The following is a 56,471-nucleotide window of genomic DNA, read 5'->3' as shown; positions in this document are numbered from 1 at the left end:
GCAAGGTGATAGCGATAGCCGGGGAGTGCCTGGAGCTTCTTTTCCTTGCTCTTGAGGCGACGTCGGAAGGAATTGCTGATCCGCGATGCCGGCGGCCCGCCCGGCTCCATCACCAGCTGCGGGCAGCCGTTGATCGCGCTCTGTCGCGGCAGCAGCGCAAACGGGTTCTGCTGATTGTGCCAGCGCAGCGGCTGCTGCGTCAGCGCGAGCACGTCGATGTGCTCGCGGAGCGGCGCAAGCAGCGCCTCGAGATCGGCGCTGGCGGTCTGCGCAGCGCACTCGACGTCCCACAGACCCATGTTGAAGGTCGTATGCTTGCCGCCCATGAAGCAGGCCGTGCGCACGCCGTGGCCCTGGCGCAGCGAGAGCGGTAGCAGCAGGAGCGGCCGATGTTCGGCGTCGCGGCCGATCACGACGAAGGGGCGCGCGCCCTCGCGCTCGCCGACCAGTCGCTGCCAGGGGCTCAGCAGATCAAACCGCTGATAGGGCGTGAAGAGATGGCCGGGCTCCTCGAATGCGCGCCAAGCCGTCTCGGCGGCGCCGAGGTCGGTGACGATATCGACATGCGCGATACGGCTCGCATTCGACCGCGCTGGCGCTTCTGCCGTCCGGCTTTTCATCGCCGCAGCCATGGTCATTCGCGAAACCTGTCGAGAAATCAGAAATATGCGTAATTCGGCCTGTGGCCGACCTTTGCAAAGAAATGTCAACAAAGGGTAAGGACAATGGGAGCGGGAACAGGGGCCGGCGGGCGCGAAGGGTTAAGATCTTGGCATCCGACGACAGATGGCTGGAACGGCTGCGCCTGGAGCTGGCATGGTTCACCGGCCGGGCTGCGCTGCGCAGTCGCGGTGCCGGCGCCATCCTGCGCTTTGAACGGGTGCGCCCGCGGCGGCGCGGCGGGTTTCAGCCGCTGCGTGCGCACGAAATCACGCCGCAGTTTCTCGACCGCGCCATTCGCGCGCTGAAGCGCTGGGGTTACGATTTTCTCGGCCTGGACGAGGTCTGCCGGCGCGCGGTGACGCTGCCGGAGCAGCGGCGTTTCGTGGCGCTCACCTTCGACGGTGCCAATAAGGATCTGATCGACTTTGCCTACCCGGTGCTGGCGCATCACGCCGTGCCCTTCACGATCTACGTGCCCACCGCCTTTCCCGACGGCGTCGGACAGGCCTGGTGGCTCGGGCTCGAACAGGTGATCGCGCATGAAAGCCGTATCAACCTGATGATGGGGGAGAAGGAGCAGCGCTTCGTGGTCACGGATCATGCCGAAAAGCAGGCGCTGTTTTCGCATCTCGAGAGTTGGCTGCGCTCGCTGTCGCCGGCGGATCTTTCGGCGGCGATCGCCGATCTCTGCACGCGCTACCGGATCGATCTTGCTGCGCTCGCGCGCGAGGCGTCGATGGATTGGGAGGATCTGGCGAAGCTGGCGGCCGATCCGCTCGTCACGATCGGCAGCGCCACCGTGAACTATCCAGTCCTGGCCAACATGAAGGACGGAGCGGCGTTGCGCGAGATGACGATGGGCAAGGCGGTCGCCGAAGCGGCGTTCAGGCGCGAGATCCGCCATCTTGCCTTTCCGTTCGGTGATCGCGCCTCGTTCCGGCGTAGCCACGTCGTCATGGCGGAGGAGGCGGGCTTTGCCAGCGCGGTGTCGACGATCCCGGGCATCGTGGATGCGGAGGGGCGGACCAATCTGCGCGCGCTGCCGCGGATCGCCTGGGACGGCCGTGTGCGCTCGCTGCGCATGTTGCGCGTGCTGGTGTCGGGTGTTGCTTTTGCACCGGTGAAGCCGACCGGCGGCGCTGCGAGCTAGAGGCGTTACGAATTGGATTTGGCCCGGTCGGGACGCTGCATCCAGCTCACGATCGGCATCGCCGGCAGCACCCAGCCCATGCCGACCACCACGTAGTAAATCGCCTGCCGCCAGCCGGATTCGGCAATCCAAGGCATCTGCGCCGCGGCCATGCCGAGCAGGGCCCAGACCGTGGCCAGTACCAGGAGCAGGATGGCGCCGAGGAACTTGCGGGTACGGATCGTCATGGTGGAAGCTTGCGGCCTTCGCGTAACTTGCGCTGCGGGAGCGGGGGACTATAAGGGGCACGCAGTCCGGTTCAAGCCCTGGTTTTAACCCCTGAAATGACGACGGATTCCGTTCCAACCAACCCCCATCGCGCCGTGCGCTGGTGGCTGATTTCGGTAGCCGCTTTGATCGCGCTGATGGTGCTGGTCGGCGGTGCGACGCGGCTGACGGAATCCGGCCTCTCGATCGTCGAATGGAAGCCGGTCACGGGCAGCGTGCCGCCGCTGTCGGAGGCGCAGTGGACCGATGCGTTCGAGGCCTACAAGAAAATCCCGCAATATCGCGAGCTCAACGCGGGCATGAGCCTGTCCGAGTTCAAGCAGATCTTCTGGTGGGAGTGGAGCCACCGGTTGCTTGGCCGCTTCATCGGCGTCGCCTATCTCTTGCCGTTCCTGTTCTTCCTGTGGCGTGGCGGCCTGTCGGGCGAATTGAAGCGGCGGCTGTGGCTGCTGTTCGCGCTCGGCGGTCTCCAGGGCGCGGTCGGCTGGTGGATGGTGGCCTCGGGTCTGACGGAACGGATCGAGGTGTCGCAATATCGGCTGGCGACGCATCTGGTGCTCGCACTGCTGATCTTCGCCGGCATCGTCTGGACGGTGCGGCGGCTCAAGCAGCGGCCGCAGATCGCAGCACCGGCGCGGCTGCGGTTCACGAGCGCGCTGCTGCTCGTCCTGACGTTCGTGCAGATCTATTTCGGTGCGCTGGTCGCGGGCTTGCGCGCAGGGCGCGCCTACAACACCTGGCCGCAGATCGACGGCGCGTTCATTCCCTCGGCGGAGCGGCTCTGGTTCGAGACGCCGTGGTGGCGCAACATGTTCGACAATGTCCTGACAGTGCAGTTCGAGCACCGCATGACCGCCTATGCGCTGTTCGTGCTGGCGGCGTTGCACGCGATCGACACGGTGCGCTCGCGCGCGGGTTCTGCGGCCAGCGGCGCGCTCTGGCTGCTCGCGGCGGTGAGCGTGCAGGCGGTGCTCGGCATTCTCACGCTGCTGAACCAGGTGCCGATTGATCTCGCGCTTTCGCACCAGGCGGTTGCGATCGCAGTGCTGACACTCGCGGTGATGCAGGTGGAGCGGCTGGCTTCGCGACAGCCGACCGAAGCCCAGCCGCACGCGGTTCCGATCGGGCAGGCCGGCTGATCGGATCAGCAATAGCCGTAGACGCCGCAGGCATATGGCAGTCGCCAGAAATAATCGACCTGCTTGCCGCCGTAATACGCGCCCTGATAGTCGTAGGACCACGGACGGCCGTAATAGCCCGGCAATGTATGCGAGCCCGGCAGCAGCGGCGTGCCCGGCAGGTTGCGAATGTAGCTGCCGATGCCATAGGCCGGCGAGATCAGCGCATCCGGATCGGTTTCGACATAAACCTGCGGCGGCTCCTGCGGCGGAGCGGCGGCCCGCCGCTTCGGCGTGGCCGGCAAGTCGGCAGCGACGGCAGCCGAGACCGTCAGCATTGCAGCAAGGGCAGGCACCATCCAGCGCAACATCGTCGGCTCCGAATCAAAGGGGCGATCCAACGATGATGTATGCGGCAGATATGGTTAACGACTGTTAACCGAGGCTTGGTCATTCCGGGGCGGTGCGAAGCACCGAACCCGGAATCCAGAGGTGATTATACCACTTCGACATTCCGGGTTCGCGCAGTCGCGCGCCCCGGAACGACGTGGATGCTAAGCCCCCAGCGCCTGCTCCAGATCCGCGATCAGATCTTCCTTGTCCTCGATGCCGATCGAGAGCCGCACCACGTCGGGGCCGGCGCCGGACTTCACCTTCGCCGCGTCGTCGAGCTGGCTGTGCGTGGTCGAGGCAGGATGGATCACGAGCGAGCGGGTGTCGCCGACGTTCGCCAGGTGCGAGAACAGCTGCAATTTCGACACCAGGCTGACGCCAGCGTCATAGCCGCCCTTCAGGCTGAAGGTGAACACGGCGCCCGCACCCTTCGGCGCGTATTTGCGTGCGAGCTGGTTGTACTTGTCGCTGGCAAGGCCGGCATAGTTGACCGAGGCTACCGCCGGATGTCCCGCGAGGAATTCAGCGACGGCCTTGGCATTGTCGCAGTGCTTCTGCATGCGCAGCGGCAGCGTCTCGATGCCGGTCAGGATCATGAAGGCGTTGAAGGGCGACAGCGCGGGGCCGAGGTCGCGCAGGCCGAGCACGCGGCAGGCGATCGCGAAGGCGAAATTGCCGAAGGTCTCCTGCAGGCGGATGCCGTGATATTCGGGCCGCGGTTCCGACAGCATCGGGTACTTGCCGCCCGTGGACCAGTCGAACGTGCCGGCGTCGACGATGATGCCGCCGAGCGAATTGCCGTGACCGCCCAGGAATTTCGTCAGTGAGTGCACGACGATGTCGGCGCCGTGGTCGATCGGGCGGATCAGATAGGGCGAAGCCAGCGTGTTGTCGACGATCAACGGCACGCCCGCCTTGCGCGCCACCGTCGAGATCGCCTCGATGTCGGTGATGCTGCCGGCGGGATTGGCGATGGACTCGATGAAGATCGCCTTGGTGCGCGGCGTCACCGCGCGCTCGAAGCTTGCGATGTCATCGGGATCGGCCCACACCACGTTCCAGCCGAAGCTCTTGAACGCATGCGTGAACTGGTTGATCGATCCGCCGTAGAGCTTTCGCGCGGCGATGAACTCGTCGCCGGGCTGCAGCAATTGCTGCAATATCACGACCTGCGCGGCATGGCCCGAGGCCACCGCAAGCGCAGCCGTGCCGCCTTCGAGGGCGGCGACACGCTCTTCCAGCACCGCGTTGGTGGGATTGCCGATGCGGGTATAGATGTTGCCGAACGCCTGCAAGCCGAACAGCGAGGCGGCGTGATCCGCGTCGTTGAAGACGAACGAGGTCGTTTGATAAATCGGAGTTGCGCGCGCACCGGTCGTCGGATCGGGCTGTGCACCGGCATGCACGGCGAGGGTTGAAAATCCCGGAAGGCGATCGCTCATTGAGGGCGTCCTGTTCTCTTGGTCTGAAATCGCGCGGCATGCTGATGGGCGCCGCGCTCGCCGTCAAGGCGCCGCTTCACAGCAATACCATTTGGGCATGATCGTGCTACGCATTGTCGCGTTCACGAAACGAAGCCTTCGCGATCGGGTCAGCTTTGCTCGGTCTTGTTTTTGGCGGCGCGATCGGAGGCGGCGGTGTCGCCACCCCCGACACTCATCCGATTGAGGGATAGCCGCATGCCTTGCGTCGGTACCGGCGCCCGCTTGGAACTGAGTGTGCGCGAATTCACGCCCATCCAGGAGATCTCGGACGACAAGCGGCCATATTCGATCTTGGGGCAGCGGTTCATCACCACCTTGATACCAACCGATTCCGCCTTCAGCGCCGCCGCGTCATCGCGCGCGCCGAGCTGCATCCAGATCACCTTCGGCAGCGGATCGAGCGTGAGTGCCTCTTCGACGACAGGCATGATGTGGCTGGAATTGCGAAAGATGTCGATCATGTCGATGGGACGGCCAATGTCGGAGAGCGAGGCGATGAAGGGCTTTCCGAGTAGTTCCTTGCCGACATGGCCGGGATTGACCGGGATCATGTCGTAGCCGCGCTGCGCCAGATATTTGAACGCAAAATAGCTCGGCCGCACATTGACCGGCGAGGCACCGACCATCGCGATCGACTTCACGCTGTTGAGGATGCCGCGGATGTAATTGTCGGGATAGGCGTCGTGGTTCATTGCTCGTTCTTCTTCCTTGTCATTGCGAGGAGCGAAGCGACGAAGCAATCCAGGCTGTCACCGCGGAGGTATTCTGGATTGCTTCGCTTCGCTCGCAATGACGAACTTCACTCATCCCGCCAATTCGGCGTGCGCTTCTCGATGAACGCGCCGATGCCTTCCTCGGCATCTCGCGCCATCATGTTCTCGGTCATCACCTCGGCCGCATAGCGATAGGCATCGGCAAGGCTCATCTCGGCCTGGCGATAGAACGCCTCCTTGCCGAGCTTGACGGTGTAGGCGGATTTCAGCGCGACCTGCTCCGCCAGCGCAATCGCGGCGTTGCGCTCGGTGCCGGCTGGGACGACGCGATTGATGAGTCCGATCTCGCGGGCGCGGGCCGCCGGGATCGGCTCGCCGGTCAGCAGCATCTCCATCGCCTGCTTGCGCGGCACGTTGCGCGACAGCGCCACCATCGGGGTCGAACAGAACAGGCCGATGTCGACGCCGGGGGTGGCGAAGCTCGCCGCGTCCGAGGCAATGGCGAGATCGCAGCTCGCCACAAGCTGGCAGCCGGCCGCGGTCGCAATGCCCTGGACGGCAGCAACCACCGGCTTTGGCAGGTGCACGATCGCCTGCATCATCGCGCTGCAGGCGGTCATCATATCGGCGAAGAAGGCACGGCCGCGATCGGGATCGGCGCGGCGCGCGGTGAGCTCCTTCATGTCGTGGCCGGCAGAGAAGGCGGGACCGTTGGCCGCGATCACGACGCCGCGGACCGCCTTGTCGTCGCGGATGTCGTTGAGCTCGGCATGCAGGCTGGCAATCATCGCTTCCGACAGGCTGTTGCGCGCGCCCGGCCGGTTCAGCGTGAGGACGGTGATGGGGCCTGCGGTCTCGCGCAGCAGGATCGGCGGTTGCGGGGAGGGGGCGCGGGCGGCCTGGGCGGACATCGGAGCGTTTCCGTTGGATTATTGCATTTGGATGACGCAGATAACTTAATGTAACAGGGGACGTGAAGCGAGGGTGGGAACAGCATGGCATTAGCGAAAATGAGGGTGGCGGAGGTCGAACAGTTTCTCCGCGACGAATTTCCCCAGGCGTTCAGCGGCGACGACATCACGATCGAAAGCGCAGACGGCCAGACCTGCCTTTTGCGCCAGCGCTACAGCGAAAGGATGCTGCGGCCGGGCGGAACCGTGTCCGGCCCGACGCTGATGGCGCTCGCCGATTTCGCCATGTACGTGGTGCTCCTGTCCGCGATCGGTCCGATTGGGCTCGCCGTGACCACCAACCTCAACATCAACTTCCTGCGCAAGGGCCAGCCCGGCCAGGACGTGCTGGCGGAGGCGCGGCTGCTCAAGCTGGGCAAGCGGCTGGCAGTCGGGGAGGTGAAGCTGTTGTCCGGCACCTCGCCCGATCCGATCGCGCATGTCACCTCGACCTATTCCATTCCAACTATTTGAGCTTTTTGCAGGTAATATAGCACCATAATTTTAAATCATTGATATTGCGAGCCTAATTTCCGTCTGCCGGCATTGACCGTGGCGCGTCTCTTCTCTAGAAAGCCGCGCAGTCCGGTGCGGTGTTCGCGCCGATGCTCCCCGTCCACGGAAACTCTGACATGAAAACCTTTTCGGCAAAGCCGGCTGAGGTGACGAAGAAGTGGGTGCTGATCGACGCCAAGGGTCTGGTCGTCGGCCGCCTCGCCACCATCGTCGCCATGCGCCTGCGCGGCAAACACCTCCCGACCTACACCCCGCACGTTGATTGCGGCGACAACGTCATCATCATCAACGCGCAGCATGCGGTCCTCACCGGGCGCAAGCGCGAGCAGAAGACCTATTACAAGCACACCGGCTACGTCGGCCACATCAAGGAGCGCACCGCGCGCCAGATCCTCGAGGGCAAGCATCCCGAGCGCGTGCTCGAGAAGGCCGTTGAGCGCATGATCCCGCGTGGCCCGCTCGGTCGCGTCCAGATGGGCAACCTGCGTGTCTACGGCGGCGCCGATCATCCGCACGAGGCTCAGACCCCCGAGAAGATCGACATCGCCAAGTTGAACCGCAAGAACACGAGGGCCGCATAACATGGCCGAATCCATCCAGTCGCTCGACCAGCTCTCGCAGCTCAAGACGGCGGCCGCGCCCGACGCGCCCAAGCACGAGAAGAAGGTCGACAAGTTCAACCGCGCCTATGCCACCGGCAAGCGCAAGGACGCGGTCGCTCGCGTGTGGATCAAGCCGGGCGCCGGCAAGGTCACCGTCAACTCGCGCGAGGTCGAGGTCTATTTCGCCCGTCCCGTGCTGCGCATGATGATTGAGCAGCCGTTCTCGGTGGCCGCGCGTTCCGGCCAGTACGACGTGATCTGCACCGTCGCCGGCGGCGGCCTGTCCGGCCAGGCCGGCGCGGTCCGTCACGGCATCTCCAAGGCGCTGACCTATTTCGAGCCGGAGCTGCGCTCCGTGCTCAAGAAGGGCGGCTTCCTGACCCGCGACTCGCGCGTGGTCGAGCGCAAGAAGTACGGCAAGGCCAAGGCCCGCCGGTCCTTCCAGTTCTCGAAGCGTTAATCGCTTCGGTCACATTCGCCGCGAAAGCGGCTTCAATGAGATGCAAAAGGGCGCTGATTTCAGCGCCCTTTTTGCTGTTCGTTTGTACGCAAATTGATGGCGTGTTTCCCGAAAACTTAGGTCCGCGCGAAAACCTGAATGGAACTCGCGGGACCTAGCGTCGCATTCGGAAGGGCGCGCAAATCGGCTGGGCCGGTCGCGTAACTGCTATGTTCTAGAGGGGGCCGACATGATGTCGCTCGATAGCATCACGCTCTATTTGGTCGCCACCATGGTTGCCGCACTGCTCGGCGCCATGATGGTGTTTTTCGGCAGGCAGGAGGACAGCCCTGCACTGAAATGGTGGGGCACCGCCTATCTGCTCGGTGCCGCCTCCGTCGCGCTGTGGACCGCGGCCGGCGACAGGCTGGGCCCGCATCTTTACCTTGCGTTGAACGCGGTCGGCTTCGTCGCCTGCGGCATGGTGTGGAATGCGGCGCGCGTTTTCCACGGCCGCAAGCCGAACTGGCCCGGCCTCGTGCTCGGCGCGCTCGCCTGGGTCGCCGCAGTCACGCTGCTCGATCCCGCGGCGTCCATGCTGCGCATGATCGCCGGTGCCGGCATCGTCTCGGTCTATGCGGCGCTGACCGCCAGCGAGCTCTGGACCGAACGGCGCAAGAGCCTGCAGCGGCGCTGGCCGGCCTTCGTGGTGCCGGTGATGCACGGCTGCGTGTTGATGCTGCCGATCCTGATCGGCAGCTTCCTGCGCCCGCACGATGCCGGCTTCTCGTCGAGCATCTGGGTCACCGTGTTTGCCGTCGAGCTCGTCCTCTATGCCGTCGGCACCGTGTTCGTGATCTTCATGCTGGTATCCGAGCGCACCGTGACCGCGCACCGGACTGCAGCGTCGACCGATCCGCTGACCGGCATGCTCAACCGGCGCGGCTTCTCGGAAGCCTGCTCGCGCGTGATCGAGCGCGAAGCCAAGGCCGGACGTCCCGTGACCGTGATGATCTTCGACATCGACCACTTCAAGTCGATCAATGATCGCTTCGGCCATCCGGCCGGTGACGAGATGCTGAAACTGTTTTCGACCGTCGTCGTCAACAACCTACGCATCACCGACCTGTCGGGCCGCATCGGCGGCGAGGAATTCGCAGCGCTGCTGCCGTGTTCGCTGGAGGAGGGCGTGCTGGTCGCCGAGCGCGTGCGCGAGGCGTTCGAGACCTCCGGCGTCGTGGTCGATGAGGGCCCGGTCGACACCACCGTCAGCATCGGCGTCGCCGGCGGGCCCGCCGGCACCGAGCTCGAGGTGCTGCTGGCTTCGGCCGACACCGCGCTCTATCAGGCCAAGCGCGGCGGCCGTAACCGCGTCGAGGCGGCGGAGGAGCTGCCGCTGTCGCTGGAGAATTGGCGCCGCCAGAGCGCCGCGCGGGTCGGTGCGCCGCAGGTGCGGCCGGCCACCGCCTGAGATGCAATGCGGCATTGCGGTAACTCTCTGTTTACCATTCGATCCCTACCATTGCGGTCATGGAATCGATCCGTCGACAGAACCCGCAGGCTGCCCTGATGTCGCTCGAAGCCGCTGCGGCCTCGGCACGCAGCGGTTTCGCCTGTCTGTTCTCGACCGCGGATGAGTACGAGAGCGCGCTGATCACGGAGCGCCGCGCGCAGGGACGCTACGCGCAAAGCCGCCGCAGCTACTGGCCGCTCGCGCTGTTCGTCGGCTGCGCACTCATCGTGGCGGGCACGGTTCTGTTGCTGGTCTGAGTGACCTGCATTTAGGAGACCTGCATCTAGGAGACCTGCATTTTTGGGCCGACCAGGGCGCCGTTTCGGCGCCTTTTTCTTTTTGGCCGGCTGCGGTAGACACGCCCATCGAACAAAAACGGGTGGAAACCGATGATCACCGAGATCGCGCAAATCGACGTCAAGCCGGGCAGCGAGAAGGACTTTGAGGCTGCCGTCGCCAAGGCCAAGGCCGCTTTCGGCCGCTCCAAGGGGTTTCATGGTTTCGAGCTGCACAAGTCGATCGAGAAGCCGCAGCGCTACCGGCTGATGGTGAAATGGGCGACGCTGGAAAACCACACCGTCGATTTCCGCGGCTCGGAGAATTTCACTGAATGGCGCGGCCTCGTCGGCCAGTATTTTGCCGCGCCCCCGGAGGTCGAGCACACCGAGACCGTGCTGACCACCTGAGGCGCTTTATTTTGGAAGCATGATCTTTTCGGAAAACCGCCGTACACTTTTCCGGATCATGCTCTACGCCGCCTCGGCCAGCGGCGCCTCCTCATACGTCTTGAAATGGTCGATCATGACCTTGGCGATGGCGACCAGCGGCAGCGCCAGCGCGAGGCCCCAGATTCCGAACACGACGCCGAGCACGATCTGGAACGCGAACAGCGTGGCCGGCGGGATGTCGAGCGCCTGCCGCTGCAGGATCGGCGTCAGCACGTAGCTCTCCATGGCGTGCACGCCCATGAAGAGCAGAAAGGCCGACAGCGCCGGGATCCAGCCCGAGGCGAGGCTTGCCAGCACCACGATGACGCCGGCGATGATGGCCCCGACGGTCGGGATGAAGGCGAGCAGGCCGGCCTGAATCCCCAGGATGAACGAGCCGGGGATGCCGATGAGGGCAAGCCCGATCCAGGTCACGGCGCCGACCGCGAGCATGACGATGATCTGTGCGATCAGCCAGCGCTCCAGTGTCTCGGCTATGCGGTCGATGATGAGGGTGACGCGGGTGCGGTGCCTCGCCGGCGCCAGGAACAGCAGGCCGTCGTGATAGACGGCGGGCTGGGCGGCGAAGGCAAAGCCCAGGAACAGCACGATGAAGATGTTGCCCACACCGTGGATGGTGCCGAGCAGCAGCTTGAAGGTCTGGCTCACGATCGCTCCGCCGCTGGAGGCCAGCGCGCCCGCGCCGGGCAATGGACCGCGCGAGGGCGCTGCCGGTGAGGGCGTCGCCTCCGACGGAGTATTGGCCGAGGGCTCAGACACACCGTTGCCGAGATCGAAGAAGCTGGTGTCGATGCCGTGGTTATCGAGGAAGGACCTGACGTTGACGAGCTGCGATTTGAGGGTCTTGCTCAGCAGCGAAGCCTGCTCGGCAATGGTGGCGCCGCCGAGATAGGCGATGCCGGCGAGCATCAGGGCGAGCGCGGTGCAGACGATCGCGAGCCGCAGCGCATGCGGCAGGGGCACGCGGCGGCCGAGCGCGATCGTCAGCGCGTTGAGACCGAGACCGAGCAGCATGCCGGTGAAGATCAGCAGCAGGGTGGGGGCGAAATACCAGGTGAAGGCGAGCAGCGCGGTGAAGAGCACCACGCCGATGCCCCCGACCGAGATCGCCCAAGCCTGATCCCAAGCCTGATCGCCGCGGGTCCGGGAGCGTTCATCTTTGGACATGGTCACATCGGGTCCTTTTCAGCGCGGTGCGCGCCGCACTCTCTCGACAAACGCGCGTCCGATCAAGACCGCGTCAACGCGCTGGTTTGACGCCGGCGCGCCGACAGTGCAGAGCGATGAGGAAAGAACAATGGGGGCCGTTTGAGCTTCATCAGCAAATGGGCCGGTCTGATCGGGCTCCTGGCCTTGCTCGTGATCGGCGACCAGATCCGCATCAACCGGCCCGGCCACAAATTCCGCCTCACGGTCGAGGTGACGACGCCTGACGGGATCAAGACCGGGTCCGGCATTCTCGCCGTCGTGCCCGACCGCAACTATAACCGCGGCGGCCGCACCACGATGCGCGGGGAGGCGGTGTTCGTCGACCTCGGCGGCAAAGGCAGGAATCTGGTGGCATTGCTGGCGCATCGGCAGGGCGCCAAGCTGGACTTCGACGACATCAACTATGTCGCGCTCCGCGCCTATGGTGCCGCGCGCGGCAACCGCGTCTCGTTCAACGATATCCACCGGCAGACCGGCGTCGTCCCGGTGCAGGGAGACCTCGTTCCCGTGCTCGTGAGCTTTGGCGATCCCAATGATCCCAAGTCCGCGCGCCTTGTCGCCGGCGACCATGCGGAGGCGGTTCTGGGCGAGGGCTATGCGATCCGGGGCCTCACGGCCGAGGTCGTGCCCAACGGGTTTTGGCCGATTGATTTCGGTGGGGCGCTCGGGGAGCCCGTGACGCGCGGAATCAACGCGAAACTGCCCTGGCTGGCCGCGCCGGGCGATCCGGCGGCAACTGCACTGGAGGGCGCCGGCCTGCCCGCCGGGGGCGAGGCCCGGGAGGCCTTTGCGCGAAAATAGCATTGCCGTCCCGCGTACCCTTCTGTTGAATTTGTTCCATCCCAAGGGCATGTTGGGGAATCTTCTTAACGGAGAGGCGCGGAACGATAGATGAGAAAGCCGGTCGTCGGCGTGATCGGGAATGCCCATCGCGTCGAAAATCGATTTCAGGTCCAGATGGTCGGCGAGCGCAATTTGCGCGCCGTGGCCGAGGTCTCCGGCGGCCTGCCGGTGATGTTCGCGGGCGCGCCTGACATCACCGATATCGGCGCGCTGCTCGACGTGGTCGACGGGATTGTGCTCACCGGCGCCCGCGCCAATGTCCATCCGACCCACTTCAATGTCGACCCGTGTGAGCGGCACGAGCCGTACGATATCCATCGCGACGAGGTGGCGCTGGCGCTTTCGGTCGCCTGCGTTGCCCGCGGCGTGCCGCTGTTCGGCATCTGCCGTGGCCTCCAGGAGATGAACGTCGCCTTCGGCGGCTCGCTGCATCCCGAGATCCGCGAAATCCCCGGCCGCATGAACCATCGCATGCCCCGGCTCGAGAACGGTGAGATCCATCCCGATCCGACCGTCGTGTTCGCCGACCGTCACGACGTCGACCTGACGCCCGGCGGGGCGTTCGCAAGACTGCTCGGCTGCGAGAAGATCCGGGTCAATTCGTTGCACGGGCAGGGCATATTGGAGCCCGGCAAGCGCGTGCTGATCGAAGGCATCGCCGAGGACGGCACCATCGAGGCGATCCGCATCGCGGAAGCCCCGACCTTTGCGCTCGGCGTGCAATGGCACGCCGAATACGATCCCCAGCACAATCCCATCAACCGCAAGCTGTTCGAGGCGTTCGGCGACGCCTTGGTCGCAAAGCAGAAGGCGGCGGCGTAGGGCGGCTGTGCGGTGAGGGGCCGTAGGCCAAGCTCTCGCAATGACGAACCTGGGACGACTGGATCGCTCTTTCAATTGACTATCCAACTGGCAGACGCGCCTTCGCCATCTCGCGGCGCATTTCGCCCGAGGCTTGCTGTCGTTCGGCGCCCGATGAAGGCCAAAGGGCACAGGGAAGGCCGGGCGCCGGCGGCACCCGAGATCCGTGCGCTACGAAGATGCACACGGGGTGGATCACAGGTGATGCCGGTCGCCCGGCCTTCCCTGCGCGGATGGTTTTAACGGTGTCCTTCGTGCTCTCCTCGGGGAGCGATGCACTATTGCCCCCGTCGCCTTGCGGATGGCTGATGCGCGCACCGGTTGGCCGCCACATCACCGCAAACCTTGACGCACAGACCCCGGGCGTCAGGACCACACGACTTCTCCGTCCGCGGACGATCCCGCCGAAATGACTGGAGGCTTGCGTGTGCTCGCTCCCAGACATCAACGAGACCGCTGTGACCGCGCCGTGTCGTACCGCGTCGCCTGAGGACTCACGGTTGCCCGCCCTGTCATCACGCGTGTCGCGCCGGCGCTACCGCGTCCACCGCCACCCGGCCCGCATCTCGTGACGATCGCGAAGCGCCCCTTTGGCAAGGGCCGGGATGGCGAGTGTATGTCACAAATCCGAAATTCGGGAAAGTGGAATATTTTTGCGGGAAGGGCTTGACGGGGTGTGTTGCCCGACGCCTCACGCAAGGCTTGATCTCCGTTGGAGACCTAGGCGGACCGGGCCGGATTGCGCTATCCCAATGCCGGGAGTCGCTTTATCGGGAAGACCAGGGGGCGGACTCATTAGCCCGAAGCCATAGCCTGATCGAGGCGCGTTGAACGAAGGCCAGGTAGTTGGAGGCAAGCCTGTCGTAGCGCGTCGCGACGCGACGACATCGTTTGATCCTGTTGAAGAACCGTTCCACCCGGTTGCGGGCGCGGTAGAGATAGGGGCCGAAGCAGATCGGATCACTGCGATTGCTCTTCGGCCGGATGTTAGCCCACGAGCCTCGCTTCATTGCAAGCTGTCTGATCCAGTCGGCGTCATAGCCACGGTCGGCAAGCAACATTGACCCGGATTTCAAACCAGACAGCAGTTTTCCGGCCAGTCTAACGTCGTGAGCCTCACCGGGGCTCAGCGCCAGCCGGACTACCGACCAATGCGTGAATTTTGCTCGTCAAGCCGCCCTGGGACCTTCCCATCGATTGGCGCTGGTTCCTGGTGATGCAGGCTCCATGCTGATGCACGCGGACGATGGAGGTGTCGATCATCTGGACAGCGGCATCATGAGCAGCGGCAAGCGCGTCTATGATACGACCCCAGACGCCAGCTCGCCGCCACCTGACGAAGCGATTATAGCAAGTGGTGTACGGACCAAACCCTTCCGGCAGCTCGGGCGCTTTCGGAGAAGAAGCGGACGTCAACCAGCCAACATCCCCCGCTGAATCCGTCGGAAATGACCCAAGAAACATTGCGGGCGATTACGGTTGGCGTAGGGTGGGCAAGGCGGACCCCAAGTAGGTGCTGCACTAATCGAAACTCCGGGGCCGCAGACGTCAGATCGCCGCGATGTATTTGGCTGTAGCGAGGTCCGCCGACCAATCAGCTGCCGGTCCAGATCGAGATGCTGATCGTGCGATGCAAGCAGGACAAGCCACATTGGGGCGCGCCGAAGATACGCGAGCGGCTGGCCCGGCTTTATCCGGATGTCCACACCCCGGCGACCCGATACCGGCGTTCCTCAGAGGCCCAGGCCCGCGCCCCACGCCCACGCCAGCTTGCTGAAGCTGCCACCCCCTCAAGTTATTTTTTGTGCCGCGACCCCAGCGCCGGGTTTGCGCCCTCTTGTCTGGGTGAATGCGCCATAGCGGCGCGTCACGAACCGGAGCACAGAACCATGTGGTATAGGAAGAACGTTAGCGGGTGGGAGCGCGCGGCCAGGCTGATCGGCGGGGGCTTGATGCTCATCTGCGGCGTGGTTGCGCTGCACGCTTCGCCGCTCGGGCTATTGCTCAGCGGCACGGGTGTCGTGACGCTGGTCACCGGCGTGTTCGGCTATTGCCCTGCCTGCGCCATCGCCGGGCGCGAGCCACTGAAGGGGTGACTGCCTTGGCGCGCGTATCAGACGATCTCTTGCTCGCGGCACAGTCGGGTGACCGGCACGCGCTGACACAGCTATTGGTCGCGCTGCAGCCGGACATTCGACGCTACGCCCGGCGCCTTTGCTACCGCGCCTCGGTTATCGAAGATGTGGTGCAAGAAGCACTCATCGTCGTGTACCGGCGCGTGGGCACGATCCGCAGTCCAGCCGCACTCGCCGGCTGGCTGCTGACCGTCATCGCGCGCCTTTGCATGCTGCCGGCGCTGATGCTGATGCGCGGAGTCGAGGAGCTCGCCAGCCTGGAAGAGTCACGCGAGCTCGCAAAGGTCCCGCCGGACGAGTTGCGCGTAGACTTGGTCAATGCGATCGAGTCGCTTTCGCCGTCCCATCGCAAAGTGCTGCTGCTGCGAGATCTCGAAGATCTGACGATTTGGGAAATCGCCGGGCGGCTCGGCGTGACGCGCGAAGCGGCCAAAAGCCGCCTGCGCCGCGCCCGCGCACTGGTGCGCGAATACCTGCTCGGCACAAAGGACAGCGGACGAGAGAGCACATGAATTACTTTCGTGGAGTCGGCATGTTCGGGAGCGCTTTCCTAGGCGCACACCTGATGCGCGGTGCAGCTGCGGCGGCGCTACTCGCTTGGGCCATCGTCCACCAGACCGCGCACCCTTGGTTATCCTTGGGCGCGGGCGTTGCCGCGCTCGTCGCGCTACGCGGATGCCCGATGTGCTGGACAGCGGGCCTGGTCGAGACGCTTTCTCAAGGCCGTCGCGATTCAACCGCTGAACGCGCTGACCGGACATGGCTGCATTAACATCGCGGCAGGACGGGAGGATGCATTGTCGAAGATCACAGCAATCCTAGGATCCGCCCTGTTTTTCCTCGTTGCACCGGCGATGTTGGCGGGCGTCATCCCATGGTCGATCACGCATTGGGAATTTCGGCCACCCTTTTTAGAAGCCGAAGCGACACGCTTGGCTGGGCTCGCGTTCATTATTGCCGGCGTGTCCGGATTGTTAGATTCGTTTGCGCGCTTTGCGTTGCAGGGTCTGGGCACGCCCGCGCCGATCGCGCCACCACGCAATCTCGTGGTGAGCGGATTATACCGCTATGTGCGCAATCCGATTTATGTTGCAGTTGTTGCCGTCATTCTTGGTCAGGCGGTGTTATTCGCTGACCGGCATCTCCTCGGCTACGGCGCGTTGATCTGGCTCTTTTTTCACATCTTCGTAATTGCCTATGAGGAGCCGACGCTCCGCCAAAGCTTCGGAGCCGAGTATGAAAGCTATTGCGCCAATGTGCCGCGCTGGCTTCCCCGACTCACTCAGCGAGCCGTCTAACCGATTTGATGCTCGGTGAGGTCGAAACGTCTGAATCTGGCCCTTTCGCGTCATTTGCTGCGGTCGCACAAAGGTGGTCGGTGTTGGCGCGAAGCGGACATCACCGACGATTTATGAGTACGCGTACTAGTTTGATGGGTTTGGCAGATACAACTAAAGTTCTGCCCCAAGACGGAGGATTACCTTCATGAGCAGACCTGTGAAGACTGAAAGCGAACTCATCGCCATGGCGAGGGCCGAGTTGAAGGTCCACGCCGACTGCCCCGATGGAATGACAATTTCCATCCTCCGCGACGGCCATTCCTGGGAGTTTCGAGCCAGCGCAGATCGGGCGACCTCGGATCGTCCGGGCTACCCTGAATGCGTCGCCATGCTTGTCCAGATCGGCGATCATCTCTGCAAGCAGTACGACGTCGAGGGTTAGGCGCACCTCGATCGCGCAGGCACGGCGGTGTCAGAACACGCGTTCGATCACCATCGTCAGACCAGCCGCCAACGACATGACGATCACCAGTGGAATTCCTGTCTCGAAGAACGGCAGCGCCATCCATCGATGTGGCTGCCCGTTGCGAGGCAGGAACAACCAGAGAAGGCGGTTGACAACACGACCAGGAGTGCGCCGATCACGAAATTACCCTCTGGAGCTGCGATATCCGCATTAGAGGCAGTCCGTCCGAGGATCGCATTGCCGGCAGCCCCCAGGTCAACCCATTAAGCACTGCGGCCGTGTTTTAGACTTTACCCCGTTAGATTGTCCATTTTCTTGTTGACCCGGAATTGGCTGACGGTAATTGTGCCTTGCTTCCCGCGGCGGGCGAGACCCGAACATGTCTTGCCGAAAACCGACAACAAGAACGGGCGGAAGCATCAGGAGGGTGAACTAGCTCCCGCGCAGAGGTGGAAGGCTGCTGATACAGCGCCATGGTCCCTGCTCGTTTGGGGGTAGCACTCAGCGAGCGGGGAAAAGGCATCTATGCGCCCATTGTTGGCGGTAAGTACAGCTATCGACTGGCTGAACGAAAAGGTCGGCAACGTCTGCAACATTCTGGTGCTCGCGGCCTGCGTGGTCAGCGCTGTAAATGCGATGATTCGGTATGCCTTCAGCTACAGCTCCAACAGCTGGCTCGAGACTCAGTGGTACATGTTTGCCGTCATCGTGATGTTCGGCTCGTCCTACACTTTCAAACGCAACGAGCATGTGCGCGTCGAAATCCTGTACCTCATGCTTTCCGAACGCGGCCAGCTGTGGCTCGACCTGATCGGGACATTGGTTTTCCTCGTCCCGGCGTGCCTGCTCCTCAGCTACCTGTCATGGTCGATGTTCTACAACTCGCTCATCATCGGCGAAATGTCCAACAATGCCGGTGGCCTCCTCCGGTGGCCGATCAAGTTTGTCCTGCCAGCAGGATTTTTCATGCTGGCTTTGCAAGGTGTCTCGGAAGTCATCAAACGCGTTGCGGCCTTGCGTGGTGAAGTCACCATCGAGGCGAAATACGAGCGGCCCACCCAATGATCACGATTGAGATGATGCCGCCGCTGATGTTCGGCGGGCTGGTCCTAGCCATGCTGATCGGATTTCCGGTCGCTTTCACGCTGGCCGCTCTCGGCCTTTCGTTCGGATTTCTCGCGATCCACGAAGGATTTTTCGGATTTAGCTTCCTCCAGGCAATCCCGGAGCGCATCTACGGCAGCGTTCTGGCAAACGAACTGCTGCTGGCAATTCCGTTCTTCACGTTCATGGGCTCGATCCTCGAACGATGCGGCCTCGCAGAGGACATGCTGGATTCCATGGGGCAGTTGTTCGGCCCCATTCGCGGCGGTCTGGGCTATTCCGTGATCATCGTCGGCTTCATCCTCGGTGCCATCACAGGCACCGTGGCGGCGCAGGTGATCGCGATGGCGCTGATCTCGATGCCGGTGATGATCCGCTACGGCTACAACATGCGCTACATCACCGGCGTGCTCGCGGCCTCCGGCACCATCACCCAGCTGGTGCCTCCGTCGCTGGTTCTGATCGTGCTCGCGGACCAGCTTGGGAAGTCGGTCGGCGATATGTATCTGGGCGCCTGGGGCCCGTCGCTGCTTCAGATCGCGCTCTTCGCGGGCTACACGTTTGCTCTGAGCGTGATCAAGCCGCATCACGTTCCGGCGGTGCCCAAGGAAGCAAGGACGCTCACAGGCTGGGCGCTCTGGCGTAAATGCCTTTTGGGCATCATCCCGTCCGCCGTCCTGATCTTCGTTGTGCTCGGCACGATGATGCTCGGCCTTGCCACCCCGACCGAAGCAGGCGCGATGGGCGCGGTCGGCGCGATCGTCCTCGCCGTCATCCATCACAAGGATTTCAGCTCGACCGGTCACAAGGTGTTGCTCGTCGGCGTTGCGGCCGCGGGTGTCGGCACCATCATCGGCATCTACTTCACGCCGAATCTGCCGTTCAAGATCGCCTTTGCGATTGCCTATCTCGCGGTCGCCTGGGTTTGCATCGAGACGATCAGGATTCCCGACCTGCGCACCCTGGTCAAGCAGGGCTATGAGACCACCATGCGCATCACCTGCATGGTGACGTTCATCCTGATCGGATCGACCTGCTTCTCGATCGTCTTTCTCGGTTGCAACGGTGGTGTCTGGCTGGAGCACATGCTGACATCGCTGCCGGGCGGCGTCTGGGGCTTCCTGATCTTCATGAACCTCTTCATCTTCTTCATCGCCTTCTTCCTCGACTTCTTCGAGATCGCGTTCATCATCATTCCGATGATCGCGCCGATCGCGCAGAAGCTGCTCACTCCCGTCGTCGGGGCGGATGCTGCCTTGATCTGGTTCGGTGTCATGCTCTGCGTCAACATGCAGACCTCCTTCCTGCATCCGCCTTTCGGCTTCGCCTTGTTCTACCTGCGGGGTGTTGCGCCGAAGGAGGTCAAGAGTTCAGACATCTATTGGGGCGCGATGCCCTGGATCGGCCTGCAGGCGATCATGGTTGCGGTCGTCATCGCGTTCCCGATCACCGTCACCGGGCTATTGGACGCTCCCAGGAAGGTGGATCTGGACAAGATCAAGATCGAAATTCCGGATATTGAGCTGCCGCCGCCGCTCGATTTCGGCCAGCCGAAGAATTGAGAGGATCTCTGCCCCGGGGTTGATCCGGGGAGAGATATTGGGAGGCCTGCCGGCCACCTGCGAACGCATGCCCGTTGCAGGGGGAACAGCAGGCCCCCTTGGTGACTTTACCACTCGTCCGATGGGGCAGACGGTCACCTCGCGCTGGGACTAAGCTTAAGCCCAGAGCTGCACCAGGAGAGTCCGATGCCGTATTTCGCATCTGAACGAGACCGGGACTTCCGCATCTGCAAGGTGCTTGCCGACCTGTTTTGCGCAATCTTGCTCGGGACCTTTTCCATCGTGTTCTTCGGCTGGCTCGGCGGCATTGCCGCCTTCGTTATCCTCGAAGCCTGCCTGATCGGGCTCGACTGGCTCATCCCAAGCGCGGACGACGCGGCAGGAGTGGTCCGCTAAGGGCATCTTCAACGGCCGAACCTCGCTTCGTTCATTCCTGGCCGCCGGATCATCCCTACGCGCGACCATCCAATTCGATTTTCAAATTGGATTGCATTCCGATGACGCGCATCATCACCGCCGCCGCTCTGCTCCTGCTTGCGTCCTCCGCATTCGCCCAAAGCGCTCCGCCGCGATGTGTGCTGGTGCGTAGGGCGGATTAGCCGAAGGCGTAATCCGCCATCTTGACTTGATCGGGCAGCTTCAATGCCAAACTAGCGCGGCGAATCTGCGTGAGCGTCGCGAGCAGTCGGCGGATTACGCCTTCGGCTAATCCGCCCTACGAGAACTGGCTCCATGCATTCAATGCGCATTCTAAATCTCGGACGGAATAAACCAATCAGTAGGAATTGGTCCGCCCCGGTTTTTGCGGATCTGATTTGTTCTTTGAGAACGAAGTGGAGTCAGATGCAGAACGAAAGCTGACGGATCTGACCCGCAAGGTTTATCCCTGCACCGTCCGCTCCATTCGCCGCGCGCGATAGGCCTGCGGCGACATCAAAGTCAGCTTGCGAAACGCCTTGCGAAAGCTGCTCTCGTCCTCGTAGCCGGCCGTGCGTGCGATGGCCTTGATCGGCTGCGTCGTCGTCTCCAACAGCGTGCGCGCGTGCTCGACGCGGCGGCGCATGATGAAGGCTTGCGGCGGTTCGTGCGTGAGCTCCTGAAACTTCCGGTTCAGCGTACGCTCGCTGAGGCCGAGCGCGCCGGCAAGGCGCTTGACCGTCATCGGGGCCTTGCCGGTGCGGCGAACCAGCAGGTCGGCTCTGGTCAGCAGCGGGTCCTGCGAGAGCAAATAGCCGACGGGCATGAAGATCGACTGGGTCCGCTGGGCCGTGTCGATGACGACGTAGTCCGCGCACAGCTTTGCGATCCCTTTGCCTTCGACCATCTCGATCAGCCGGAGCAGGAGGTCGACCCACGACATCGGCCCGGCCGCGCAGACGATGCGGTCGGTCGCGGTGATAACAGCGTCGGCCGCGAGGTCGATCGCGGGATGGCGTTGCCGCAGCTCGCCTTGCAGCCACCAGGTGATGGTGGCGCGGCGGTTGTCGAGCAGGCCGGCGCCGGCAAGCAGGAAAACGCCGCTGCAAAAGGCCCCGATCAGCCGGCCGTTTGCGTGCTGCTGCCGGAGCCAGGCGCCGGCACGGGCATATTGCGGTTGCAGCCGCTCGGCCGTGACGTGATCGACGAGGTTGCCTGGGACTATGATCGCGTCGAAGCGCGCGCGTTTATCGATCGCGCCATCGACTGGGACCACCCGGCCGCCGCCGGCGCGCACGGGCTTGCCGTCGAGCGACAGCGTCTGGCAGGCGAAGCGGGATTTTTCGCCGCTCTGCTGCATGACGTGGTTGGCGAGCGACAGGATGTCGACGATCCCCGCGATCGCCGAATGCATGCAACCTTCCACCGCGAGAATTGCGAGCTTCATGGATCCTCCAAACAGGTGCCGCGATGCTACCCGATGAAAGCGCGAGCCGCATGGCGGAAATTGCGCGATCTCTGTCTTATCCGCCACTGCCTCGCCGGCACCGTCTGGTCCAATCTTCCGGTCTCGTCACATGACATGAATGGAGAGAGACATGCCTTACGTCACCATTTCCACCGTGCGCGGCATCCTGGATGCCGCCCAGAAGAAAACGCTGCTCGAACGCGTCACCGACCTGATGGTCGAGGTCGAAGGGCAGAACAACCCGGATTTCCGCCGCAACGTCTGGGTCAGGATCGAGGAGCAGGAGCCCTCCCACTGGTCGCTCGGCGGCATGCAGCCGACGAGCGAGATCATCGCCGGCATGTTCGGCACGATCGGGCCCGATGGCGTGAGAGTGGCACGGTAGCAACTCTTGGGGCAGGGCGTCTTGGCGCAGGGCGGATCAGTCGCAGGCATGGTCCGCCAGCGCCCTTGCTCAACCGACCACATCGCCAACCTGCATGGCCATTTCCATTGCGTTGCACAATCGCAGCGTCGGTCTCTTCGCACAGCATTGAGGTTCAAGAGACGAACACCATATGCTCTGCAAGGGAGCCCTGCCGTGCAGACCATGAAGGCGGCCCTCGTTGCGGCGATTGGCGTCGTGGCTTTGATCTGCTGCCTCCTTCCCAGCTCAGCGGAGGAGAACGGCCGTCTTGCACTGATTGTTTCGATCGAAGGGGCCATTGGCCCTGCGTCGGCCAGTTACGTGAAGGAGGCCTTGGCCCGGGCAAGCGAGCGGCGCGCTGAGGTCGTGATTCTGAGAATCAACACGCCCGGCGGTCTCAATTCCAGCATGCGCGAGATCATTGCGGATGTGCTGGCCTCGCCCATCCCTGTCGTCGGTTACGTCGCTCCCTCCGGCGCCCACGCGGCGAGCGCGGGGACCTATATCCTTTATGCGACCCACTTCGCGGCGATGGCGCCAGGCACCAATATTGGCGCCGCGACACCGGTGCAGATTGGCGGGCCGCTGCCGGGTCTGCCGAGCGGTACACCGGACAAGGACGGCAAGGACAAGAAGGATGAGCCGAAGGATGCGATGACGGCGAAGGTGACGAACGATGCCGTCGCTTTCATCCGCAGCCTCGCGGAGCTGCGCAACCGCAATGTGGACTGGGCGGAGAAGGCGGTCCGGGAGGCTGCCACGCTTTCTGCCAACGGCGCGCTCGAGGCCCATGCCATCGATGTCGTCGCGCGCGATCAGGCTGAATTGCTGAGGCAGCTCGATGGCCGTGTGATGGAGGTTGCGGGCGGCAAGACGCAACGCCTCGTGACGAAGGATGCTGTCGTTGAAGCCATCGACCCCGGATGGATATCCCGCTTCCTGGCGGTCATCACCGATCCGAATGTGGCGTTCATTCTCCTGATGGTCGGCATCTACGGCCTGATCTTCGAGTTCATGTCTCCCGGAGCCGTCGCTCCGGGAGTCGTCGGCGCGATCTGCCTGCTGATCGGTCTTTATGCGCTCAATTTGCTGCCGATCAGCTATGCCGGGCTTGCCCTGATGCTGGTCGGCATAGTGCTTCTCACCGTCGAAGCCTTCAATCCGACGGTGGTGATCGGTCTCGGAGGGATCGTCGCTTTCGTGCTGGGAGCGCTGATGCTCTTCAGGGTCGAGGCGCCCGGCTACCACCTGTCGTGGTGGGTGATCGGCATCACCGCAGCTGTGTTCGTCGGCTTTGCTCTCGTCGTGCTTGGGTCGCTTCGGCGTGCCGCCAAGGCTCCTGAACGGGTCGGCGCGCAGGCCATGCGAGGCTTGCCCGCAGAGGTTCTCGACTGGCGTGGGAGCGAAGGTCATGTTTTCGCCCATGGTGAGCGCTGGCAGGCGCGCGGCGCCGAAACGTTCAAGCCCGGAGAGACGGTCGAAGTCGCGAACGTTGTCGACCTGACGCTGCTGATACGGCGCGCACCAGCCCGAACAGGCGAGGGAGGTCCATCATGATGCTGGAATATCTGACTTATGCGGCGCTCGCGTTGCTTGTCATCATGTTCCTGTCCCAGGCTATTCGAATCCTGCGTGAATACGAGCGTGGCGTCGTCTTTACGCTCGGTCGCTTTACCGGCGTGAAGGGCCCGGGCCTCATCATCCTCGTTCCGGTCGTGCAGCAACTCGTCAAGGTCGATCTACGGGTGATGGTGCAGGTCGTCCCGCCCCAGGATGTGATTTCGCGGGACAACGTCTCCGTCAAGGTCAACGCCGTTCTGTACTTCCGGATCGTCGATCCTGAACGGGCCATCATCAAGGTCGGCGATTACATGGCTGCCACCAGCCAGCTCGCGCAGACCACGTTACGCTCGGTGCTCGGCAAGCACGAGCTCGACGAGATGCTTGCAGAACGCGACAGGTTGAACGCCGACATCCAGGAGATCCTCGACAAGCAGACCGACGTCTGGGGCATCAAGGTCACCGGGATCGAGATCAAGGACATCGATCTCAACGAAACCATGGTGCGGGCGATCGCCAAGCAGGCCGAAGCGGAGCGGTTGCGGCGTGCCAAGGTGATCAATGCGATGGGCGAGCAGCAGGCTGCCGAAAAGCTCGTCGAAGCCGGCCGGATTCTCGCGCAGGAGCCTCAGGCGATGCAGCTGCGTTATTTCGCGGCCCTGCACGACATCGCGGGCGAACGTTCCTCGACCGTCGTCTTTCCCCTGCCGACGGGTTTGCTCGACCATTTTCTGCCGCGGCGCGACAATCCTTAGCCATCAGCAGCAGGATGACCCATCTTCGGCCCCATTGGGCGTGTCGAATGTCGATCCCTACTTAAACGGGAGGACAATTCGATGACGACGCCTACCGCCAGTGCAGCCGGTCGCCGCCAAAGCTGGATTTCAATTCTCTCCATTCCCCTGTTCGCCCTCACACTCTGGACGTACGGGGGCGCGGTCCAGGCCGCGGAGCCGGGCAAGGACGCGGCGGCCGCCGGCCTGCCGCGCATTCTCGTGCTCGCGACGGGAGGCACCATCGCCGGTCAGGCCGATCCGCGCGCGACGGGCGCGTACAAGTCAGGCCAGATCACGGGCGAGCAGCTCATGGCGTCGGTGCCGGGCCTGGACAAGCTCGCCAAGATCAACGCCGAGCAGATTTCGTCGATCGGCTCGCAAGACATGAACGACAAGGTCTGGTTTGCGCTGGCCCGTCGCATCCAGGATGCCTTCGACAAGAACGAAGCCGACGGAATCATCATCACCCATGGCACCGACACGCTGGAGGAGACGGCGTTCTTTCTCGACAACGTGGTGCGCGGCGACAAGCCGGTGGTGATCGTCGGCTCGATGCGGCCGGCCACGGCCGTGAGCGCGGACGGCCCCGGCAATCTCTACGAGGCGGTGCAGGTGGCGGCCGATCCACGCGCGCGCGGGCGCGGCGTCATGGCGGTGCTGAACGACAAGATCCAGGGCGCGCGCTCGGTCACCAAGACCAACACCACGAGCATCGAGACGTTCGGCTCGCCCAATGACGGGCCGATCGGCTATGTCGACACCGCCGGCGGCATCCGTTTCATGACCCAAGGCGCCGGTTTCAAGCGCGCGACCTATCGGCTGCCGGCCGGCGAGCAATTGCCGCGCGTCGCGATCGTCTACTCGCACGCCAATATGGACGCGGTTCCGATCGAAGACGCCATCTCGCATGGCGCCAAGGGCATCGTGCTGGCCGGGGTCGGCGACGGTAACACGTCGAAGTCGGCGCTCGATGCGCTCGAAGCGGCGGCGAAGAAGGGCATCATCGTCGTGCGCTCCACGCGGGTTCGATCCGGCTTCGTCACCCGCAACGTCGAGGTCGACGACGACAAGAACGGCTTTGTCGTGTCCGAGGACCTCAATCCGCAGAAGGCGCGCGTCCTCACCCAACTGCTGATCGCGGGCGGCGTGACGGCGCCGGCCGAGTTGCAGAAGGCCTTCACCGCGACGTGGTGATCGTAACTCGTAGGGTGGGTTACGCGAGCGATTGCGCTACGCGCAATCGCAGGGCTAACCCACCCTACGATTCAAACGAAAAGGCGCTCCGTTCGGAGCGCCTTTTGCTTGTCGCATAAAGTGCGGGCCGCTTAGTTCGAATAGTACATTTCGAACTCGACCGGGTGCGGGGTCATTTCGAAGCGGGCGACTTCGGTCATCTTCAGCTCAATGTAAGCGTCGATGAAGTCGTCGTCGAACACGCCGCCGTTCTTGAGGAAGCCGCGGTCCTTGTCGAGGTTTTCGAGCGCCTCGCGGAGCGAGCCGCAGACGGTCGGGATCTGCTTCAGCTCTTCCTTCGGCAGGTCGTAGAGGTCCTTGTCCATCGCCGGACCCGGATCGATCTTGTTCTTGATGCCGTCGAGGCCGGCCATCAGCATCGCGGCGAAGCCGAGATAGGGGTTGGCCATCGGATCGGGGAAGCGCACCTCGACACGCTTGGCCTTCGGCGAAGCGGTGTAGGGGATGCGGCAGGAGGCCGAGCGGTTGCGCGCGGAATAGGCGAGCAGCACGGGGGCCTCATAGCCCGGGACCAGACGCTTGTAGGAGTTGGTCGACGGGTTGGTGAAGGCGTTGATCGCCTTGGCGTGCTTGATGATGCCGCCGATGTAGTGCAGGCAGGTCTCCGACAGGTCGGCGTACTTGTTGCCGGCGAACACCGGCTTGCCGTCCTTCCAGATCGACTGGTGCACGTGCATGCCCGAGCCGTTGTCGCCGAAGATCGGCTTCGGCATGAAGGTGGCGGTCTTGCCGTAGATGTGCGCGACCTGGTGGATGCAGTACTTGTAGATCTGCATGTGGTCCGCCATCAGCGTCAGCGTGTCGAACTTCATGCCGAGCTCGTGCTGGGCGGAAGCGACCTCGTGGTGATGCTTCTCGACCTTGACGCCCATCTTGGCCATGGCGCCGAGCATCTCGGAACGCATGTCCTGCACCGAATCCTGCGGCGGCACCGGGAAGTAGCCGCCCTTGGTGCGGATGCGGTGGCCCAGATTGCCGCCTTCATATTCGGTGTCGGAATTGGTCGGCAACTCGGAGGAGTCGAGACGGAAACCGGTCTTGTAGGGCTCGGCCGAATAGCGCACGTCATCGAACACGAAGAACTCGGCTTCGGGGCCGACGAACACGCTGTCGCCCACGCCCATCGACTTCACCATGGCTTCGGCCTTCTTGGCGATGCCGCGGGGGTCGCGGTTGTAGGGCTCGCCGGTGGTCGGCTCGAGCACGTCGCAGGTGATGACCATGGTGGTCTCGGCGAAGAACGGGTCGATCGTCGCGGTGACCGGATCGGGCATCAGGCACATGTCGGACTCGTTGATCGCTTTCCAGCCGGCGATCGAGGAGCCGTCGAACATCGTTCCTTCGGCGAAGATGTCATCGTCGATCATGCTGACGTCGAACGTCACATGCTGCCACTTGCCGCGCGGATCGGTGAAGCGCAGGTCGACGTACTTGACGTCGTTGTCCTTGATCGATTTCAGGACGTCTTTGGCGGTCTTCATGCATACCCCTTTTGGCTCTGCGGGTCGGTTTCCAGATGAGCAAAATTATTCTCGCTCGGGCGAGTTTTGCGCGACCGCACAAACGAAATCAGGCCGCCGAAGCAGCCTTCTTTCTAGTCGGAGTGTCGCAAAATTCGGGATAGCACCCGGCTCAGATAGCGTCCAGCCCGGATTCGCCGGTTCGGATGCGGATCGCCTCTTCGATGTTGGAGACGAAGATCTTGCCGTCGCCGATGCGCCCGGTCTGCGCGGCGCGGCGGATCGCGTCGATGGCGCGCTCGACCAGATCATCGCCGATCACGATCTCGATCTTCACCTTGGGCAGGAAGTCGACGATGTATTCTGCGCCGCGGTAGAGCTCGGCGTGCCCCTTCTGCCGGCCAAAGCCCTTGGCCTCGGTGACGGTGATGCCCTGTAGGCCGACTTCCTGAAGCGCTTCCTTCACCTCGTCGAGCTTGAATGGCTTGATGATGGCTTCGATTTTCTTCACTGCGCGCCTCCCGGCCTTTCGATCAAATAGCAACGTCTTCGTCAGGATGCGCTTTTCTTAACGCACGATCTTGTCTTCGCTAAGCCGGGATCCCTGACCTGTCCGGCAACAACGGCCGGCGACGCCCTGATAAATGCCAGTGAGCACGACGAACCGAAGCGGCTTCCTCGAAAGCAGGGTCTATGCCAAATTGCAAATGCCCTGATTATTGGAGCGTTATCAGCCTTTTAACGAGCATCTCTGAGCGGCGACGCCGACCTGCACAAAATACCGAAGACTACGAAATAGGCAAACGGTTCAATATGTGTGCAGATCGTTGTTCCCCGCGTCGGATCGGCGCGGAAGATGCCTGTTGAAAAGGCGATTGTACTAGGGAAGTGGCATGGAAGTTCTGAGCAACGCCGAAATGCAGCGGGCGGACCAGCTCGCCATCGCGGCCGGCACACCCGGTTTCAAGCTGATGCTGAGCGCGGGCCAGGCGGTCGCGGAGGCCGCCCAGGCGCTGGTGGAGGAGGGGCCGATCCTGATCGTGGCCGGGCCCGGCAACAATGGCGGTGATGGTTTTGTCGCAGCCGCCGAGCTCGCCGCCCAGGGGCGGGAGGTCTCGGTGATCGCGATGTGCGAGCGCGACCAGCTCCAGGGCGATGCGGCTTCCGCCGCGCGCGGCTGGAAGCATCCGCTGCTCCCTTTCAATCCGCAGGCGATCGGACGGCCCGCGCTGATCATCGATGCGCTGTTCGGGGCGGGCCTCAGCCGTCCTGTCGACGGCGAGGCGCATGCGATGATCGAGGCCATCAACGCCAACGGTGCCCCGGTGCTCGCCGTCGACCTGCCGAGCGGCATCAACGGCACCAGCGCGGCCGTGATGGGCGCGGCGGTGAACGCCACCGAGACCGTCACCTTCTTTCGCAAGAAGCCGGCGCATCTGCTGCTGCCGGGCCGGATGCATTGCGGCCGCGTGCGCGTCGCCGACATCGGCATCGACGCGCAGGTGCTGGACGAGATCGCGCCGCAGACTTTCGAGAACGATCCGGATGTCTGGGGCGCCGCTTTCCCGGTGCCGCGCATCGACGGCCACAAATTTGCGCGGGGCCATGTGCTGGCGGTCTCCGGCGATGCGGCGGCGACCGGCGCGGCGCGGCTGGCCGCGCGCGGTGCGCTGCGAGCAGGAGCGGGCCTGGTGACGCTGGCGAGTCCGCGCGATGCGCTCGCGATCAACGCGGCCGCGCTCACGGCCGTCATGGTTCGTCCCGTCGACACCGTCGTCGAGTTCGGCGAGCTGCTCGGCGACAAGCGCTACGGCACCTGCATCATCGGCCCCGGCGCGGGCGTCAGTGAGCGCACCTGCGATCTCGTTCACACCGCGCTGAGCGCCCAGCGGCATCTGGTGCTCGATGCCGATGCGCTGACGAGCTTTGCCGCCACTCCCGAGCGCTTGTTCGAATCGATCAAGTCCTCAGGTGACAATGCGGTGGTGCTGACCCCGCACGAAGGCGAGTTTCCGCGCCTGTTCTCCGACCTCAGCAACAAATTTCCGGGCCGCTCCAAGCTGGAGCGCGTGCGCGCCGCCGCCGAGCGCTCCGGCGCCGTCGTGCTGCTGAAGGGCCCCGACACGACCATCGCCGCCCCCGACGGCCGCGCCACCATTGCCGCCAACGCGCCGCCGTGGCTGGCGACCGCCGGCGCCGGCGACGTCCTCGCCGGCATCATCGCAGGCCTGCTGGCGCAAGGCGTGCCGGCCTTCGAAGCCGCCAGCATGGGCGTCTGGATGCATGGCGAGGCGGGAAGCGAGGCGGGACCAGGCCTGATCGCGGAAGATCTCACCGAGACGCTGCCGGCCGTGCACCGGCGGATCTATGGTGCGCTCGGCATAGAATACTGAGCGCTCACTCCACCGCGTACCACCGCACCAGCCGCGGTGCGGCCCAATCTGTCACGACCGACTCGAGGAGCCATCGTCCGGGCGAAGTCGCAGCGAACGCGATGCGCTGGGTCTGGCCGGGTTCGATCGCGAGCGTGTCGAGCCAGTAAGGCTTCCAGCCGTCGTCGAGCTTGTCGAGCAGGCGGAAGGGGTGGCCGTGCAGGTGGAAGACGGTCGTGATGGGGGCAGGGTTCTTGAGGGCCAGCACGACGGTGCGGCCGGCCTTGGCCCGGAAGGCTGGAGTGGAGGCGGTGGAGAAGCTTGAAGACCGGGTCCAACCGGCGTCGGTTGCGCCAAGCGCGACATCGAACCGCAGGGCGCCTTTCAGGTCGAGCTTCTCGGGCAGGTCATTCGGAGGAAGCGGCTGCGGCGACAGAAGCGGCGCGCGCTGTTCCAGTGTCCCGGAGATCGTGAGCGTTCCGACTTGGCGAGCCTCCTTGCCGTCATGCAGCAGCAATGCGGCCGATGTGGCCGCATCCACGAATGCGTCGGCGCGTGCGCCCGGCGCCAGCACCAGGGCGCCGTTGCGGGCCGAAAATGGCTCGACGGGCTGACCGTCCAGGGCCATCACGCGGACGTCGTGGCTTTCCAATTTAATTGCCAAAACAGTACGTTGGGAGCCGTTGATAAAGCGCAGCCGCAGCCGCTGATGGCCTGGGGCTGAGAGTTCGAATGAGGTCTGCCCGTTGATTGTGTAGAGCGGCCTCGCGTCCTTCGGGTCCTGGCCCGGCGGGACCGCGGTGCCGTCCGGCCGCAGGCGCCATTCCTCGATCAGCAGGACCTCGTCACGATCGACGGCGACCTGGCTGGTCTCGGCCACGATGATCGGAAGCGGGCGCGCCGGCTGCTTCAGGCCGTCCTCGAACAGGCGGAAGTCGGCCAGCAAGGTTCCTGCATTGGGAATTGAAATGATTGACGTTTCAACCGCATTTGGCGGCGCTGGCGCGCGCCCCCGGAGCGGGTCGGCCGGGGCCCCGCCGTTGAGGCCGTACCAGACTGGCGCAAGCGGCACAGGTAGGTCGTTCCGAAACACCACTTCGCAACGGTCGCCCCGTTTGAGACGAATGTCCCTGAGATGGCTTACGGCGGCCAGCTCCCAGATTGGTGTAGGTGGCTGCCCTGACCTCAGAGCCAGTGTCGCCGGCCTTGCCTGAAGGGAGAGCTGGGCGGTCACGAGCGGGCCTGCGCCACCCGCGATCAGCCCGGCCGCCGAGGCGCCAAGACCGGCTGAAAGTCCGGCGCCAAGGCCGGCCAAAAGCTCGCGTCGGGTGGGGTCAAAGATCCCAGGTTTCATGGGCCGATCCGGACCACGCCGCGCTGGATAAGTCCAGCCGCCGTGCCTACGTAAAGCCTGCCTCCATCGGGCCATTTTTTTGCTGCGAACAGTCAGGCACATGCTATAAGCCCGGCCGCCCGCGGCATCGCGGCCGGTCTTGATGCAACTTCACGCGGGCGTGGCGGAACTGGTAGACGCGCTGGATTTAGGTTCCAGTGACGAAAGTTGTGGGGGTTCGAGTCCCTCCGCCCGCACCAAGCGCTTATCGCGTTTGCACGGATTACGAGACCTGCTTTCGCGCGGATGTTTGTCCGCCGGCAGCCGGTCCGATGAAGCACCGGCGTTGAGGCGTTTGCCTCGCGCCGGATCGATTAATGACAGCGTCCCGACGCATGCGCGCCGGGACCGAAGAGAAGAAGATTGGACGCGACGCCATGCAGGTCACAGAGACCCTCTCGGAAGGTTTGAAGCACGAGTTCAAGATCAGCGTCCCTGCGTCGGATCTCGACGCCAAGGCCGGTGCCAAGCTCGTTGACCTCAAGGACAAGGTCCGCATCAACGGCTTCCGTCCCGGCAAGGTGCCGGTCACGCACCTCAAGAAGGTCTATGGCCGCTCGGTGATGGCCGAGACCATCGACCAGACCATCCGCGACACCAACACGCAGCTGTTCTCCGAGCGCGGCTTTCGCCTTGCGACCGAGCCGAAGATCACCATGCCGACCGAGCAGGCCGAGGTCGAGGAATTGCTGAGCGGCAAGACCGATCTGACCTACACGGTCGCGATCGAGGTGGTGCCCTCGATTGCGCTCGCCGACTTCAAGACCTTTGAGGTCGAGAAGCCCGTCGCCGACGTCACCGACGCCGACGTCGACGAGGCGATCAAGCGCATCGCCGATACCAATCGCACCTTTGCCGACAAAGGCGAGGGCGCCAAGGCAGCCTCGGGTGATCGCGTCACCATCAACTTCAAGGGCAGCATCAACGGCGAAGTCTTCGAAGGTGGCACCGGCGAGGGCATCCAGGTCGCCATCGGCTCCAACACCTTCATTCCCGGCTTCGAGGAGCAGCTGATCGGCATCGGCGCCAATGAGACCCGCACGCTGAAAGTGTCGTTCCCGAACAACTACATGAACGACAAGCTCGCCGGCCAGCCGGCCGAGTTCGAGACCACCGCGACGCTGATCGAGGCGCCGCAGGATCTGGCGATCGACGACGAGTTCGCCAAGACGCTCGGCCTCGAATCGCTGGACAAGCTGAAGGAAGCCGCGCGCGAGCGTCTGGTTGCCGAGTTTGCCGGCGCGACGCGCCAGCGCGTCAAGCGCGCGCTGCTCGATCGCCTCGACGAAGCGCACCGCTTCGAGGCGCCGCCCTCGCTGGTCGACGAAGAGTTCAATCTGATGTGGAACTCGGTCAAGGCCGAGATGGCCTCCGCCGGCAAGACCTTTGCCGACGAGGACACCACTGAAGACGCCGCCAAGGAAGAGTACCGCAAGATCGCCGACCGCCGCGTGCGGCTCGGCCTCGTGCTCTCCGAGATCGGCGAGAAGAACAAGATCTCCGTGACCGACGACGAGGTCGGCCGCGCCGTGATCGAGCGCGCGCGCTCCATGCCCGGCCGCGAGAAGGAAGTCTGGGACTATTACCGCAGCAACGCCCAGGCCTTGGCCCAGCTTCGCGCACCGATCTATGAGGACAAGGTCGTCGACTTCATCCTCGAGCTCGCCAACGTGACCGAGAAGAAGGTCTCGCGCGAGGACCTCTACAAGGACGACGAGGCGGAAAAGACCGCCGCCTGAAGGCTCTGGAGCGTTTTCGAGCGAAGTGGATGCCGGTTCACGTAAAGAAAACGCGTCAAAATCAAAAGTCAGAGCCCCGTTCCGATTCCATCGGAATGGGGTTCTAGGACAGTCATCTATTTAGGACAGTCATCTATTAAGGATGATCAGCGAAGAGGCCCAGCTAGCCAGATGGCCGGCTGGGCCTCTTTGTGCGAATCAGCTTCAACTGCCCGACGGATTAAGCCTTAATGCGCTCCGCACTTGTCAGAAGCGAATTGGGCTATATCTGTCGGTACGCCTTCTACCTCTACCCAAGTTCCTGCATCACAGGACGTCCATTCGCCCTTCCGGCAAGCCAAACTGGCAGCCAGGCCCGGCGATGTCCGTCTCCGAAAACCCTAGGTGACTCATGCGCGATCCGGTTGAAACCTACATGAACCTCGTGCCCATGGTGGTCGAGCAGACCAACCGTGGCGAGCGCGCCTACGACATTTTCTCTCGTCTCCTGAAGGAGCGCATCATCTTCCTGACCGGGCCGGTCGAGGACGGCATGTCGACGCTCGTCGTCGCGCAGCTCTTGTTCCTTGAGGCGGAAAATCCGAAGAAGGAAATCTCGATGTACATCAACTCGCCGGGCGGCGTGGTGACGTCGGGCCTTGCGATCTACGACACCATGCAGTTCATCCGCCCGCCCGTTTCGACGCTGTGCACGGGGCAGGCCGCCTCGATGGGCTCGCTGCTGCTCTGCGCCGGCGAGAAGGACATGCGCTTCTCGCTGCCGAACGCACGCATCATGGTGCATCAGCCCTCTGGCGGCTTCCAGGGCCAAGCCACCGACATCATGCTGCACGCTCAGGAAATCCTGAACCTGAAGAAGCGGCTCAACGAGATCTACGTGAAGCACACCGGCCAGACCTACAAGTCGATCGAGGACGCGCTGGAGCGCGACAAGTTCCTGACGGCGAACGACGCCAAGGAGTTCGGCCTGGTCGACAGGGTCATCGACAAGCGCGCTGAGGAAGCGGCAGGGGCGAAGACTCCGTAACACTACTGGAGTGTGACGACGATCCCTCGGCAACCTCTTGGGATCGTCGCGCACCATCAGGTTCGTGTTCACGCTATGGGCGCGTGTGCGCGCTGCAAAACGCAGTTTTGCGCCCTGCGACAGGCAGAAAGTTCCGCTTTCGTGCTTGTTTTTCGTGGCAATCCAGCAACGCCGGGGTGATTTCGATCACTTCGCCCGTGCCAAGACCGGAAATCACGGTATTGTCACGGGTAGCCGGCGACCCCCGATTAGCGAATTCTTGATAGTCGGGTGACAGCATGGTTGGCTACGAATGATCGGCTAAGATCGCGGAGAATCGAGCGACCGTGATTCGCACGGGATGTAACGCGTAGGGTCTTTTTTGGTACGCAATTTGCTCTACTTAAGCTTCAAGCCGGCCACCGTGCCGGAATGGAGCGATCGAGCGGAACGGGATCGAACCGCGGACGGAGACATGAATGAGTAAGGTCGGCACGAGCGACTCCAAGAACACGCTATATTGCTCGTTCTGCGGCAAGAGCCAGCACGAAGTCCGCAAACTGATCGCGGGTCCCACGGTCTTCATCTGCGACGAGTGCGTCGAGCTCTGTATGGACATCATCCGCGAGGAGAACAAATCCTCGCTGGTCAAGTCGCGCGACGGCATTCCGACGCCGAAGGAAATCTGCAAGGTCCTGGACGATTACGTGATCGGCCAGAGCCATGCGAAGAAGGTCCTGTCGGTCGCGGTGCACAATCACTACAAGCGCCTCAACCACCAGACCAAGCACAACGACGTCGAGCTCGCGAAGTCGAACATCCTGCTGATCGGTCCGACCGGCTCGGGCAAGACGCTGCTCGCGCAGACGCTCGCCCGCATCCTGGACGTGCCGTTCACCATGGCGGATGCGACGACGCTGACCGAGGCCGGCTATGTCGGCGAGGACGTCGAGAACATCATCCTGAAGCTGCTCCAGGCCGCCGACTACAATGTCGAGCGCGCCCAGCGCGGCATCGTCTACATCGACGAAATCGACAAGATCAGCCGCAAGTCCGACAATCCCTCGATCACGCGCGACGTGTCGGGTGAGGGCGTGCAGCAGGCGCTGCTCAAGATCATGGAAGGCACGGTGGCTTCGGTCCCGCCGCAGGGCGGCCGCAAGCATCCGCAGCAGGAATTCCTGCAGGTGGACACCACCAACATCCTGTTCATCTGCGGCGGCGCGTTTGCCGGCCTCGAGAAGATCATCTCGGCACGCGGACGGTCGACCTCGATCGGTTTCGCCGCCCAGGTGATGGCGCCGGAAGACCGCCGGACCGGCGAGATCTTCCGTCACGTCGAGCCCGAGGACCTTCTGAAGTACGGCCTCATCCCCGAATTCGTCGGCCGTCTGCCGGTCGTGGCGACGCTCGAGGATCTTGACGAGGCCTCGCTGAAGAAGATCCTGACGGAGCCGAAGAACGCGCTGGTGAAACAGTACCAGCGGCTGTTCGAGATGGAGAACATCGAGCTGACCTTCGCCGACGAGGCGCTTGGTGCGGTTGCCCGCAAGGCGATCGAGCGCAAGACCGGTGCGCGCGGCTTGCGTTCGATCCTCGAGGCGATCCTGCTCGAGACCATGTTCGACCTGCCGGGCCTGGAAGGTGTGGAAGAAGTCGTGATTTCCCGCGAAGTCGTGGAAGGAACGGCGCGTCCGCTCTACATCTACGCCGATCGGTCCGATCGCGCCGTCGAGAACGCCAGCGCCTGATCCGGCGGCGCTGGAACGCTCCAATTGTATCTTCAAGTCGGGCTGCGGAAGTGTATCTCCGCAGCCGGTGTTGCGTCGCTTACCGCGTTGCGTAAGCGCCTGATGGCGCGCGTTTTTCAATGACTTGACACCCCCCGGGTCGATAGCCACCTAATGTCGGCGGCGAGCGAAAATTCTCTTCCAGATTCGCCTCAGTTCCGATCCGGCGAGCCGGTCCAACTTTTCTGAGGACCGACCGGTCTTGCGGATCACGTCGGCACCTTGTGGCGGTTGCGCATGATCAGCGGGCTGCATGCGAGGGGGCAAAGCAAAAGGAAAAGGCCATGACTAATCCAAAACCGCGGCCAACCATCGTCCATGGCGAAACGCACGCTTATCCCGTGCTGCCGCTGCGCGACATCGTCGTCTTCCCGCACATGATTGTTCCGCTCTTCGTCGGCCGCGAGAAGTCGATCCGCGCGCTGGAAGAGGTGATGAAGAACGACGCGCTGATCATGCTCGCGACGCAGAAGAACGCGTCCGACGATGATCCGGCGCCCGATGCCATTTACGAGACCGGCACGCTCGCCAGCGTGCTGCAGCTCTTGAAGCTTCCCGACGGCACCGTGAAGGTGCTGGTCGAAGGGCTCGAGCGTGCGCGCGTGCAGAAATACACCGATCGCGCCGACTATTACGAAGCGACCGCCATTGCGCTGGCCGACACCGATGCGAAGTCGGTCGAGGCCGAAGCGATGGCACGCTCGGTCGTGTCCGACTTCGAGAGCTATGTGAAGCTCAACAAGAAGATCTCGGCCGAGGTCGTCGGCGTCGTGCAGGCGATCACCGATTTCGCCAAGCTCGCCGACACCGTGGCCTCGCATCTCGCCGTCAAGATCGCCGACCGCCAGGGCATCCTGGAGACGCTGTCGGTCACCTCGCGCCTGGAGAAGGTGCTGGGCCTGATGGAGAGCGAGATCTCGGTGCTGCAGGTCGAGAAGCGCATCCGCTCGCGCGTCAAGCGCCAGATGGAGAAGACCCAGCGCGAGTATTATCTCAACGAGCAGATGAAGGCGATCCAGAAGGAGCTCGGCGACGACGAAGGTCGCGACGAGCTCGCCGATCTCGAAGAGAAGATCTCCAAGACCAAGCTTTCGAAGGAAGCGCGGGAGAAGGCGCAGCACGAGTTGAAGAAGCTGCGCCAGATGTCGCCGATGTCCGCGGAAGCGACCGTCGTGCGCAACTATCTCGACTGGCTGCTGTCGATCCCGTGGAACAAGAAGTCCAAGGTCAAGAAGGACCTTGAGGCGGCGCAGGCCGTGCTGGACTCCGATCACTACGGGCTGGAGAAGGTCAAGGAACGCATCGTCGAGTATCTCGCGGTGCAATCGCGCGCCAACAAGCTGACCGGACCGATCCTGTGCCTCGTCGGGCCTCCCGGCGTCGGCAAGACCTCGCTCGGCAAGTCGATCGCGAAGGCGACGGGGCGCGAATTCGTGCGCGTCTCGCTCGGCGGCGTGCGCGACGAGGCCGAGATCCGCGGTCATCGCCGCACTTATATCGGCTCGATGCCCGGCAAGATCATCCAGTCGATGCGCAAGGCCAAGTCGTCCAATCCGCTGTTCCTGCTGGACGAGATCGACAAGATGGGCGCCGATTTCCGCGGCGATCCGTCCTCGGCGCTGCTCGAGGTTCTCGACCCCGAGCAGAACGCGACCTTCAACGACCACTATCTCGAGGTCGACTACGATCTGTCCAACGTGATGTTCATCACGACCGCGAATACGCTGAATATTCCGGGGCCGCTGATGGACCGCATGGAGATCATCCGGATCGCAGGCTACACCGAGAACGAGAAGGTCGAGATCGCGCGCAAGCATCTGATCCCGACCGCGGTGTCCAAGCACGGCCTGGACTCCAAGGAGTTCTCGATCGACGACGACGCGCTGCTGCTTCTGATCCGCCGCTACACCCGCGAAGCGGGCGTGCGTAATCTGGAGCGTGAGCTCTCCACACTCGCCCGCAAGGCGGTGAAGGAGCTGATGATCTCCAAGAAGAAGTCGGTCAAGGTCACCGAGAAGACTCTGGAAGAGTTGCTCGGCGTGCCGAAGTACCGCTTCGGCGAGATCGAGAGCGAGCCGCAGGTCGGCATCGTCACCGGCCTGGCCTGGACCGATGTCGGCGGCGAGCTGCTGACCATCGAAGGCGTCATGATGCCCGGCAAGGGCAAGATGACGGTCACGGGCAATCTGCGTGACGTGATGAAGGAATCGATCTCGGCGGCGGCGTCCTATGTCCGCTCGCGCGCGATCAATTACGGCATCGAGCCGCCGATGTTCGATCGCCGCGACATCCACGTGCACGTGCCGGAAGGCGCGACGCCGAAGGACGGTCCGTCCGCGGGCGTCGCCATGGCCACCGCGATCATCTCGGTCATGACCGGCATCCCGGTCCGCCACGATGTCGCGATGACCGGCGAGATCACGCTGCGCGGCCGCGTGCTGCCGATCGGCGGCCTGAAGGAGAAGCTGCTGGCTGCGGCCCGCGGCGGCATCAAGACGGTGCTGATCCCCGAGGACAACGCCAAGGATCTCACGGAGATTTCCGATGCGATCAAGGGCGGCATGGAGATCATCCCGGTCTCCCGCCTCGACGACGTCGTCGCCAAGGCGCTGGTCAAGAAGCCGGTGCCGATCGTCTGGGAAGAGGACACCAAGGTGACGGTGAAGCCGGACGGCGATGAAGCCGCCGGCGGCTTGACCGCTCACTAGGCCATCGCAAATGATGATAAAACGGCGCCTTCGGGCGCCGTTTTTGTTTTGGGGCAAGGAAACGAGGGCGATGCGGATCGACGGGCAATGCCATTGCGGAAAAATCACCTTCGAGGCCGAGATCGACCCCGCGGCGGTTTCGGTCTGCCACTGCACCGATTGTCAGACGCTGACCGGCTCGCCGTTCCGGGTGACGGCAGTCTGCACCAAGGCCGATGTCCGCCTGACCGGCGGCACGCCCAAGATCTACGGCAAGCGCGGCGACAACGGCCGGATGCGCTTCCAGCATTTCTGCGCCGATTGCGGTTCCCCGCTGTTCACCAGCGGCGAGGGCGAGGAGGCCGACGATTGGGGCATTCGCTGGGGCTCTATCCGCCAGCGCGATAAGCTGCGGCCCGTCAGGCAGATCTGGTGCCAGTCCGCGGCGGTGTGGATCGACGCCGTGCCGCTGCTGCCGGGGAGGCCGGGGGATTGAGGTTCCGTACTTGCCCACCGGGGGCGGGTAGGGATAAAGAGGCGGCGAGGGGCGGTTAGCTCAGCTGGTTAGAGCATCTCGTTTACACCGAGAGGGTCCGCGGTTCGAATCCGTGACCGCCCACCAGCCTTCGCTCGCTTCGCGAGCTACGGCTGGGCAAGCCAGCCTCAGAACGCCATTGACGCGAAGGGCAGTAACGGCGATCGAGGCAACCTACGGCCTAGGGACTCGCAAGCTTAGTGGCAGACTTCCCGGTTCGTGTTGGCTCCGAGGCCGTTTAAGCCGTACGCTTGGCCTTGGACAAGTCGACACCCTGGACCAACTGGGCGACAGCCACCCTGGTTACAGACATATTGTCCCGACGCCTGCGGCTTTGCCGGCGCTGTTTCGACCTGCTTCCGCTGATCTTCCCGCTTGCTGGCATCCTCGCGCGTAGCGACCGGCTTCTTGTCCTGCACCTTCTCGCATTCATTGTCGTCATTCACGCGGTAGCCGGCGCGGCAGGTGATCTTCACGCACGCGTCGCCGTCGGCCTTGAAGCCGTGGTCGCAGAGCAGCGGGCATACGCGTCCCGGCTTGGCCTTGATCGCGTCCAGCACATCGAAGCTCGCGAGCTTGGCGTCGAATTTCGTGCCGGCATATTTGTTGAATAGCGTCAGCGAGCGTTGTGACGACGCGTTCCAGTCGCCATCCGCGGAGGCGCTGAGACAGCCGACCCGGCGCAGCTCCGCCTGAACCAGCTTCGTCGTTTCCTGCGGCGACATCGAAGGCGGGGTCGAGGAGGGCGCTACGGCTGCGACCTTCTGTTCACTCGCGGAGGATTGTTTCTCGGCTACCTGTTTGGCGGCCAGCTCAGCTGCGAGCTTGTCGCTGGCGAGCTTCTCGGCCAACGCCTTCTCGGCGGCTTGCTTGTCGGCCAATGCCTTTGCAGCGGCCGCCTCTGCTTCCTTCCGGCGCTGCTCGGCTGCGGCGGCCCTGGCTTCCTCCACCTGCTTGGCCTTCTCGGCCGCATGACGCTTTTCCTCGGCGGCCTTGGCTGCGGCCGCCGCCTTGTCCTGTTCGGCCTTGTTGGCGCGCTCCGCGGCGAGTCGGGCCTTCTCCTCTTCCGCCTGCCGGGCCTTGTCTGCCGTGGTCGCGCGGGTTTCCTCGGCGGCGATCTTGTTCAACTGGCCTTTGGCCAGATCGGTGTAGAAGCCGCTCGGAAAGCGGTTGAGGAAGGCGGTCCATCCGTCACGTGTCCCGAGCTGAAGCGCCAGTTCGTAGTCACGCCGGATCTCGCTGTCGGGGTTTGCTTGGGGGCCGACGACGACAGGCTTCGCCGCAATCAGGGGCACGTCGTCGCCGCCGAGCGAGCCGTAGACATAGGGCTCCTGCTTGTAGCCGGTGTTCTTGAGAACATCGTCGCGGACGAAGCCGAACGCTTTGCGCAGATCGAGCCCGGGGGTGGGGAGCCGTTCGACCAGCGCAGCGGCAAACGGGCTGTTCCTGGAATCGCCGTCCGAGGCGGTCGAGCCGGCCTTGGCCGCAAAGGCGATCATGGTGTTCGGACTGGTCGGCTCGACCTTGGCAAGGCCGCGGCCGATGGCGCGCGCGGCAATCGTCCGCTTCATGGTTTTGGAGAACGGATTGTCGCGGCAGGCATCCAGGATCACAAGGCGGAGCTGCTTGGCCGGCTCGACCGCGAACAGGGCGCGTTCCAGCGGCAGCGTCTCGTCGAGCACATCACTGTCGGTCTCGAGCGTGGCATCGGTGGGGATCAAATAGTTGGTGCCGTCCAGCTCGATGCCGTGACCGGCATAGTAGACCACGGCCACATCGGCTTCGCGCGTCCTGCCGCCGAAGTCGCGGAGCGCCCGGCGCATCTCGGCGGCATTGAGGTCCAGCTTGACGTCGACGCTATCGAACCCGGCCTTCCTGAACATGCCGCCGACGAGGCTCGCATCATTCACCGGGTTGGTCAGTCTGGGTGCGCTCTTATAGGCGGAATTGCCGATCACCAGCGCGACGCGCTTCTCGGCCCTCGCGTCGCCAAGACCGAGCCAACAGGCCAGGAAAAAAAGAATGGTGAGCCGTAGAACGGCCATGCTGCCCCCGGATCGCCTGCAATCAGACTATCCAGAGTCTCTCTAAAGGCAAGCCGCCGTTCTGTGACGGCGGTCACAAAGTTGGATTAACGTTTATCGGCAGGCATCCTCTCTGAGGAAGTCCGGTTCGAATAGGGCAGCCCTGCAGCAGACCCGCTGCAGGGCAATTCTCTTCGTTCCGCGGATATCGTTGCCCGGCCGAGGAGGCGGCGATCAGGCTCGCCGCCGCCGTGATGCGCCTCGAATCCGTCTGATGTCAGGCTGTCTTGGTGAACATCGTCAGGACACCGTCGGCGATGTTGATCGCGACGACTTGTGACGAACTCAAGCCCTTGGCCTTGAGCACGGAGGCGGCCTGCGGCGTGGCGTCGATGGACTGCCGAAGCGACTGGATGTCTTGATCGGTTGTGTGCGCCACCAGTTCATCGACTTTCGCGCGCACCGACGGCTGCAATTCCTTGATGTCCACAACCTGTATGCTCCGGATCTCCGTGCTGGACTGCGTGGAGGGCTGTTCCGCGCCGGGTTGCGACGATGCGCCCTGTGCCTGCACCAGAGCAGGTGTTCCGAGGGAGAGAGCTGCAACGATGACGGATGCCGTGAAGCTGCGCATGGACATGCCTTTCCAGTTTGAGGAGCGGCGAACCTATCGAGGAAATCGGGTCGGCATCTGATTCCGATGTGGCCGTTCGGTGAAACCAATGCGGCCGCAATGCGCACGGATGAGACCGGCTGCGTCGGGTCCGGCGACGTCCCAGCGTCGCGAAGGAGAGCGGCACTCAGCCAGCCTCGGTTCCGGGAAAGGGTGCGCCGGACATTCCGATGTGATATCGCCGCTGTGCGGTCGTAGCACCGCGACGGGACGGGCATCGCGAGTGGGAATGACCGAGGATATCATGCAACAACCAAGCGGACACGCCGAGAACGCCGACCAGATCGCCTATTGGAACGGCCCGAGCGGGCAGCGCTGGGCTGATCGCCATGCGGCGCAGGAGAGCCTGCTCGGCCCCATTGCCGACGCGCTGATCGACCGCGCCAAGCCGAAGCCGGGCGAGCGCGTCCTCGATGTCGGTTGCGGCTCCGGCGCGACGACGTTCGCGTTCGCGAAGGCGGTGTCCCCGAACGGTTTTGCGCTCGGTCTCGACGTGTCCGAACCGATGCTGTCACAGGCGCGCGCGTTTGCGCCAAAAGGCCTGCCGCTCGATTTCGTGCTGGCGGATGCGACGGTGCATCCATTCGAGCCGGCAAGCTTTGACCTGCTGGCCTCGCGTTTCGGCGTGATGTTCTTTGCCGATCCCATTGCGTCGTTCACCAACCTCCGCCGCGCGCTGAAGCCGACCGGGCGGCTCGCCTTCGCCTGCTGGCGCGAGCCGAAGGAAAACCCCTGGATGATGGCGCCGCTGATGGCGGTCTACAAACACGTGCCGAAAATGCCGCCGGTCGGGCCGGAGGAGCCGGGCCCGTTCGCGTTCGCCTCGGAAGAGCGCGTGATGCGCATCCTGAAGGGAGCGGGCTTCGTCGACGTCGCGATGGAGCCGCACAATCTGGCGATGGATGTCGCGATCGGCGGCGGCCTCGATGCGGCCGTGGACGGCGCGTTGCAGATCGGCCCGGCCAGCCGCGCGCTGCAGGGCCATCCGCCGGAGACGTATGCGGCCGCCAAGGCCTCGATCCGCGAGATGCTCGCGCCATTATTGAAGGGGCAGAGCGTGGCGCTACAGGGCGCGATCTGGATCGTAACGGCGAAGGCGGGGTAGGCGTAGGCGAATCTCTCTCCGCCGTCATTGCGAGGAGCACTTGCGACGAAGCAATCCAGAGCGCCTCCGCGGAGACAGTCTGGATTGCTTCGCTGCGCTCGCAATGACGACGTGGATGGAGCTGTGCCGCCTCACACCACATCATCCGGCGCCAGCGCGCAGCCATTGTCCGAATGCGTTTCCACCTGAAGCGTGGTGTGGCCGATGCGGAACGACGCCTTCAGCAGCTGCGCGGTCTCCATCAGGAACGCATCGTCGGCTCCGGCGGGCATGACGAGATGGCAGGTCAGGGCGGTCTCGGTGGTCGAGATCGGCCAGACGTGGAGATCGTGGATCGCCGAGACGCCGGGCCGCGCGAGCAAGAACGCCCTGATCGCGGCGAGGTCGGTGCCTTTGGGCACTGCTGCCATCGACATGTCGATGGAGCCGCGCAAGAGGCTGGTCGTGCTCCACAGGATGGTGGCGCAGATGAGAAGGCTGGTGATGGGGTCGAGCCAGAGCCAGCCGGTCCAGATGATCAGCGCCGCCGAGACCACGACGCCGAGCGAGACCGCGGCGTCGGCGGCCATGTGCAAGTAGGCGCCCTCGATGTTGATGTCGTCCTTGCGTCCGCTTGCGAACAGCATGGCGGTCAAGCCGTTGATGAGGATGCCGATGCCGGCCACCACCATCACGGTCACGCCGGCGACCGGCTCCGGCTCGCGCAGGCGCAAAATTGCCTCCCAGCCGATCGCGCCGGTTGCGACCAGCAGGAACACCGCATTGGCCAGCGCCGCCAGAATGGTGGAGGCGCGAAAGCCGTAGGTGAAGCGGCCGCTCGGCGCGCGCCTTGCCGCGATCGAGGCACCCCAGGCCACGACCAGGCCGAGCACATCGGACAAATTATGGCCGGCGTCCGCGAGCAGGGCGGTGGAGTTGCCGATATAGCCGTAGACCGCTTCGGCCACGACCAGCGCGGTGTTGAGCGAAATGCCGATCGCGAACGCCTTGCCGAAATTCGCGGGCGCATGGACGTGGCCGTGACCATGACTGTGGTCGTGACCATGACCATGGGCATGGTCGCCATGATCATGGTGGTGATGACCGTGATGGTCGTGGCTGCCCAATTCTAGCGCTCCCCGGAAGTCGCCAAATCAGGTGCCATTGTAGGCGTTTCGGTGCCTGCGTCACGACGGAACAGCACGTAGAGCGCCGGCAGCACCAGCAATGTCAGCACCGTCGAGGAGATGATTCCGCCGATCACCACGGTCGCAAGCGGCCGCTGCACTTCGGCGCCGGAGCCGGTGGCGAGCGCCATCGGCACGAAGCCGAGCGAAGCAACCAGCGCCGTCATCAGCACCGGGCGCAGCCGCGTCAGCGCCCCCTCGCACACCGCATCGGCAACGGGGCGCCCCTCGCTGCGCAGGCGCTCGATGAAGGCGATGATGACGAGGCCGTTGAGCACGGCGACGCCCGATAGCGCGATGAAGCCGACACCGGCGCTGATGGACAACGGGATGTCGCGCAGCATCAGCGCCGCAACGCCGCCGGTCAGCGCCAGCGGCACGCCGGAGAACACCAGCGCCGCATCGGCCGCCGATCCCATCCCCATGAACAGCAGCAGGAACACCAGCAGCAGTGCCACCGGCACCACGATCGTCAGCCGCTTGGTCGCGGAGACCAGCTGCTCGAACTGGCCGCCCCAGCCGATCCAGTAGCCCGGCGGCAGCTTGACCTTCTCCGCCACCGCCGCTTCCGCCTCGGACACGAAGGAGCCGAGATCGCGCGCGCGGACATTGGCGGTGACGACGATGCGCCGCTTGCCGTTCTCGCGGCTGATCTGGTTGGGACCGGGCGTCGCATCGACGGTGGCAACCGACGACAGCGGCACATAGCGCATCTGGGTGAGCGGGGAGGCGGCCAACGCGGTTCGAATGGCCGTGCCGGAGCCGGCCTCCTCGCCGGGCGGCAGCGGGATCGGGATCGCCCGGATCGCCTCGAGATTGCCGCGCAAATGCTCCGGCAGGCGCACGACGATGTCGAAACGGCGGTCGCCCTCAAACAGCTTGCCGGCCGACTTGCCGCCGACCGCGATCTCGACGATGCCCTGCACCTCACCGACGCTGAGGCCGTAGCGGGCGAGCGCCTGGCGATCGAGGCGGACGGTGAGGATCGGCAGGCCGGAGACCTGCTCGATCTTGACGTCGCTGGCGCCGCGGATGCGGCGGATCGCGGCCTCGACCTGCTTTGCGGCCCCTTGCAGGATGTCGAGGTCGTCGCCGAAGATCTTGACGCCGACGTCGGTGCGTACGCCGGAGATCAGCTCGTTGACACGAAACTGGATCGGCTGGGAGATTTCATAGGCGCTGCCGGGAATCTCGTCAGCGGCATGCTCGATGGCCTCGATCACCTCCGATTTCGTTTTGCCCGGGTCAGGCCATTCGGCGCGCGGCCTTAGCATGACGTAGCCGTCGGTCTGCGCCGGCGACATCGGGTCGGTCGCGATCTCGGCGGTGCCGATGCGGGTGAAGAACTCCTTCACTTCAGGGATTTGCTTGATGCGCTTTTCCAGCGCCTTCTGAAGATCCAGCGATTGGGTGAGGCTGGTTCCGGGAATCCGGATCGAAGCCAGCGCGACGTCGCCTTCGTCCAGGCTCGGAATGAATTCGCCGCCCATCCGCGAAGCGGCGATACCGCTTGCGATCACGATGAGTGCGGCCATGATGGCGACCATGCCCCGGTTGTCGATGGCAAAGCGGAGCAGGGGGAGGTAGGCGCGTTTGGCGACCCGCATGAACAGGTTTTCGTGTTCGGACACCTTGCCGGTGACGAAGATGGCAACGGCCGCCGGCACGAAGGTGATGGAGAACAGCACGGCTGCGCCCAGCGCCATCAAGACGGTCAGCGCCATCGGCGTGAACATCTTGCCCTCGACGCCGGTCAGCGTCAGCACGGGCAGATAGACCACCGCGATGATCAGCGTTCCGAACAGGCTCGGCTTGATCACCTCACTCGATCCGCGCAGGATCGCGCGCAGCCGCTCCGAGGTCGTCAGCAGCCCGCCTTTCTCGCGCTGGGCCGCGGCCAGCATGCGCAGGCAATTCTCGACGATGATCACGGCGCCGTCGACGATGATGCCGAAATCGATCGCGCCGAGGCTCATCAGGTTGGCGCTGACCTTGGTCTCGACCATGCCGGTGATCGTCATCGCCATGGACAGCGGAATGACGCAGGCCACCACGAGCGCCGCGCGGATGTTGCCGAGGATCAGAAACAGCACGGCCACCACCAGGGCCGCGCCTTCCAGCAAATTGTTTTTGACCGTGCGGATGGTGGCTTCGACCAGATCGGTGCGGTCGTAGACCGTCCGCGTCACGACGCCTTCGGGCAGCGATTTGGCGATGTCCTCGAGCCGGGCTGCGACGCGGCGGGCGACGCTGCGGCTGTTCTCGCCGATCAGCAGCATGGCGGTGCCGAGCACGGTCTCTTCGCCGTTCCACGTCGCCGCGCCCGTGCGAAGATCTCGGCCTTCCGTCACGGTCGCAACGTCCCTGATCCTGACGGGATTGCCGCCGCGCGAGCCGATGACGATGTCCTGGATCTCGCTGACATTGCCGACCTGGCCCGGCGAGCGAACCAGATATTGCTCGCCATTGCGCTCGATATAGCCGGCGCCGACATTGGCGTTGTTGGCGGCGAGGGCCGTCATCACGTCGCGAAAGCCGAGCCGGTAGGCCATCAGCTTGCCGGGATCCGGCAGCACGTGGAACTGCCGCTCGAAGCCGCCGATGGTGTTGACCTCGATCACCCCCGGCACGTTGCGGAGCTGCGGCCGGATGATCCAGTCCTGCACCGTGCGCAAATCGGTCAGCGAATAGTCGTGGCCGCCTTGCGTCTTCGCGCCCGCCTTCGCCTCGACGGTGTACATGAAGATTTCGCCGAGCCCGGTCGAGACCGGCCCCATCGCGACCTCGACGCCGGCCGGAAGCTGGTCCTTCACCTGCTGGATGCGTTCGCCGACGAGCTGGCGGGCGAAAAAGATGTCGGTGCCGTCCTTGAAGACGACCGTCACCTGGCTGAGGCCGTAGCGCGACAGCGAGCGGGTGTAGTCGAGCTTCGGCAGGCCGCCCATCGCGGTCTCGACCGGGAAGGTGATGCGCTGCTCGGTCTCGAGCGGCGAATACCCGGGCGCGCGGGTGTTGATCTGGACCTGGACGTTGGTGATGTCAGGCACGGCGTCGATCGGAAGGCGCTGGAAATTCCAGGCTCCGAAAGCAATGGCGCCGAGCGCGAGCACGAGGACCAGCCAGCGCTGCTGCAGCGAGACGGCGATGAGGCGCTCAATCATGTTCGGCCTCGCCCTTGCCCATCTCCGCCTTCACGACAAAGCTGTTCTCGGCGACGTAATGCTCGCCGGCGGAAAGGCCGGCCTTGATCTCGACATGGCGCGGATCGGAGTCGCCAAGTTCCACCGGCCGCGCCTCGATCTTGTCGCCGTCCTCGCGGACGAACACGATGGTCCTGTTCTCCAGCGTCTGGATCGCGCTCCGGCGCACGGCGACCGCGACGTTACGCGCGGCGAGGATCAGCCGTGCCGTGACGAACAGGCCGGGGCGTAAGCGCCCGTCCGGATTTTGCAGCACCACGCGGGCCAATGCGGTCTGGGTCTCGCTCGAGCCGATCGGCGCCATGTAGGAGATCGTGCCTTTGATCTCGCCGCGGCCGTCGTCGGGATCGATCAGTACCTCGTCATTGAGGCGAACGCGCCGGAGGTCCTGCCGGTAGATCGACAGATCGACCCAGATGGTGGAGAGGTCGGCGACGACGAAGGCCGGTTTCTGTTCGGATGCGTATTCGCCGAGCGAGATCTGCCGCTCGATGATGGTGCCGGCAATCGGCGCCTTCAGCTCGTAGACGGTGAGGCTCTGGTTGCTCTCGATCGCGGCGAGCAGGTCGTCCTTGGCGACCTTGTCGCCGATGCGCTTCTGGATGGATTTGGCGAGGCCCGGGAAGCGCGGCGTTACCTGCACCACCGTTTCCTGGTTGGCGCGCAGAATGCCGTTGAAGGCGAGCGTGTCGGTCAGTGTCGCGCTCGCAGCCTCCGCCAGCGTGACGCCTGCGGCCGCCAGCTTGACGTCGGAGATGCGGATGCGGTCGGCGCCGTGCTCGTCCTGCTCGACATGGTCGTTCGGCTTCTTCGGTTCGGAATGCTCGGAATGCTCGCTGTGCGCGGGCTTGGCCGGCGCGAGCAGGGAATAGCCGTAAGCGCCGAGCGCGGCGGCAACGATGGCCACGAGAATGGTCGATGACGTCTTCATCGTGCGCTCTCCCGCGCCAGCGTGAAGGGATTGCCGACGAGGCCTTCGATGGTCGCAACGCCCGCGTGGAAATTCTGGAGCGCCTCCTGCTCGCGCAGCCGCGCCTGGGTCACGCTCGCCTGGGCGTCGAGCACCTCGAGCAGGGTGAAACGGCCCTGGCCATAGCCTTGCGAGATCGCCTCGGACGCTTCGACGGCCTTGGGAATGGCGGTCTCGCGCAAGATCGCAAGCTCGCGCAGCGAGCCCTGGAGCGAGTCATAGGCGCGGCCGGCAATCACGATCAACGTGTTGCGGTTGGCCTCGCGCTCAGCCTTGGTCTTGGCGAGGCTTTCCTGCGCCGACAGGATGTTGCCCTGGTTCTGGTCGAACACGGGGATCGGCACCGAGACGGTCAGGCGCACGGCATCGTCATTGCTTTCGTTATAGTGGCGCCAGCCGGCCGCGATCCGCACGTCCGGATAGGGCTTGAGCCGCGCCAGCAGCAGCTCAGCATTGCGCTGGGCAAAGACGGCGGTCCAGCGCACCAGCTGCGGATTGGCGTCGATGGCGGCGACCACCGCCTGGAACGCGGGCGGCCGTCCCGTGGTGTCGAGCCGGCCGGATACCTCGCCGAATTTCGCCGCGGGATCGCCCATCAGCACCGCAAGCTCACGCCGGGCGCTCGCCAGCGTCGCCTTGAAGCGCTCACGGTCGGCCTTCACCAGGGCGGAGGCGACCTCGGCGCGGCCGGTCTCGGCCGGCGAGGAGGCGCCGGCCTCGACGCGGCGGCGCAGCAACGGCGTCAGCTGGTCGATGGCGGCAATCTGCTCGTCGAGGATCTGGATGCGTCGCTGCGCGCCGAGCACGCTGAGGAAGGCGATCGCGGTCTCCGACAGCACTTCCAGCCTGACAGCCTTGCGCTGGATCGCGGCGACCTCGATGCCCGCCGCTCCGGCTGCGATCCGCGCATCGCGCTTGCCGAACAGCTCGAAGGCCTGGCTGATCTGGAGCGTAGTCTCGGCCGATCGCGTCCCGCGATATTTGCCGGAGCCGAATGAATCGTCCTGTTCATAGGTCAGTTCCGGATTCAGCAGCGCGCCCGCCTGAATGCGCTGGCCCGTGGCGATGCCGACGTCGCGCTCCGCCGCCGTCAGCCGCGGGCTCGCGGTCAGCGCGCGCGACAACGCGCTCCGCATCGTCAAGGTCTGAGCGTGAGACGGTGCAAGCGCCGCTCCGGCAATCAGACACACCGCCGCGCACGCCAGGCGCGCAGCCATTCCCCTGCAAAACATAAAACCGACCTGTGAAGGATGAACCTAATGGGCGCGGAACGCCCGACCAATCCGTTCAGGCAATAGGCTTGGGAGGCGGGGACGTCGTGTCGGGTGCGATGCCGACCAGCATCGGCTGCCGCTGCGCGACCGGTGCGGCAATGACACCGGCCGTGGTTGCGGAGTGCAATGGCTGCGCGATGGCGACTGAGAAGCAGCCATGGCAGTGATGGCCGGCGAGGGCCCTGTGATCGCCATGCCCAGCCGAACCGTCGTCGACAAACGAGGCGATTTCCGAGCCGCCAGAGGGGCTGGTGACATCGATGTCGCACAGCCCGTGAGCGGCACCTGCGAACAGATAGATCACCGCAACAAGCACAGCCAGCAGTCCGCGCCAATGACGCAGGCGGTGGAGTATCGCAGGCCGGCGGTTCGGGAACACGAATTCACTCTCGTTGTCGGTAAGGCTGGCCTAGCACGGCAACGGGAATAGTGTCGACCCGCAACAATGTTACGGGTGAGGAACTTGATGTCGCGGGCAGGACGGCCCTCGTGATTGTCCGGGACGCGTAATCGCCCTATCTTATCGGCATGGCCGACGCATGCTGCTCACCTCCGCCGCTCAATCTCGATCGCCATCGCGACAACAAGGCCTATGGCCGCGTGCTATGGGCGGTGCTCGCCATCAACGCCGTCATGTTCCTGGTTGAAATCGGCGCGGGTCTCGCCGCCGGATCAGCGTCGCTCCAAGCAGATGCGCTCGACTTTCTCGGAGACGCCGCGAACTACGCTATCAGCCTCCTCGTGGTGGGGATGGCGCTGCGCTATCGCGCCGCCGCGGCACTCGCGAAGGGGCTGACGATGGGCGCTTTCGGCCTGTGGGTTGTCGGTACGGTGCTCTGGCACGCGGCTCATGGCACGCTGCCGAGTGCGTTCACCATGGGTGCGGTCGGCACTGCGGCCCTTGCCGCGAATGCAGCCTCCTTTGGATTATTGTGGGCCTATCGCAAGGGCGACGCCAACATGCGCTCCGCCTGGATCTGCACCCGCAACGACGTGCTCGGCAACATCGCCGTGCTGCTGGCCGCCCTCGGCGTGTTCGGCACCGGTACGGGATGGCCCGACGTGATTGTCGCCGCCATCATGGCCGGCCTTGCGCTCCAGGGCGCGGTCGTAGTGGTGCAGCAATCACGCATGGAGCTGAACGTTCGTCCAGCCTGACGCGAGAGTTGCCATGCCGGCAGTGCTCATGCCGCAGACTCCTCAATATTCTTGGGCTCCATGATTCGGACATCCTGTGCCGGCGACGTTCGTTCGTGGCCTGATGGCAGGCTGACACTCTTCACCACGGCGAAGATCGCGGGGATCACGATCAGCGTCAGCAGGGTCGAGGAGATCATACCGCCGATCATGGGCACGGCGATCCGCTGCATGATCTCCGAGCCGGTGCCGGTGCTCCACATGATCGGCAACAGGCCGGCCATGATCGCAACCACCGTCATCATCTTCGGGCGGACACGTTCGACGGCGCCTTCCATGATGGCGGCCTGAAGGTCCGCGCGCGTGAGCGAGCGGCCAGCAGCCGCACAGCGTGCCTTGGTCTCGGCCAGCGCATGGTTGAGATAGATCAGCATCACCACGCCGGTCTCGGCCGCGACGCCCGCGAGCGCGATGAAGCCGACGGCGACCGCGACCGACAGGTTGAAGCCGAGCCACCACATCAGCCACAGACCGCCGACGAGGGCGAAGGGCAGCGACAGCATGACGATCATGGTCTCGGTGACCGAGCGGAAGTTGAGATAGAGCAGCAGGAAGATGATCAGGAGCGTCACCGGCACCACGATCTTGAGCCGCGCGGTGGCGCGTTCGAGATATTCGTATTGTCCACTCCAGACCACATAATAGCCCGGCGGGAACTGGATGCTCGCCTGCACCGCACGCTGCGCGTCGCTGACATAGCTGCCGAGGTCGCGATTGCGGATGTCGACGTAGATGTAGGTCGCGAGCTGCCCGTTCTCGGTTCGGATCGAACTTGGCCCGCGTGCTGGCGTCACACTTGCGACCTCACCGAGGGGGACGACGCCGCCTGATGGCATCGGTACCAGGAGGTCGCTGGCAATCGCCTTCGGATTGTCGCGCAGGTCGCGCGGGTAGCGCATATTGACCGTGAAGCGCTGACGGCCTTCGACGGTCGTGGTCACGGTCTGGCCGCCAAGCGCGGTGGCGATCGTGTCCTGCACGTCCTGCACCATGATGCCGTAGCGGGCCAGCGCTTCACGGTTCGGCGTGATCTCGAGGTAATAGCCGCCGAGGCCGCGTTCGGCATAGGCCGAGGAGGTGCCGGGGACCGCCTTGAGCACCTGCTCGACCTGTTTTGCAAGCTTGTCGATCCCGACGAGATCGGTGCCGATGACCTTGACGCCTACGGGCGTTCGGATGCCGGTCGAGAGCATGTCGATGCGGGCCTTGATCGGCATGGTCCAGGCGTTGGAAACGCCGGGGAACTGCAGCGTCTTGTCCATCTCCGCGATCAGGCTGTCTACGGTTACGCCTGCGCGCCACTCTGTCTTCGGTTTCAGGTTGACGATGGTCTCGAACATCTCCGACGGCGCCGGATCGGTTGCAGTCGCCGCGCGGCCGGCCTTGCCATAGACCGAGGCAACCTCGGGGAACGACCGGATGATGCGATCCTGGGTCTGCATCAACTCGGCGGCCTTGGTCACGGAAATGCCGGGCAGCGTCGTCGGCATATAGAGCAGGGTGCCTTCGTTGAGATCAGGCATGAACTCGGTGCCGAGCTGACGCGCCGGCCAGATCGAGACGGCAAGCACGCCAAGCGCGAGCAGGATCACCGGGATTTTTGCGCGCAGCACGCCTGATATCACCGGACGATAGATCCAGATCAGGAAGCGGTTGACCGGATTCTTGTGCTCCGGAATGATCTTGCCGCGAACGAAGATCACCATCAGCGCCGGCACCAGTGTGACCGACAGCAGCGCCGCCGCCGCCATCGCAAAGGTCTTGGTGAAGGCGAGTGGGCCGAACAGCCGGCCCTCCTGCGATTCCAGCGTGAAGATCGGCATGAACGACACGGTGATGATGAGGAGGCTGAAGAACAGGGCAGGGCCGACCTCGGTGGCGGCTTCGATCAGGATCTCCACCCGAGAACGGCCGGGCTCGGCGCGTTCGAGATGCTTGTGCGCGTTCTCGATCATGACGATCGCGGCGTCGATCATGGCGCCGATCGCGATCGCGATGCCGCCGAGACTCATGATGTTGGAACCGATTCCGAGCAGATTCATCGCCCCGAAGGCCATCAGCACGCCGACGGGAAGCATCAGGATGGCGACCAGCGCGCTACGCACATGCAGCAGGAACACGATGCAGACGAGGGCAACGACGATGCTCTCCTCGACTAGCGTGTGCTTCAGCGTGTCGATCGCCGCGTAGATCAGGTTCGAGCGGTCGTAGACCGGGACGATCTCGACCGACTTCGGCAGGCTGGTCGCGATCTCCCGGAACCGCTTCTTGACGTTCTCGATGACGTCGAGCGCGTTCATGCCGAAACGCTGGAGAACGATGCCGCTCGCCACTTCGCCCTCGCCGTTGAGCTCGGCGATGCCGCGCCGCTCGTCAGGGCCGAGCTCGACACGGGCGACGTCGCGCAGCTTGACGGGCGTGCCGTTGTCGGTCTTCAGCACGATGTTGCCGATGTCGTCGGTGCTCTTGAGATAGCCCTTGCCGCGGATGACATATTCGAACTCCGAGAGCTCGACGGTGCGGCCGCCGACATCGGCATTGCTCGCGCGGATCGCCTCGCGCATCTTCTGCATGGTGATGCCGAGATCGCGCATGCGCTGTGGATCGAGGATGACGTTGTACTGCCTGACGAAGCCGCCGACGCTGGCGACTTCCGCGACGCCTTCCGCCTTGGCGAGCGCAAATTTCAGATTCCAGTCCTGGATCGTCCGGGTCTCCGCGAGGTTCAGCTCCTTCGACATCACGGCATATTGGTAGACCCAGCCGACGCCGGTGGCGTCGGGGCCGATCGTCGGCGATACGCCGGCGGGCAGCCGCGAGGCCGCGCCGTTGAGGAATTCGAGGACCCGCGAGCGCGCCCAGTAGATGTCGGTGCCGTCCTCGAAGATGACGTAGACGAAGGAGACGCCGAAAAAGGAGAAGCCGCGCACCACTTTCGACTTCGGCACCGTCAGCATCGCGGTGGTGAGGGGATAGGTGACCTGGTCTTCGATCACCTGAGGCGCCTGGCCGGGATATTCGGTGTAGACGATGACCTGGGTGTCGGAGAGATCAGGAAGGGCGTCCAGCGGCAGATGGAGGAGGGCGTAGAGGCCTGCTGCGGCGGCAAAGCCGGTGCCGAACAGCACCAGCAACAGGTTGCGTGCCGACCATGCGATGAGGCGGGCGATCATTTGCGCGCCTCGGTACCACCGGCTCGGTCCGCACCCGGCGTGTTGTCGGCGTCGGCAAATCCCTTCAAAGCCGCTTTCAGATTGCTTTCGGCGTCGATCAGGAAGTTGGCCGAGGTCACGACCGCTTCGCCTTCGGCGAGGCCTTCGGCGATCTCCACGTAGCCGCCGCCCCGACGGCCGAGTTTGACGTCGCGCGGCTCGAAACGGCCCTGGCCCTTATCGATCAGGACCGCTTGGCGTGTGCCGCTGTCGAGTACGGCACTTTCGGGAACAGCGAGCACCGGACCTGGCGGCCCGGTCTCGATCTCGGCGTCGACGTACATCTCGGGCCGCAGCGTTTCATCCGGATTGGGCACTTCGACGCGGATGCGCGCTGTGCGGGTCTTGGCGTTCAGATGCGGATAGATCAGCGCCACGGTCCCTGTGAAGGTCTGGCCGGCCAGCGCGCGCGGCCTGACGGTTACTTTCGCGCCGATGGAGACCTGAGCCAGATCGCGTTCGGCGACATCGATGAGAACCCACAGCAGCTGGTGATCGGATATCCTGAACAAAACGTCGCCGGGTCCCGCCCGCATTCCGTTCACCGCGTTTCGTTCGAGGATTTCGCCATCCTGCGGAGCGGGCCAGGCAATCGAGAGCGAGATGTCGCGGGTACGTTCGAGATCCCTGATGGCCTGCTCGGGTGTCGCGAGATTCTCAAGCCTCCGACGAGCGCCCTTCAGTTCCTTTCCGGTGGCGCCTGCGTTGATTGCGGACAGATATTCCGCGGCAGCGCTGGAAAGCGCCGGGCTGTACACGTTCATGAGGGGCTGACCCTTGCGAACGTGGTCGCCGGTCGTGACGTTGGCAACGCTCTCCACGAAGCCCTCGAAGCGCAGCGCGACGACCGAGATGCGGCGCTCGTCCTCCTGGACAGTCCCGGGCGCGCGGATGACCGATCTGACGGGCTGCTGCACGACCGGCTCAGACTTCGCGCCGGTGCGCTGGATCTTGCCCGGCGAGAGATTGACGGTCCCGTCGTCGCTGTCGTCGCCTTCGTAGACGGGGATATAGTCCATCCCCATGGAGTCCTTTTTCGGCACCGGCGAGGTGTCGGGCAGGCCCATCGGATTGCGGTAGTATTTGATCTTGCGGTCGCCCTTGGTCTCGGCCGCCGCCATCTCAGCAGGCTGCTCGGGCTCATCAAAGCTTATGTCGGCGCCTGCAGGCACGGCACGATAGTCGCGGCCGTCCGCCGTCTTCTTCGGCGTCGGGGAATAGAGCGGTTTGCCGTCCGGGTCCTGATAGTAGATCGGGGCGCTTGTATCTGCTGCGTTCGCGGCGGATACAAATTGGCCGACGTCCGGCTGTCGCCGCACGGCGCCGGCGGTGAGTAGCACGACGCCTGCCCCTGTGAGGATCGCAGCGACAGTGCTCACGGCGCCGAGGCGGGTCATTTGTCGGCCGTGACGACGAGCTTGTTCTCGACCGTGCCGGTCTCGCCCTGCACCTTGGCGCCGAGCGAGAGCTGCCAGCGTCCGGCCATGCTGAAATTGGCCTTGAAGCGGTAGGTCCCGGGCTCCGTGCCCGGCATCGGCGTCACTTTGGTGGCCATCTCCTGCATGCCGTCAGGGGCCATGTCGAGTCGGCTGGCAAAGATCACCGCGTCGGGGACCGCCTTGCCGCTGGTCTTGTCGATCAGCCGCACGGTCACAATGCGATCGGCGCCGGCCTTGACGGTCGGTTGAACGAGCTGGAACTCGTAGTTCTTGATTTCGGCGTGTGCGGCTCCCGTGAGTGCAGCACCGATCAGCGCGGCCATGGCGGCACGCGCGAGTTTGGTGGTCGTCATGATTTATAGATCCTCGATAGGTCTGATGGAGCCGCCGGGCGGCACGCGGCAACCTAGATGCAGCGCGGCGACAGGGGATAGCGCGCACGCCGATGTCTGCGCGCACGATCATCAGGCGCGTTAGCGCCGATCAGACCTGGGTTCGAGGGGGGTGGTCGGGGGGCTTTGCGGCGAGACCGTCTTGCAGGCGGTCATTGCTCAGCGCGAGCGCGCTCTTCTGCGGCTGCCTAGCTATCACCGAGCTCGCTCCGGACGGGGCGGGGAGCGACAGGCTCAGCATGCACAGCGCGACGAACGGACAGGAGTCGCAGGGCTTGCTCTTGGTCTGGTCCGGACAGCAGGGCATGTCCTCGGACATCGACTGCATGTCGTCTGATATGGCCGGCATGACGCTGCCGGCACTCGATACCGGCATGGCAGATGCCGCCGCGGCCAGCGGCGCGAGCAGGAGCCCGGCCGCGACCAGCAACATCACCACAGCGTTGGCGAACCGTTTCAGCAGCATGCGCCATTGTCGCACGCCATCGAGGAGCCCGCAAACCGGACCGCTTCACGATTTAGCCATGCAGGCGAATGGCGCCGAGGGCCGGCTCCGGAACATCGCAGGTAGGATCAGCCTCCACGGTAACGATGGCGCACCGGCCCGCTTCCATCGCCTGCTCCAGCCATTTGATGGCTTCATCGATCCACTGGTCGTGGTGCTCGGGATCGGCAAGGGCCTTCTCCCGGAATGCATCTGCCTGATGCAGGCACGCCGTTCTGCGATCCACGCGCCGCTCCCGGTCCGGAAGGTTCCGCCCCGATCGCATCTTTGATGATCCCGGGGCCGGCGTCGTTAACATAGGACAGGCGAGGGAGAGATAAGGCGCTGCAAACGCGGAAAGGCCCCAGCCCGGGGCTGACCGGCTGAGGCCTTTGTGCTCACAATCTTCATCCTTGGGACTCGAACAGGCAACGCACATCCTGGCGGTTCGTTCCGCAACTGACGCCGAATTAGGA

Annotated in this window: 52 protein-coding genes, 2 tRNA genes and 2 pseudogenes (1 of these 56 running past the window's edge); 32 read left to right on the top strand and 24 right to left on the bottom strand. The window is 64.1% G+C overall.

All coding sequences use genetic code 11. The features are described from left to right. On the bottom strand, positions 1-638 hold the 5' portion of the coding sequence (locus tag IVA81_RS22190; RefSeq protein ID WP_247321839.1) for a GNAT family N-acetyltransferase. It extends 544 nt beyond the left edge of the window; 638 of the gene's 1,182 nt are visible here — the first part of the coding sequence; its start codon is at positions 636-638; its stop codon lies beyond the left edge, outside the window. A 131-nt stretch (positions 639-769) separates the two neighbouring features. On the opposite strand from IVA81_RS22190, the gene IVA81_RS22185 reads away from it, so the two are divergent. After that, the gene (locus tag IVA81_RS22185) at positions 770-1,813 is read left to right on the top strand and encodes a polysaccharide deacetylase family protein (protein ID WP_247321838.1); all 1,044 of its coding nucleotides are present in this window, start codon (positions 770-772) and stop codon (positions 1,811-1,813) included. Positions 1,814-1,818: 5 nt separating this feature from the next. Here IVA81_RS22185 and IVA81_RS22180 read toward each other — a convergent pair whose 3' ends face one another. After that, on the bottom strand, positions 1,819-2,040 hold the full coding sequence (locus IVA81_RS22180) for a DUF2842 domain-containing protein (protein ID WP_246928193.1): 222 nt from the start codon (positions 2,038-2,040) through the stop codon (positions 1,819-1,821). Positions 2,041-2,136: 96 nt separating this feature from the next. On the opposite strand from IVA81_RS22180, the gene IVA81_RS22175 reads away from it, so the two are divergent. After that, entirely contained in the window at positions 2,137-3,219 is a 1,083-nt protein-coding gene (locus IVA81_RS22175; RefSeq protein ID WP_247321837.1) for a COX15/CtaA family protein, read from the top strand. A 5-nt stretch (positions 3,220-3,224) separates the two neighbouring features. On the opposite strand, the gene IVA81_RS22170 is transcribed toward IVA81_RS22175, so the two are convergent. From IVA81_RS22170 to IVA81_RS22155, 4 genes are all read right to left on the bottom strand, one after another. Further along, entirely contained in the window at positions 3,225-3,569 is a 345-nt protein-coding gene (locus IVA81_RS22170) for a hypothetical protein (protein ID WP_247321836.1), read from the bottom strand. Positions 3,570-3,752: 183 nt separating this feature from the next. Further along, complete coding sequence (locus tag IVA81_RS22165; protein WP_247321835.1) at positions 3,753-5,033, bottom strand: O-acetylhomoserine aminocarboxypropyltransferase; 1,281 nt, start codon at positions 5,031-5,033, stop codon at positions 3,753-3,755. Positions 5,034-5,182: 149 nt separating this feature from the next. Next, the gene (locus IVA81_RS22160; protein WP_247321834.1) at positions 5,183-5,767 is read right to left on the bottom strand and encodes a CoA-binding protein; all 585 of its coding nucleotides are present in this window, start codon (positions 5,765-5,767) and stop codon (positions 5,183-5,185) included. Positions 5,768-5,874: 107 nt separating this feature from the next. Further along, entirely contained in the window at positions 5,875-6,699 is an 825-nt protein-coding gene (locus IVA81_RS22155; protein WP_247321832.1) for an enoyl-CoA hydratase, read from the bottom strand. Between the two features lie 84 nt (positions 6,700-6,783). Here IVA81_RS22155 and IVA81_RS22150 point away from each other — a divergent pair, with 84 nt between their 5' ends. From IVA81_RS22150 to IVA81_RS22125, 6 genes are all read left to right on the top strand, one after another. Then, entirely contained in the window at positions 6,784-7,212 is a 429-nt protein-coding gene (locus IVA81_RS22150; protein ID WP_247321831.1) for a PaaI family thioesterase, read from the top strand. A 158-nt stretch (positions 7,213-7,370) separates the two neighbouring features. Continuing rightward, on the top strand, positions 7,371-7,835 hold the full coding sequence (rplM, locus tag IVA81_RS22145) for a 50S ribosomal protein L13 (RefSeq protein WP_091965253.1): 465 nt from the start codon (positions 7,371-7,373) through the stop codon (positions 7,833-7,835). Position 7,836: 1 nt separating this feature from the next. Beyond that, positions 7,837-8,316: a 30S ribosomal protein S9 gene (gene rpsI / locus IVA81_RS22140; RefSeq protein ID WP_008547917.1), complete on the top strand. Its 480-nt coding sequence runs from the start codon at positions 7,837-7,839 to the stop codon at positions 8,314-8,316. A 229-nt stretch (positions 8,317-8,545) separates the two neighbouring features. Continuing rightward, positions 8,546-9,766: a GGDEF domain-containing protein gene (locus IVA81_RS22135; RefSeq protein ID WP_247321830.1), complete on the top strand. Its 1,221-nt coding sequence runs from the start codon at positions 8,546-8,548 to the stop codon at positions 9,764-9,766. 59 nt (positions 9,767-9,825) lie between these two features. After that, positions 9,826-10,065 carry a hypothetical protein gene (locus tag IVA81_RS22130; protein ID WP_211416773.1) on the top strand — a complete coding sequence of 80 codons (240 nt, stop codon included), beginning with the start codon at positions 9,826-9,828 and terminating at the stop codon, positions 10,063-10,065. Between the two features lie 132 nt (positions 10,066-10,197). Beyond that, entirely contained in the window at positions 10,198-10,494 is a 297-nt protein-coding gene (locus IVA81_RS22125; RefSeq protein WP_025036647.1) for an antibiotic biosynthesis monooxygenase family protein, read from the top strand. Positions 10,495-10,557: 63 nt separating this feature from the next. Here the strand turns inward: IVA81_RS22125 and IVA81_RS22120 are convergent, their stop codons facing one another. Further along, on the bottom strand, positions 10,558-11,709 hold the full coding sequence (locus IVA81_RS22120) for an AI-2E family transporter (RefSeq protein ID WP_247321829.1): 1,152 nt from the start codon (positions 11,707-11,709) through the stop codon (positions 10,558-10,560). Between the two features lie 135 nt (positions 11,710-11,844). On the opposite strand from IVA81_RS22120, the gene IVA81_RS22115 reads away from it, so the two are divergent. Together IVA81_RS22115 and IVA81_RS22110 are read left to right on the top strand one after the other, a co-directional pair. Beyond that, positions 11,845-12,546, top strand: coding sequence for a hypothetical protein (locus IVA81_RS22115; RefSeq protein ID WP_247321828.1), 702 nt, complete (start codon positions 11,845-11,847; stop codon positions 12,544-12,546). Positions 12,547-12,636: 90 nt separating this feature from the next. After that, positions 12,637-13,410, top strand: coding sequence for a gamma-glutamyl-gamma-aminobutyrate hydrolase family protein (locus IVA81_RS22110; RefSeq protein WP_247321827.1), 774 nt, complete (start codon positions 12,637-12,639; stop codon positions 13,408-13,410). Positions 13,411-14,216: 806 nt separating this feature from the next. Here IVA81_RS22110 and IVA81_RS22105 read toward each other — a convergent pair. Beyond that, a pseudogene (locus tag IVA81_RS22105) lies at positions 14,217-14,900 on the bottom strand (IS5 family transposase); the annotation flags it as partial. Positions 14,901-15,041: 141 nt separating this feature from the next. On the opposite strand from IVA81_RS22105, the pseudogene IVA81_RS22100 reads away from it, so the two are divergent. From IVA81_RS22100 to IVA81_RS22065, 8 genes and pseudogenes are all read left to right on the top strand, one after another. Further along, positions 15,042-15,164: pseudogene (locus IVA81_RS22100) on the top strand (integrase); the annotation flags it as partial. 174 nt (positions 15,165-15,338) lie between these two features. Next, a complete protein-coding gene (locus IVA81_RS22095; protein WP_247321826.1) occupies positions 15,339-15,545 on the top strand; it encodes a DUF2892 domain-containing protein in 207 nt (68 codons plus the stop codon). Between the two features lie 5 nt (positions 15,546-15,550). Further along, positions 15,551-16,096: an RNA polymerase sigma factor gene (locus tag IVA81_RS22090; RefSeq protein ID WP_247321825.1), complete on the top strand. Its 546-nt coding sequence runs from the start codon at positions 15,551-15,553 to the stop codon at positions 16,094-16,096. Positions 16,097-16,234: 138 nt separating this feature from the next. Further along, a complete protein-coding gene (locus IVA81_RS22085; protein WP_346659411.1) occupies positions 16,235-16,882 on the top strand; it encodes an isoprenylcysteine carboxylmethyltransferase family protein in 648 nt (215 codons plus the stop codon). A gap of 187 nt (positions 16,883-17,069) precedes the next feature. Next, positions 17,070-17,306, top strand: a complete 237-nt coding sequence (locus IVA81_RS22080; protein ID WP_247321824.1) for a hypothetical protein — start codon at positions 17,070-17,072, stop codon at positions 17,304-17,306. A 549-nt stretch (positions 17,307-17,855) separates the two neighbouring features. Next, on the top strand, positions 17,856-18,395 hold the full coding sequence (locus tag IVA81_RS22075; protein WP_247321823.1) for a TRAP transporter small permease subunit: 540 nt from the start codon (positions 17,856-17,858) through the stop codon (positions 18,393-18,395). Beyond that, positions 18,392-19,996 carry a TRAP transporter large permease subunit gene (locus tag IVA81_RS22070; RefSeq protein WP_247321821.1) on the top strand — a complete coding sequence of 535 codons (1,605 nt, stop codon included), beginning with the start codon at positions 18,392-18,394 and terminating at the stop codon, positions 19,994-19,996. Before IVA81_RS22075 ends, IVA81_RS22070 begins: the two co-directional genes overlap by 4 nt. Before the next feature lie 186 nt (positions 19,997-20,182). Next, positions 20,183-20,392 carry a hypothetical protein gene (locus IVA81_RS22065; protein WP_247321819.1) on the top strand — a complete coding sequence of 70 codons (210 nt, stop codon included), beginning with the start codon at positions 20,183-20,185 and terminating at the stop codon, positions 20,390-20,392. Between the two features lie 484 nt (positions 20,393-20,876). Here the strand turns inward: IVA81_RS22065 and IVA81_RS22060 are convergent, their stop codons facing one another. After that, the gene (locus tag IVA81_RS22060) at positions 20,877-21,860 is read right to left on the bottom strand and encodes a helix-turn-helix domain-containing protein (RefSeq protein ID WP_247321817.1); all 984 of its coding nucleotides are present in this window, start codon (positions 21,858-21,860) and stop codon (positions 20,877-20,879) included. Positions 21,861-22,011: 151 nt separating this feature from the next. On the opposite strand from IVA81_RS22060, the gene IVA81_RS22055 reads away from it, so the two are divergent. From IVA81_RS22055 to IVA81_RS22040, 4 genes are all read left to right on the top strand, one after another. Next, a complete protein-coding gene (locus IVA81_RS22055; RefSeq protein ID WP_247321807.1) occupies positions 22,012-22,266 on the top strand; it encodes a tautomerase family protein in 255 nt (84 codons plus the stop codon). A 195-nt stretch (positions 22,267-22,461) separates the two neighbouring features. Further along, complete coding sequence (locus tag IVA81_RS22050; protein ID WP_247321805.1) at positions 22,462-23,844, top strand: nodulation protein NfeD; 1,383 nt, start codon at positions 22,462-22,464, stop codon at positions 23,842-23,844. After that, positions 23,841-24,602: a slipin family protein gene (locus tag IVA81_RS22045; RefSeq protein WP_247321803.1), complete on the top strand. Its 762-nt coding sequence runs from the start codon at positions 23,841-23,843 to the stop codon at positions 24,600-24,602. Before IVA81_RS22050 ends, IVA81_RS22045 begins: the two co-directional genes overlap by 4 nt. An 81-nt stretch (positions 24,603-24,683) precedes the next feature. Further along, positions 24,684-25,817 carry an asparaginase gene (locus IVA81_RS22040; RefSeq protein ID WP_247321798.1) on the top strand — a complete coding sequence of 378 codons (1,134 nt, stop codon included), beginning with the start codon at positions 24,684-24,686 and terminating at the stop codon, positions 25,815-25,817. A 131-nt stretch (positions 25,818-25,948) separates the two neighbouring features. On the opposite strand, the gene glnA is transcribed toward IVA81_RS22040, so the two are convergent. Together glnA and IVA81_RS22030 are read right to left on the bottom strand one after the other, a co-directional pair. Beyond that, positions 25,949-27,358: a type I glutamate--ammonia ligase gene (gene glnA / locus IVA81_RS22035; RefSeq protein ID WP_247321796.1), complete on the bottom strand. Its 1,410-nt coding sequence runs from the start codon at positions 27,356-27,358 to the stop codon at positions 25,949-25,951. 151 nt (positions 27,359-27,509) lie between these two features. Further along, positions 27,510-27,848, bottom strand: a complete 339-nt coding sequence (locus tag IVA81_RS22030; RefSeq protein WP_007603495.1) for a P-II family nitrogen regulator — start codon at positions 27,846-27,848, stop codon at positions 27,510-27,512. Between the two features lie 382 nt (positions 27,849-28,230). Between IVA81_RS22030 and IVA81_RS22025 the strand changes: the two genes are divergently transcribed. Next, complete coding sequence (locus tag IVA81_RS22025) at positions 28,231-29,730, top strand: NAD(P)H-hydrate dehydratase (RefSeq protein WP_247321794.1); 1,500 nt, start codon at positions 28,231-28,233, stop codon at positions 29,728-29,730. Between the two features lie 4 nt (positions 29,731-29,734). Here IVA81_RS22025 and IVA81_RS22020 read toward each other — a convergent pair whose 3' ends face one another. After that, positions 29,735-31,063 (bottom strand): multicopper oxidase domain-containing protein, encoded by a 1,329-nt coding sequence (locus tag IVA81_RS22020; protein WP_247321792.1) that lies wholly within the window; start codon positions 31,061-31,063, stop codon positions 29,735-29,737. A 154-nt stretch (positions 31,064-31,217) separates the two neighbouring features. On the opposite strand from IVA81_RS22020, the gene IVA81_RS22015 reads away from it, so the two are divergent. From IVA81_RS22015 to IVA81_RS21985, 7 genes are all read left to right on the top strand, one after another. Beyond that, positions 31,218-31,302 (top strand) — tRNA-Leu (locus IVA81_RS22015). 177 nt (positions 31,303-31,479) lie between these two features. Continuing rightward, positions 31,480-32,841 carry a trigger factor gene (tig, locus tag IVA81_RS22010; protein ID WP_247321854.1) on the top strand — a complete coding sequence of 454 codons (1,362 nt, stop codon included), beginning with the start codon at positions 31,480-31,482 and terminating at the stop codon, positions 32,839-32,841. Positions 32,842-33,232: 391 nt separating this feature from the next. Beyond that, complete coding sequence (locus IVA81_RS22005) at positions 33,233-33,868, top strand: ATP-dependent Clp protease proteolytic subunit (RefSeq protein WP_247321790.1); 636 nt, start codon at positions 33,233-33,235, stop codon at positions 33,866-33,868. Between the two features lie 458 nt (positions 33,869-34,326). Further along, positions 34,327-35,598 carry an ATP-dependent Clp protease ATP-binding subunit ClpX gene (gene clpX, locus IVA81_RS22000; protein WP_091965274.1) on the top strand — a complete coding sequence of 424 codons (1,272 nt, stop codon included), beginning with the start codon at positions 34,327-34,329 and terminating at the stop codon, positions 35,596-35,598. A gap of 323 nt (positions 35,599-35,921) precedes the next feature. Further along, positions 35,922-38,345, top strand: coding sequence for an endopeptidase La (gene lon / locus IVA81_RS21995; RefSeq protein WP_247321789.1), 2,424 nt, complete (start codon positions 35,922-35,924; stop codon positions 38,343-38,345). A gap of 70 nt (positions 38,346-38,415) precedes the next feature. Then, entirely contained in the window at positions 38,416-38,820 is a 405-nt protein-coding gene (locus IVA81_RS21990) for a GFA family protein (RefSeq protein WP_247321787.1), read from the top strand. Between the two features lie 49 nt (positions 38,821-38,869). Next, positions 38,870-38,946 (top strand) — tRNA-Val (locus IVA81_RS21985). Between the two features lie 110 nt (positions 38,947-39,056). Here IVA81_RS21985 and IVA81_RS21980 read toward each other — a convergent pair. Further along, the gene (locus tag IVA81_RS21980; RefSeq protein WP_247321782.1) at positions 39,057-40,904 is read right to left on the bottom strand and encodes a caspase family protein; all 1,848 of its coding nucleotides are present in this window, start codon (positions 40,902-40,904) and stop codon (positions 39,057-39,059) included. 256 nt (positions 40,905-41,160) lie between these two features. Continuing rightward, entirely contained in the window at positions 41,161-41,517 is a 357-nt protein-coding gene (locus IVA81_RS21975) for a hypothetical protein (RefSeq protein WP_247321781.1), read from the bottom strand. Positions 41,518-41,800: 283 nt separating this feature from the next. Here IVA81_RS21975 and IVA81_RS21970 point away from each other — a divergent pair, with 283 nt between their 5' ends. Beyond that, entirely contained in the window at positions 41,801-42,661 is an 861-nt protein-coding gene (locus tag IVA81_RS21970; protein WP_247321780.1) for a methyltransferase domain-containing protein, read from the top strand. A 131-nt stretch (positions 42,662-42,792) separates the two neighbouring features. On the opposite strand, the gene IVA81_RS21965 is transcribed toward IVA81_RS21970, so the two are convergent. The 5 genes from IVA81_RS21965 to IVA81_RS21945 are packed head-to-tail and all read right to left on the bottom strand — an operon-like array spanning position 42,793 to position 49,650. Continuing rightward, positions 42,793-43,767 (bottom strand): cation diffusion facilitator family transporter, encoded by a 975-nt coding sequence (locus IVA81_RS21965; protein WP_247321778.1) that lies wholly within the window; start codon positions 43,765-43,767, stop codon positions 42,793-42,795. A 2-nt stretch (positions 43,768-43,769) separates the two neighbouring features. Next, positions 43,770-46,988, bottom strand: coding sequence for a CusA/CzcA family heavy metal efflux RND transporter (locus IVA81_RS21960; RefSeq protein WP_247321776.1), 3,219 nt, complete (start codon positions 46,986-46,988; stop codon positions 43,770-43,772). After that, positions 46,981-47,958, bottom strand: coding sequence for a divalent metal ion exporter adaptor subunit IhpB (gene ihpB, locus IVA81_RS21955; RefSeq protein ID WP_247321774.1), 978 nt, complete (start codon positions 47,956-47,958; stop codon positions 46,981-46,983). Before ihpB ends, IVA81_RS21960 begins: the two co-directional genes overlap by 8 nt. Beyond that, on the bottom strand, positions 47,955-49,229 hold the full coding sequence (ihpA, locus tag IVA81_RS21950; RefSeq protein ID WP_247321773.1) for a divalent metal ion exporter subunit IhpA: 1,275 nt from the start codon (positions 49,227-49,229) through the stop codon (positions 47,955-47,957). Before ihpA ends, ihpB begins: the two co-directional genes overlap by 4 nt. A 55-nt stretch (positions 49,230-49,284) precedes the next feature. Further along, positions 49,285-49,650: a hypothetical protein gene (locus IVA81_RS21945; RefSeq protein ID WP_247321772.1), complete on the bottom strand. Its 366-nt coding sequence runs from the start codon at positions 49,648-49,650 to the stop codon at positions 49,285-49,287. Positions 49,651-49,799: 149 nt separating this feature from the next. Here IVA81_RS21945 and IVA81_RS21940 point away from each other — a divergent pair, with 149 nt between their 5' ends. Further along, the gene (locus tag IVA81_RS21940) at positions 49,800-50,429 is read left to right on the top strand and encodes a cation transporter (RefSeq protein WP_247321771.1); all 630 of its coding nucleotides are present in this window, start codon (positions 49,800-49,802) and stop codon (positions 50,427-50,429) included. A gap of 26 nt (positions 50,430-50,455) precedes the next feature. Here the strand turns inward: IVA81_RS21940 and IVA81_RS21935 are convergent, their stop codons facing one another. From IVA81_RS21935 to IVA81_RS21915, 5 genes are all read right to left on the bottom strand, one after another. Next, entirely contained in the window at positions 50,456-53,641 is a 3,186-nt protein-coding gene (locus tag IVA81_RS21935) for a CusA/CzcA family heavy metal efflux RND transporter (protein WP_247321770.1), read from the bottom strand. Further along, a complete protein-coding gene (locus IVA81_RS21930; protein WP_247321769.1) occupies positions 53,638-55,077 on the bottom strand; it encodes an efflux RND transporter periplasmic adaptor subunit in 1,440 nt (479 codons plus the stop codon). Before IVA81_RS21930 ends, IVA81_RS21935 begins: the two co-directional genes overlap by 4 nt. Continuing rightward, entirely contained in the window at positions 55,074-55,472 is a 399-nt protein-coding gene (locus IVA81_RS21925) for a FixH family protein (protein WP_247321768.1), read from the bottom strand. The genes IVA81_RS21930 and IVA81_RS21925 overlap by 4 nt, the downstream gene beginning before the upstream one ends. Before the next feature lie 130 nt (positions 55,473-55,602). Beyond that, positions 55,603-55,977 carry a hypothetical protein gene (locus IVA81_RS21920; protein WP_247321767.1) on the bottom strand — a complete coding sequence of 125 codons (375 nt, stop codon included), beginning with the start codon at positions 55,975-55,977 and terminating at the stop codon, positions 55,603-55,605. Between the two features lie 52 nt (positions 55,978-56,029). Next, positions 56,030-56,242, bottom strand: coding sequence for a hypothetical protein (locus IVA81_RS21915; RefSeq protein ID WP_247321766.1), 213 nt, complete (start codon positions 56,240-56,242; stop codon positions 56,030-56,032). Between the last annotated feature and the right edge of the window lie 229 nt (positions 56,243-56,471).

It is taken from the genome of Bradyrhizobium sp. 141 (genome assembly GCF_023074055.1).
Taxonomy (GTDB): Bacteria; Pseudomonadota; Alphaproteobacteria; order Rhizobiales; family Xanthobacteraceae; genus Bradyrhizobium.
The sequence above is the reverse complement of the archived record's forward strand: the minus strand, read 5'-3'. Positions and strand labels throughout refer to the sequence as shown.

Coding starts and splice junctions, on each gene's coding strand:
- tig (WP_247321854.1), top strand. CDS start 31,480: ATGCAGGTCACAGAGACCCTCTCGGAAGGTTTGAAGCACGAGTTCAAG.
- IVA81_RS22175 (WP_247321837.1), top strand. CDS start 2,137: ATGACGACGGATTCCGTTCCAACCAACCCCCATCGCGCCGTGCGCTGG.
- IVA81_RS22155 (WP_247321832.1), bottom strand. CDS start 6,699: ATGTCCGCCCAGGCCGCCCGCGCCCCCTCCCCGCAACCGCCGATCCTG.
- IVA81_RS22025 (WP_247321794.1), top strand. CDS start 28,231: ATGGAAGTTCTGAGCAACGCCGAAATGCAGCGGGCGGACCAGCTCGCC.
- IVA81_RS22135 (WP_247321830.1), top strand. CDS start 8,546: ATGATGTCGCTCGATAGCATCACGCTCTATTTGGTCGCCACCATGGTT.
- IVA81_RS21990 (WP_247321787.1), top strand. CDS start 38,416: ATGCGGATCGACGGGCAATGCCATTGCGGAAAAATCACCTTCGAGGCC.
- IVA81_RS21925 (WP_247321768.1), bottom strand. CDS start 55,472: ATGACGACCACCAAACTCGCGCGTGCCGCCATGGCCGCGCTGATCGGT.
- IVA81_RS22045 (WP_247321803.1), top strand. CDS start 23,841: ATGATGCTGGAATATCTGACTTATGCGGCGCTCGCGTTGCTTGTCATC.
- IVA81_RS22180 (WP_246928193.1), bottom strand. CDS start 2,040: ATGACGATCCGTACCCGCAAGTTCCTCGGCGCCATCCTGCTCCTGGTA.
- IVA81_RS21960 (WP_247321776.1), bottom strand. CDS start 46,988: ATGATTGAGCGCCTCATCGCCGTCTCGCTGCAGCAGCGCTGGCTGGTC.
- IVA81_RS21980 (WP_247321782.1), bottom strand. CDS start 40,904: ATGGCCGTTCTACGGCTCACCATTCTTTTTTTCCTGGCCTGTTGGCTC.
- IVA81_RS22110 (WP_247321827.1), top strand. CDS start 12,637: ATGAGAAAGCCGGTCGTCGGCGTGATCGGGAATGCCCATCGCGTCGAA.
- IVA81_RS22125 (WP_025036647.1), top strand. CDS start 10,198: ATGATCACCGAGATCGCGCAAATCGACGTCAAGCCGGGCAGCGAGAAG.
- lon (WP_247321789.1), top strand. CDS start 35,922: ATGACTAATCCAAAACCGCGGCCAACCATCGTCCATGGCGAAACGCAC.
- rpsI (WP_008547917.1), top strand. CDS start 7,837: ATGGCCGAATCCATCCAGTCGCTCGACCAGCTCTCGCAGCTCAAGACG.
- IVA81_RS22170 (WP_247321836.1), bottom strand. CDS start 3,569: ATGTTGCGCTGGATGGTGCCTGCCCTTGCTGCAATGCTGACGGTCTCG.
- IVA81_RS21920 (WP_247321767.1), bottom strand. CDS start 55,977: ATGCTGCTGAAACGGTTCGCCAACGCTGTGGTGATGTTGCTGGTCGCG.
- ihpB (WP_247321774.1), bottom strand. CDS start 47,958: ATGAAGACGTCATCGACCATTCTCGTGGCCATCGTTGCCGCCGCGCTC.
- IVA81_RS21930 (WP_247321769.1), bottom strand. CDS start 55,077: ATGACCCGCCTCGGCGCCGTGAGCACTGTCGCTGCGATCCTCACAGGG.
- IVA81_RS22040 (WP_247321798.1), top strand. CDS start 24,684: ATGACGACGCCTACCGCCAGTGCAGCCGGTCGCCGCCAAAGCTGGATT.
- IVA81_RS22005 (WP_247321790.1), top strand. CDS start 33,233: ATGCGCGATCCGGTTGAAACCTACATGAACCTCGTGCCCATGGTGGTC.
- IVA81_RS21940 (WP_247321771.1), top strand. CDS start 49,800: ATGGCCGACGCATGCTGCTCACCTCCGCCGCTCAATCTCGATCGCCAT.
- IVA81_RS22070 (WP_247321821.1), top strand. CDS start 18,392: ATGATCACGATTGAGATGATGCCGCCGCTGATGTTCGGCGGGCTGGTC.
- IVA81_RS22065 (WP_247321819.1), top strand. CDS start 20,183: ATGCCGTATTTCGCATCTGAACGAGACCGGGACTTCCGCATCTGCAAG.
- IVA81_RS22020 (WP_247321792.1), bottom strand. CDS start 31,063: ATGAAACCTGGGATCTTTGACCCCACCCGACGCGAGCTTTTGGCCGGC.
- IVA81_RS22060 (WP_247321817.1), bottom strand. CDS start 21,860: ATGAAGCTCGCAATTCTCGCGGTGGAAGGTTGCATGCATTCGGCGATC.
- IVA81_RS22055 (WP_247321807.1), top strand. CDS start 22,012: ATGCCTTACGTCACCATTTCCACCGTGCGCGGCATCCTGGATGCCGCC.
- clpX (WP_091965274.1), top strand. CDS start 34,327: ATGAGTAAGGTCGGCACGAGCGACTCCAAGAACACGCTATATTGCTCG.
- IVA81_RS22080 (WP_247321824.1), top strand. CDS start 17,070: ATGAGCAGACCTGTGAAGACTGAAAGCGAACTCATCGCCATGGCGAGG.
- IVA81_RS21975 (WP_247321781.1), bottom strand. CDS start 41,517: ATGCGCAGCTTCACGGCATCCGTCATCGTTGCAGCTCTCTCCCTCGGA.
- IVA81_RS22150 (WP_247321831.1), top strand. CDS start 6,784: ATGGCATTAGCGAAAATGAGGGTGGCGGAGGTCGAACAGTTTCTCCGC.
- IVA81_RS22130 (WP_211416773.1), top strand. CDS start 9,826: ATGGAATCGATCCGTCGACAGAACCCGCAGGCTGCCCTGATGTCGCTC.
- rplM (WP_091965253.1), top strand. CDS start 7,371: ATGAAAACCTTTTCGGCAAAGCCGGCTGAGGTGACGAAGAAGTGGGTG.
- IVA81_RS21935 (WP_247321770.1), bottom strand. CDS start 53,641: ATGATCGCCCGCCTCATCGCATGGTCGGCACGCAACCTGTTGCTGGTG.
- IVA81_RS22095 (WP_247321826.1), top strand. CDS start 15,339: ATGTGGTATAGGAAGAACGTTAGCGGGTGGGAGCGCGCGGCCAGGCTG.
- ihpA (WP_247321773.1), bottom strand. CDS start 49,229: ATGTTTTGCAGGGGAATGGCTGCGCGCCTGGCGTGCGCGGCGGTGTGT.
- IVA81_RS22075 (WP_247321823.1), top strand. CDS start 17,856: ATGCGCCCATTGTTGGCGGTAAGTACAGCTATCGACTGGCTGAACGAA.
- glnA (WP_247321796.1), bottom strand. CDS start 27,358: ATGAAGACCGCCAAAGACGTCCTGAAATCGATCAAGGACAACGACGTC.
- IVA81_RS22160 (WP_247321834.1), bottom strand. CDS start 5,767: ATGAACCACGACGCCTATCCCGACAATTACATCCGCGGCATCCTCAAC.
- IVA81_RS21970 (WP_247321780.1), top strand. CDS start 41,801: ATGCAACAACCAAGCGGACACGCCGAGAACGCCGACCAGATCGCCTAT.
- IVA81_RS22165 (WP_247321835.1), bottom strand. CDS start 5,033: ATGAGCGATCGCCTTCCGGGATTTTCAACCCTCGCCGTGCATGCCGGT.